The following is a 57,671-nucleotide window of genomic DNA, read 5'->3' as shown; positions in this document are numbered from 1 at the left end:
TGACTTAGCATCTGGTTTACCAAAAGCAACAGTCCGTGTCGCATCACTCATATAACCTTTGTGTAATGTCCCAAGATCAAAGAGCACTAATGCATCAGGTGTTAAGATATTAGCTTCTGGGCCACCATGTGGGTTAGCAGCGTTGATGCCTGATTGTACAATTGTATCGAAACTCATATGCATAACGCCTTTACGCATTAAAGCATATTCGATTTCAGCAACGATGTCTTGTTCTGTTTTGCCAGCTTTTAAAGCGTTGAAACCAACTTCAAAGGCGTAGTCAGCTTCGCGGCCGGCTGCTTCCATTAAAGCAATTTCTTCAGGTGTTTTGATTAATTTTAAGTTTTCCATGAAGCGTGATGCATCACCAGGGAATGTTGCGTTAGGGAATTGCTTTAGAATTGCTTCATAACGTTGAACGGGAAGGTCGTCTTTTTCAAGAGCCCAACGTGTTGGGTTGGCCATCCGTTTCTTGATTTGATCTGCGATGATGGCATATGGATCTTCATGATCAAGGTAACCATAAACATCAAGTTTCCAGCCAGCCTTCTTAGCAGATTCAACTTCTAGTTGTGGTGTAAATAGGAATGGGTCCTGATCTGCAAAAACAAAGAGGGCTAAAACCCGTTCTGCAGGATCACTTTCAAAACCAGTGAAATAGAGGATGTTCGTTGGATTACTAATGTAAGCCACATCCATATTATTCTCGACAAGCCAATTTTGTAATTGGGCTAATTGATTATTCATCTAAAGCACTTCCTTTACAGTTGATAATCACAGTATAGCACAGAAAATGTAAACGTTAATGTAAACTGCAAATGAAAACAAAAATGAAAATTTCACAAAAATGATGTAAACCGCTTGCATTTGCCTTAAATATCTGTTAAATTAATCAAGAAGTGAAATGAAAACAAATGAAAATACAATATATTTTATTTTGCGAATGAAAGGAATCATTTTAAAATGGAAAAACAAACAATTACAATTTACGACGTTGCGCGTGAAGCTGACGTATCAATGGCGACTGTCTCACGGGTTGTTAACGGGAACCCCAACGTTAAGCCTGCCACTCGCAAGAAAGTGCTTGAAGTGATCGACCGTTTAGACTATCGTCCTAACGCTGTTGCTCGTGGTTTGGCAAGTAAGAAAACAACAACTGTTGGGGTTATTATCCCAGACGTTAGTGATATCTACTTTGCTTCATTAGCACGCGGGATTGATGATGTTGCCACAATGTACAAGTACAACATCATTTTAGCGAACTCAGATGAAAACAACCAAAAGGAAGTTCAAGTATTGAATACCTTATTGGCAAAACAAGTAGATGGTTTAATCTACATGGGTCACAGTATCTCAGATGCAATCCGTGCTGAATTCGCCCGTTCTAAGACACCAATCGTATTAGCTGGTTCAATCGATCCAGACGAACAAGTCGGTAGTGTTAATATTGACTACGTTGCAGCCGTTAAGGACGCAACTTTGAAGTTAATCAAGAACGGTAACGAAAAAGTCGCCTTCATCTGTGGCAACTTAGATTTTCCAATCAACAGCAAATATCGTTTACGTGGCTATAAAGATGCCTTGAACGAAGCTGGTATTCCTTATGACGAAAGCTTAATTTTCGAAACAGAATACAGTTACAGTGCTGGTGAAGCCTTATTCGGTAAGGTTCAAGCAACTGGCGCAACTGCTGCTGTTGTCAGTGACGATGAATTAGCCGTAGGTGTTTTAAATGCTGCTGTTGATGCAGGGGTTAATATTCCAACTGACTTTGAAATTGTGACAAGTAATAACACGAAGTTAACTGAAATGGTTCGTCCTAAGATGACATCAATCTCACAACCTTTATATGATATGGGTGCTGTTGGGATGCGTCTGTTAACGAAGATGATGAACAAAGAAGAAATCGATGATAAGACAATCCTATTGCCATATAGTATTGTTGATCGTCAATCAACTAAATAAAACAAAAACAAGCGGTGATTACAGATTATGTAATCACCGCTTATTTTTTACTCTGATTCTGATTGACTAGCTTTTGTTTCACCGTACGTAATTGTACCGTAGCCGTTATTATAACCCATATAATGATTCCAGAAGGTTTCGTAATTGCTGCTTGTGCCACCAATTCCGAATTCGTATTGCGTTGCTTCTGGTGTCCAATTATTGTAAAGCGAAGTGACCTTACCACTGTCAACGGTTCGCGTATTACCATTAATAGAAACAATACCTGGCAGTTGACCAGTTGCTTTAACAACTTTGCTACTTGTAACGGTACTTGGTTTTTCATGATCTTCTTCAAGCTTCATGATACTTGGATCATTTTGATAGACGCTATTGGCTAACTTAGCCCAATAGTTTTGATTAATCGTGCTAGAACTATCGGTTAAGTTACGACCGGTACTGTCATAGCCCATCCAAGAAGCTAGGGTAATCCCTGGCGTGCTACCGATAAACCAAACATCCCGGTTATCATTATTAGTCCCGGTTTTACCAACTAGGTTATTAGTGTTGAAGTAGAGTTGATCGCTCAATTGTGTTGCGGTCCCATCCGTATCCGTTAAAACACCTGATAACATTTGGTTCATGATGTAACTTGTCGCCTTCGAGAAGACTTGTGTTTTCTTAGTGTGATGTTTATAAATGATATTACCAGCAGGGTCAGTAATCTTATCGATCACGTAAGCATCAACGTGTTGGCCTTCATCGGCAAATGTTGTAAAGGCACTTGCTTGGGCGAGCACGCTAATCCCATCTTTGGTTCCCCCTAAGGCAAGTCCCAATTGACTATATTCATCATCAGAAAGGTGAATCCCCATCTTATCCATATAGGTCGCAGGGTTAGTCGTTTTACGTAACTTATTGTATAAGTTAACGGTTGGGATATTGAGGGATTGCGCTAAAGCCTTATCCGCAGGGATGAACTTGTTTTGGATGGTGTTACCGTAATCGGTTGGCGCATAAGTTTTGAAGTTAGTTTTAAAGTCAGCCAACATCGTTTTAGAACCGATTAGTTTTTGATCAATCGCTGGACCATAAACCAAGAGTGGTTTAATGGTTGAACCCGGTGATCGTTTGGTTAACATGTAGTTAGTTTGTTTGAGGGAGAAGTCGCGACCCCCAACAAATGAAATGACTTTACCAGTCTGGTTATCAAGTAAGACACTCCCGTTTTGAACCGGTGTGTCGCCCACTGATTGCAAACCAGTAATTGGATCGGTCGTTGCATCTTGATAGGTTGGTCCAAAAGAACTGCCTTCTTGTTTGACGATTTCTTGCATTGAATCATAGATATCTTTGTCAATTGTACTATGGATTTGATAGCCCTTAGTACTTAGGAGTTCAGTTGCCTTTGTTTCATATTGTTTGTAGAGCGTTGGGCTACTATTAAGCTTTTCAGTCGAAACATTAGCTTCATTAGCGAGTTGTTTCGTCATGATGTCGGTTGCTTGTGATTCCAAAAGGTTATAAACGTAACCATAACGCTTAGAAGTTGATTCAGGTTCTGCTTTAGCTTGGAATTCACTCGTTAAATCGACTTTCTTAGCAGCTTTGTATTCTGCTTTGGTAATGCGGTCATCACGATACATCCGGAATAAAACGGTATTCTTACGGTCTAGTCCGTATTTCAAGTATTCAGGATCTTTCAAGGTACCATCTTGGTCATATGGTGTATAGACGGAAGGGCTCTGCGGAAGACCGGCAATATAGGCGGCTTCGGCTAAAGACAAGTTCTTGGCATCTTTACCGAATAACCCTTGAGCGGCTTCTTGTACACCAGCAACGTTTTGGCCTTTATTATTTCGACCTAGGGTTGCAATGTTGAGGTAGTCTTGTAAGATTTCCTTTTTCGTGAAGTATTTATCGACACGTAAAGCAAGTAAGACTTCAGTCGCTTTCCGTTTGAAGGTTACTTGAGACGTTAAGACCTGCATCTTAATTAACTGTTGTGTTAAAGTCGAACCACCGGTTTGAGAACCAAAGCCGGTTAAATCAGAGATGACAGCTCGTAAGAGGGCCTTTGGAACGACCCCTTGATGTTTATAGAAGTCTTCATCTTCAGTTGCGACAATCGCATCGGTTAGATAAGGCGACATTTCATTGATGCTGACGGGTGTCCGCGAGAGATCAGTCTTAATTGCGCCGAATTTTGTGTTCTTGGCAAAGTAAAGACCGGCCGCTTGATCAGTGTTATCAAGTTGTTGTTTAAGCACTTGATAACTTGGGACCGGTTCATCCTTCATCAATGCGGCAAAGTAGCCGGCACCAATCCCAAGACCTAAGGCAAACATAATCAAACCGATTGAAATGCCGTAGAGGATTAAACTTTTAAGTGCTTCTAAAAAGACATTAAGCTTAAAAGTGAGGGGTTTGGCACTAAATTGATCGACAAATGTTCGATTTTGGTCTTTGTCTTGATGTTTAAACCAATTGTTAAGCCAAGGCATTGAATGTGATAATTTCGTTTTAATCTTGGAAAATAGCGTATTGACTTTGCGACGCCCTTTAGAGATGAGGGCTGATGCGTGCTTTTGCCGTTGGCTGGAACGCTGCTTTGAATCTTTCAAATAATAACGCCACCTTTTTTCTCATACTGTCCAATATTATATAATAGTTTTTCTGAATATTATACCTGTATTTAAATTTGTAAGGTAAATGAAAAATATGAAATCGCCAGACCAATCAATAATTGATAGCTAATTAGCACGGTAGTGGAAACGCTAACTGGTAGGTATACCAATATTTAGACACAGAATTAAATTTAAAATGCTTGCAAATGAAAGGGGCCTGCTTTATAATTGGACTATACCAATGGTTCTTTGAATTCTAAATTATGAGGAGACTATCACGATGAAAATTATTAAAGTAAAAGATCAAGTAGAAGGCGGCCAAAAAGGCTTTGAAATCTTCAAAGAAGGTTTAGCAAACGACGCGAAAGTATTCGGTTTGGCAACTGGTAGTTCACCAATCAAATTCTACGAAACAGTTGTTGCAAGTGACCTAGACTTCACAAACTGTACATCAGTTAACTTGGATGAATATGTTGGTTTATCAGCTGATAACAGCCAAAGTTACCACTACTTCATGAAAGAAAACCTATTTAATAAGAAACCATTTGCAAAATCATACTTACCAAACGGTTTGGCAAGTGATATTCCTGCTGAATTAAAACGTTATGACCAAGTCATTGCCGATAACCCAGTAGACATCCAAATTCTTGGTATCGGCCAAAATGGTCACATCGGTTTTAACGAACCAGGTGCTGCTTTTGACAGCAACACACAAGAAGTGCAATTGACAGAATCAACAATTAAGGCTAACGCTCGTTTCTTCGAAAACGAAGCAGATGTACCAACAAAAGCAATCTCAATGGGCATTGGCTCAATCTTAAAGGCTAAGAAGATCGTCTTGTTCGCATACGGCGAATCAAAAGCTGAAGCCATCAAAGGCACAGTAGAAGGCCCACAAACAACAGACGTTCCAGCAAGTGCTTTACAACTACACGACGACGTGACAATCATCGTGGACGAAGCAGCAGCAAGCTTGTTATCAAAATAGAGTGCGACAGCAGGCGGTTATACTCTGAGGATTAGTGGCATATCGTGAATGAGCGCCAAAGGCGATCGTTTGCGATGTGTAACTAACCGGAAGAGTATGCCTGAAGGAGCATGTTTAAGAATAAGAGTGCTGCGACAGGAAGCGCGTTTCCAAAAAAAATAAGCCCCCACATCCAATCAAGATGTGGGGGCTTTTTGTAATGCTATTATTTCAACGTTGCCATCACTTTTGCCATTGCGGCTTGTTGATAGGCCATCGCTGCATTTTTAGCAACTGCTTGTCGTTGCGTTGCAGTCATTGCTGGATTAGCTTGCATGGCTGCCATCACAGCTTGTTTACCGGCGTTAGTTGCGCCCGCTTTGAGTTGTGCTTGTTGACTCTTTAATGTTTTAGCGAGTTGTTTAGCTTGAGCGTCGCTTAAAACGAGCCAGCCCTTAGCAACTTTGAAGGTATTGTGGCGGCTCACGAATTCGTGGTCATTGCCAGAAATACCAAACCAGAATTTAGCCATGTCATTTTTATACACACGGTATTTGGTAGTGGTTACTAAGGCAGCCTTATCAGCATTCTTTTGAACACTGTTGGTTGTCTTTTCAGTTTGGGTTGCTTTAGGTTTACTTTGGTGGATATCAGTCCGATAAAGGTAAACTTTTTCGGTACCATTGCCAAGTGGGTGATAGAGCAACATTGACATGCCCTTAGCATCGGCACTTGAAACAAGGGTTTGTGTCTTAGTTTCGGTCACAGTTTTCATGCCATAATGATTGTGATCATTTTGAACGATGAAAAAGAGTGACGCGATAAAAGTGAGACCGAAAATGGTCATTAAAATTGGGCGCCACATTTTTTGACCGAAGATTGAAGCAAAGAATAACGCAAGTGTACTAATAATGAGTGTAATAACGATCATGCTTTGGCACCTCCATTAGTAGTTGATTTCTTAGAGGAGAGGAAGAATGTGATAATGAAGCCGATCACACAGAAAATCACGGCGACGATAAAGGCGGCGTGATAACCTGAAAGGGTTGCATTAATCATTTTATCACGGAAGGCCAATGGTAAGGTCTTGACCATGTGTGTGCTTGGCATATTGTTTTTGGTAACACTTGAAAGCACACTGATTAAGATGGCTGTCCCGATTGAGCTGGCAACTTGCCGGAAAGTATTATTAACCGCTGTCCCATGACTGATTAAGTTCATTGGTAAAGCATTCATCCCAGAAGTTGTAACAGGCATCATGACCATTGAAATCCCAAACATCCGAACGGCATATAAAACGACGATGTAGATGATTGGTGTCTTAGCAGTTAAAAAGATAAATGGTGCAGTAGCAGCCATTAATAAGAACATCCCGGTCATGGCCAAACGTTTTGCGCCGTACTTATCAAAAATACGACCCGTAATTGGCATCATAATTCCCATCATGAGGGAACCAGCTAATAAGGTTAAGCCAGAATGGAAGGCAGATTCGCCACGAATATTTTGAATATATAATGGTAAGACCATTTCGGCACCGACCATCGCCATGTTTGTCACACCACTTAAAATAGCGGCAATTGTGAAAACGGGTGATTTGAAGACGCGTAGTTCCAAGAATGGATTTTCCATTGTGAGTTGACGCCAAACAAAGAGGGCAATTACGATGACGCCGACTGCCAAGGTAGCGAGGACAAGCATGTCGCCCCAACCTTTATCTCCAACTTCAGAGAAGCCATAGAGTAAACTACCAAAGCCGACGGTTGATAAAATAATAGAAGGAATATCGATTTTAGGTTTCGAAAGTTGGATAACGCTCTTCATTTGGAAGCTCGCTAGCACTAAGACGAGTAGGACGATTGGAATAATCATTCCGAATAAGACCCGCCAGTTGTATGAATCAATAATCCAACCTGAAAGAGTAGGTCCTAAGGCAGGTGCAAGACCGATAACGATCCCGGCCATCCCCATGGCTGTGCCCCGTTTTTCAGGTGGGAAAATCGTGAGCATAATGGTTTGCAAGATGGGCATTGAAATCCCAACACCGGCGGCTTGAATAAGACGGCCGATTAATAAAGTTGCAAATGAGCTCGTTGGTGCGATGTAACAAATAATGGTCCCAAGTAAAAAGACAGTCATTGCTGACATGTAGAGGACCTTTGAGTTGAATCGGTTAATTAACCAAGCACTAATGGGGATCATAATCCCGTTGACTAGCAAGAAACCGGTTGTGAGCCATTGAACGGCTGAAGTGGACACGTCAAATGCTTTCATTAATGTGGGGAAAGCAGTTGATAAAATCGTCTGGTTTAAGACAGTACAAAAAGTACCAATCAATAAGACCAAGACTAAGACTGTCCGGTTGTATGGTTTCCCATGAATATCTAATGGTCTAGAGTCTGACAAGATAAAAATCTCCTTTACGTTTTGTTGATGCGATTTATTAGTTTAGTCGCATTTTTAGCCTTTGTCAAGTAAGTTGACAAAGATGTCATTCGACTTGACAAGTTTTGTAGATAATCTATAATGAAATTTATTAATAGGAACGGAGTGGGGACTTGCAAAAAGACCTTTTTTTAAAGTTGATAGATACGGATCGATTAATTTTTGGGATTAGTGAAGTTTGTAAGATGGCAGGGGTGACGCCGCGTCAACTCCGCTACTGGGAACAAAAGGGCTACATTAAGGCCCGCGAAGCAGATGGCAATAAGGCCCGTGAGTACGACGCTCAAATGATGATTAAGGCCATTTTCATCAAGCATTTCTTAGATGAAGGGTACACGTTGAGCGTTGCGGTCCAAAAAATTCAAAAGCACATGGCTAATATGAAGATTGTGCGATCGATTATTCGGGAACATTTCGAAGGGATTGAAGAACTAGATGGCGAAATGGCTGTGAATCTCGGGTATTTCGATGATACAAAACAACAAATTTTATATGCGATTGTCAAAGAAGGGCATTCAACCTTTAAATTAGTGGATGCACCGACTAAAGAATAAATGGCAAAAAGTGATTGCTAGGACTCGGGTAATTGGGTCCTAACAATCACTTTTTTATTGTCTAAAAATTCAGTACGCATCGCTTGAAACGACTTAATGTGTCGGGTCCGTTGTTTATAATAACGTTATTAATTTAAACATAGGGGCTGATTACTGATGGAAAAACGACAATATTTGCAGTTTATCAACGAAGGGTACGGCTTTGAATTTTATTTGAACCTCGTCGGCTTTGTCGCAGATTTTAACGGCAGCTATCCAACTGAACGGGAATTTAAAACGATCCTTGAAGAAAATGGTGTGGCTTATACGGCGATTAGACGGCATAAACTCAAACAAATGTATCCTGAGATGTTTGCGAAGCAACATCAGGGACATGAAGACGCTAAGCAATATCAATTTGATTTGGATCATCAGGAATTAGGTGTTCAGCGAGTGTATTATGCTTATAGCCAACCTGAATTGGTTGATGAACAGGGAGCAACATGTCTGACGACGACAACGCCGACTTTTGTCACGCGGCAACCACGGTATCGCCTTTTCGATAACAGCGGTCAGTATTATCTTTTTGATGTGCCCCAAGATCAATTTGAACAACAGTTAAATGCACTGCCTACGGAGGTGCTCGATTTTGAACAACCACATGTTGCTGGAATTTTAATGTTGATCGAGCAGGTTAAACAATTGGGGTATACGGTAGTGGGCTATCATCTAAGTCACATAGAATCTTATCCGGTCGTCGAACCGGCGCTCCTCACGGCACTTATCAACCATCAGCAAGAGACGCACCAACCCACTTTTGAGCCAATCAACGACTTGCTGAATATTAAAACGGATTATCGTAGTTTGTTGTGTTACGACGATCAGTTGAAAATACCGGTTTTCAATAAAGAATCAAGTCAACAGTTCGGGCGGGATGATGAACTGTATTTTAAAATTCGGGATGCAGCGGGGCAAGTCGTCTTTGACCGTTTGACGTTGGATATCCTTGGCACGATTTTATTTTGTGTGGGGCAACAGTTACCACTCGAACAGATTCAAGTCGCTTTTTTAACGGATCCAAAAGCGTCATTTAAAGCGGGGGAGGATTACTTTATGTATGATCGATTGGCTTGCTCGGCTGAAGTGCCAATTGAAACCTTAACCGATATTAAAAAGGTGGCACTGTGCTCAGTAGATACAACGCAAACGATTAGTGAATATTGGCGGTGGTCGCCTCGTGATTTAATGCGTTATGGTAAGGCTATTATGCCGGAGGACTTTGGCCAACCAGCACCGGCAGCAGCCCTCATGCTGGCATTTAATCAACAATTGACTAACGCGTTGCGTCGTATTTTGAAGCAATCAGCTTGGCAGGTTCGAAAAGCCACGCGCCAATTTTTAGTACTAGAAGACGTTGTTAATGTTGATTTAGCGCTTGAAGATAGTCAATCGGAAGAGGCATTGAGCGCGGCACAACAGATTTATGCTGCTCAAATGAAGACGGCGGCAGAAACGCGCTATGATTTGCTAGTCGATGGTCAATGTGTCTTGCAGGAAGTTCCATTAGACGAATTATTACCGGCCATTATGGAATTTGCTAATGAATAACAGTATAAAAAAAGAGACGACCAATGTTGGTCGTCTCTTTTTAGTACAATTAAGTTAGTTTTAACGTGTTAAACGATAAATTGCGTCTGCATAGATGGCAATTGCGTTCATGATATCTTCGATATGCATGTATTCATTTGCTTGATGCATAACATTTTCGCGTTCTTCTGGTAAAGCACCGAAAGCAACACCACGTTCTAAGATTCGACCGTATGTGCCACCACCGATAACTTGTTCGTGACCTTTAAGACCTGTTTGATCTTCAAAGACTTGTAATAAAGTTGCTACTAATTCGTCATCACCAGGAACATAGTGAGGTGCTTGTGCATGGCCTTCGATTGTTACGTCGGCAACATCACTAAGTGTCTTAGCAAGGCCTTCGCGTGTACTTTCATCAGTTACACCTTTAGGGTAGCGAACGTTCAAGAGAACAGATGCAACACCGTCTTGTGTGTAGTTGAAGACAGCAGGGCAAGCTGTTAAATCACCCATCACATCGTCTGTATGGTTGATGTTTAAGAGGTGACCACGTGAGTCTTCGTGCATTAAACGAGCGATTGTACCGATGTAGTTGCCACCTTTAGCATCTAATGCAAAGTCAGCTAAGAATGTTGCCAAGTGAGTTGCAGCATTTACGCCAGCTTTAGGTTCTTGGGCATGTGAGCCTTTACCGATTAAATCGATTACTGTTTGGTCACCATCAGTTGTGATAGTACCTTGTAGTTTGTGTTCAGCTACATAAGCATCAAATTTAGCTTGGAAATCAGCTGGCATTGCACCAGTTAAGATTGCCTTAGCAGTTTGAGGAACCATGTTAGCACGTAAACCAGACTTGAAGCTTACTAATGTCATTTCACCATCAGCGCCATCAACTGGTTTGAAAGTGATCATGTATGACACAATTCCTTTTTCACCATTGATGATTGGGAAGTTAGCATCTGGAGAGATAGCAAAATCAGGTTTTGGTTCAACTTCTAGATAACGGTTGATACCAACCCATTCACTTTCTTCGTCAGTCCCGAAAATGAAGTGGACTTTTTTGTTTAATTTAATATCGTTGTCTTTTAATAATTTAAGCGCATAGTATGCTGCAATTGATGGGCCTTTGTCATCTGATGAACCACGGGCATAAATCTTGCCGTCTTTGATAACTGGTTCAAAAGGATTTGTTTCCCAACCGTCACCGGCAGGAACCACGTCAACGTGACCTAAAATACCAAAAATTTCGTCGCCACTACCAAATTCAATCCGGCCAGCAACGTTTTCGATGTTTTTAGTTGTAAAACCGTCACGATCAGCAATTGCTAACATTTGTAGCAAAGCATCACGAGGGCCAGGGCCAAGCGGTGCATCGTCTTCTTTATGTTCAACGTCACGCGCGCTATTAATCTTGAGTAAACTTGTTAAGTCGGTAAGCATTTGATCCTTATACTTTGCCGCTTCTTGTTGCCAATTCAATGTCATTGCAGTCCCAGCTTTCTTTGTTAAATTTTAACCAAGGTGCGGTTAATCTAAAATTAGGATAACCTCATTCTAGCATATTTGCTCACAATTAAAAAGCGCTTCCTACTAAAAAAGAACGGCTGTTAACAATTACTTTTAACGGTCGTTCTTTTATTAATGTATCTATTATGTGAAACTAATCTCAAATATGAATTAGTTCGATTTTCTCATAATACGCAAGGCATTTAAAATGGCAATTAGGGTTACGCCAACGTCTGCAAAAACGGCTTCCCACATGGTTGCAATGCCAAATGCACCTAGTAATAAGAAGATTGCTTTAACGATGAGCGCAAAAGCAATGTTTTGCCAGACGATTTTGCGGGTGAAACGGGCAATATCGATGGCAGTTGCTAACTTAGTTGGTTCATCGGACATCAAAACGATGTCGGCTGCTTCAATCGCAGCGTCGGAACCTAAACCGCCCATCGCAACACCGACATCGGCTCGAGCAAGAACGGGGGTATCATTAATCCCGTCACCAACGAAGGCCACCTTGCCGTTTTGTGCACGGTTATCAGTCAGGCTGGCTAAAGTAGCCACTTTGTCTTGAGGAAGTAGTTCACTTTGATAATGATCAATTCCCAATGATTGGCTGACTTGTTTAGCGATTGCGTCGTTATCACCAGTTAGCATCATCGTTTGGCGGATGCCGACTTTTTTCAGTTGCGCAATTGCTGTGGCAGCATCTTTTTTAAGCTGATCTGAAATAACGAGGTAACCAAGATAATCAGTGCCATAAGCGATGTGCACCGCAGTACCGACTTCAGTAGGTGTGAGTGGTGTTAACCCTTGTTCCTTGAGCCAGCTAGCTTTACCCACTTTTAGGGATTGGCCGTCAAGAGTTGCACTAACGCCGTGACCAGCAACTTCTGTGACCGCACTGAGTGTTTGATTGAGTGGTGCTTGATTAGCAGCAATGATGGATTGTGCAATCGGATGTGTTGAGTGTTGTTCTGCTAAAGCGGCTAATGCGAGTAAATGTTTCGGTTGATGATCGACAGCGTGAATTGCTGTAACGGTAAAACTACCTTGGGTTAACGTTCCTGTTTTATCGAAAACAACTGTCCGCACATCGTTTAAAGCTTCGAGGTAATTGCTCCCTTTGACCAGGATGCCGTTTTTAGAAGCAGTCCCAATACCGGCAAAAAAGCCGAGCGGAATTGAAATGACTAACGCACATGGACAAGAAATCACTAAGAAGATGAGTGCCCGGTAGAGCCAATCTGAGAAGGGTTGTCCTAAAAAGAGTGGTGGTACAACTGCTAATAATACGGCAAAGCCTACCACGATTGGGGTATAGACTTTCGCAAAGCGAGTGATGAAGTTTTCAGTCGGCGCTTTTTGGCTGCTAGCATTTTCAACCAGGTCTAAAATCTTAGCGACCGTCGAGTCAGCGTAAGGTTTTGTGACTTGAAGGGTCAAAAGACCGGATTGATTAATGCTGCCACTCAAGAGGGTATCGCCAACGTTAAATGAACGAGGCACCGATTCACCGGTGACCGCAGCGGTATCGACAAAACTACTGCCCGCGATGACGGTCCCATCTAGTGGTACTTTTTCACCAGGCTTAATTAAAATGGTTGCACCAACTTGAACGGCTTCAGGCGCAACTTGTTGGAGGCCTTGGCTAGTTTGGAGGTTGGCAAAAGTCGGTTTAATCGCAACCAAACTAGCGATTGAATCCCGTGAGCGATTGATTGCTAAACTTTGGAAATATTCACCGACTTGATAGAACAGCATTACGCCAACTGCTTCAGCGTATTCGCCAATCCCAAAGGCCCCAATGGTGGCAACGGTCATTAGGAAGTTTTCGTCAAACCATTGGCCGTGAAGAATATTCCGGATGGCTGTCCAGATAATATCGTAACCGATGAGGACAAAAGCGACTAGCAACAAGCTGATTAGTAGCGGCTGACTAAGTGGTAAGACGTAGCTTCCTAATAGTAAAAGGCCGCTAATGATAATTCGAACCAAGTCTAGATTAAATTTAAATTTCTTAGGGGGTGTTTGGCCCGCAGCCGGTAATGATTTTTGAATGGTGACATCTGGTTCAATTGTCGTTAACAATTGTTGAAGCTCTAATTCAAACGCGGTGGCGGCTTGATCACCGGTTAATTCATAACTCAGTTTTTGCGTCGCAAAGTTAACCGCGCAATCTTGGACTTGCGGTAATTTTTTGACGTTTGTTTCGATTTTGGTAGCGCAGGCGGCACAATCGATACCTGCTAATTGAATTTGTGTCATTGATGAGTCCTCCTTATTGGTTAATGAACTGTCAATTCGGATCTAAATCGTTATATTTACGAATTAGATATACATATGAGCATATATTCATATGTTACCTATAAGATAACACCACAACCTATAAAATGCAACCCGTTTAGTTTGTAGTCGTTTAGAGAAAAAGAGGCTGCAGCAAAAGTTAATTTGCTGCAGCCTCTTGTAATAATTAGTGCTCGTTAACGTGCGCGATGACTTGTGAGAAGATGTTAATCACATGGTTGTCAGCAAGGGAGTAGTAAACTTCTTTGCCTTCTTTGCGACTCTTAACGAGCTTTGCTTGTTTGAGTACCCGTAGTTGATGTGAGATTGAAGATTGTGACATCTCTAAAACGCTGACGATATCGTAAACCCGTAATTCTGATTGGAAGAGTGCGTACAGAATTTTAGCGCGGGTCTTATCGCCAAGAATTTTAAAAAGTGTTGAGATATGATCGAGCGTGTCTTCTTTCGGAAGTGTTTTTTGAACGGAGCGAATCAGTTGATCGTGGTCGATTGTCATAATAGCCTGCCTTGTTAGAATTTAGTGTTAAAAAAGGAATGTTTTAATAGTAGGTTTGTGGGGCGGAGTTGTTTTGGCAATTGCCGGTAATAAGCTAATGCAATGGTTGGTAAATCAGTATTAGGATCCAATTGAATCAATGCTTGGCGACTTTTGAACCAGCCGGTTGCGGTTTGGAGCCAAACCTGATTGCCAACATAGCGAACGGCTAATATTTTGTGGCGACTATTAGCTAGCAGCTGACCGGTTGTCTGGGTCGGATGCAAGGGACTATTCCAAGTCGCAACAGTCATCGGATTGGGTTTGATCTGGGCTGTTTTGCCTACCAATAAGGAAGCTGCTTGGGCGGTTTGGCCAACATTAATCGCATCGCTTAATACAAACCGGTTAGTGCCAATTCGATAATAGGTCTGATCGGCAACCGTGACGGTTTGGGTTACGTCGTAGCTATGACCAGCCTTAGCCGGTGCTTTAGTGGGCACTTGTTCGTAGGGGTTTTCAACGGTGGTTAAATCGTGAACGCTATTGACCTGACCAGTCGTTTCTAAGGATTCAATCTGGGATTGATCTTGGGCGGCTTGGTAATGTCGGCCTAGCGCGGGATAATTAGTGACGACGCCATCCACATCGAGGTTAACGAGCCAGTTCCAAGTGGCTTGATTTTCGGCCATTTCATTCCAGACGTAGACTTTTTGGTGGAGGTAATGCAATTGTTTGATAATCGTCGGCGTCACTAATTCGGAAGAAATGTTAATTCCGTCCGCATATTTGAAGCTTTCAAATGAAATCCGCTTGAGACTACCCACGATAAAAATGCGGGGAATCTCAGGCATTAGTTTTTGCATATTGATTAAACTTGGTAACGAGAAGGAATGGACCATGATCCGCTTTTGCAGGTGATACTTTTGAATGAGCGCAACTAATTTGGCTTCCATGTCCTGCGGGTTACCCTTTTTGTTTTCTTGGTTTCAATTAAGAATTTCGCATTGGGGTTGTTCTGATAGTGTTGGAATAACTGTTCAACGCTATGGACAGGTTCACCATTACTCATTTTTAGTGTGCTTAATTTGGCAAACGTGTTTTGAGAAACAATGGTGTCGACACCGGTGACACGTTTTAGATTACGATCGTGCGAGATGACTAAGACGCCATCTTGAGACTCATGTAAATCGAGTTCGACGTAGTTGGCACCTTGCGAAAAGGCCATATCAATACTCTGGAATGTTTCTTCCGGGGCATTAATGGGATCACCGCGATGACCAACAACTGTAAAGCCAGATAATAAGAGAAAGTAAAAGCAGCAAAAGAGCACGATGCCCAGTTGTGATTTGGACTTTAACAAAGTTAACGGCCTCCTAATTAAATTTAAAACTACTAATTAAGATACCATTATTTTTCTAAAAAACCTATCATCGTGTTAGAACCCAGTTATAAATTAATCGAATTATTACTAAATAATAATTGACAACGCTTACATTGAGCGGTATATTATGTCTGTAAGGTACTTATGCAATTACCTTTTTATCAATTCTCTTTCTCTCTTATGCCAACCACTGTCTACGGATAGTGGTTTTTTTGCGTACATATTGGTAAAATGAACGTAACTGAAATCGGATAAGAATAGGGAGTCACACTATGGCAGAGAAACAACAAGTGTTTGATATTATTGAAGAAATTACACGCTTAGACGGTTCAACGTACTATGAGTTAGGCAATATTTTTATGAATGGGCGGGCAGAACTCGCCGCTAATCGCGGGTTAATTAAGGGTGTGCGGATTTTGCAATTAAACATTCCACATTCTAATGCCGTTCAAACTTACGAAGACTATATTAATAATACTTATACGATGCCCGCTGTTGATTTTACAGAATGGGAAGAATGGGAGAAAACACCGGGGCCTGTCGAAGAGGCTTTTAAAGAAGTTTTAAAAGCAAATCATATTGGCTAGGTGGTTGATAAAATGATTTATTTTACAGCGGATACCCATTTCTATCATGAAGAATTACTCGGGATGAATGACTTTGCGCCACGACCGTTTGCGGATGTGGCCACCATGAATGAGACGATTGTGACTAACTGGAATCAGCGTGTTCAATCGGAGGATCAGGTTTACCTATTAGGAGACGTTGCATTAGTCCCGAATAAACCAACTGCTTTTGCGCAAGTTAATGCTTTGCTCGGCGCATTGAATGGTCAGATTATTCTGGTGAAGGGCAATCATGACAACCGTGCCTTCTTTAAATATTTGAAGAAGCACGATCCGGGAACAGAGGCACACCCGCACTATCAATTTGTCGATGTCGGGGCGCTAATTAAGATTAATCACCGGCAGTATTTCTTAACCCATTATCCGCTGTTACTCGGTAAAGTTAGCCAAACGGTTAACTTGCATGGCCACATTCACCACAACATGCTACCAATTGCTGAGAATATCAACGTGGGGATTGACGCCCCAGAACGTGAATTATTGAAAACACCACTACCATTTGGGACACCTTTATCAGTAGCGGAGATTGAAGCAATCTTGACGGCAAAACAAAAGGCGTTAACGCAATTAAAATAAGAGGATGACAAAATGGAAACTATTCACATCTTACACACGAACGACTTACACTCGCATTTTGAAAATTGGCCTCGAATGCGCCGCTTCTTGTTAGCCCACCAAGCGGCCTATCGGCAAAAAGGTGAAACGGTCTTAACGTTTGATATCGGGGATGCAATGGATCGTAGTCACCCTTTAACTGAAGCAACAGACGGCCAGATTAATACGACCCTGTTGAATCAAATTGGTTATGATGGTGTGACAATTGGTAATAATGAAGGCATTGGCAATAGTCATGCACAGTTGGAACATCTATACGATCATGCGAATTTCCCCGTATTGTTAGCAAATCTCTATGAACAATCCACAAACACCCTCGCTAAATTTGCGCAACCGTACCGCATTATCACAACTGATCAAGGGACGCGGATTGCGGTTGTCGGATTAACGGCGCCATTCTTTTTGACATATCGACCTAATGGTTGGGATCCTGTCACAATTAGTGAAGAAATGCCACAATTACTGGCGCAAATTGAAGGGCAGTACGATGTCTTAGTATTACTATCACATCTGGGCTTAACAACAGATCAATGGTTGGCAGAACACTATCCTGAAATCGACGTTATCTGCGGCGCCCACACACATCATCTCTTAAAAGATGGGCTGATGGTGAATCAAACATTATTAACGGCTGCCGAAAAGTACGGTCATTATATTGGCGATATCACGTTAACACTCGATGCTAACCATCGCCCGGTTGACCGGAAAGCCCGCACTGTCTTGACGGCCGATTTACCAGAAGAAGCGGCGGATGAGGCTGAAATTGCGGGTTATTTAGCACAAGGGCATGCCCAATTAGCAGCCCAAGTGGTGGCCGACTTGCCAGAAGCACTGCCGATTGCTACCATTGGAGAGTCACCGATGATGACGGCCGGGTTAAAAGCGATTGAAGCGGCAACGCAAACAGAAGCCGCTGTTTTGAACACCGGCCTATTTTTAGGGGGGCTCGAAGCAGGTTTGGTCACCAAAGATGACCTGCAGAGTCAATTACCGCATCCGATGCATTTGATTAAAGTCACTTTAAAGGGCTACGATTTATGGCGGTTAGTCTTAGAAATGGAAAAAAATCGGTTATTCTTACGTAAGTTCCCGATTAAAGGGATGAGTTTCCGTGGTAAAATCTTTGGAGACATCGTTTATGATGGGATTACAGTGGATATGACATTACGCCGCGTCTTTTGGCATGGTCAGGAGATTGATCCTGAAGCTAGCTATACGTTGACGACAGTTGATCATTATCTCTTTATTCCGTTTTTCCCAACCATTGAAATTGTCGGGGAGACTGAAATTATGTTCCCTGATTTTCTGAGAAATGCAGTTGCTACCTATTTAACACAAAAATATCCCGTTTAAGGGAAGAGGAGGTTCGCCGTGGCGGATACAAAAACAAAACCGAAGATTGCTAAGAAGGTAACTCGGGCGCTTGAAAAAGAAATGATTGCAGCGGCTAAACAACCGGAAGTACCACAGCACGTCGTTGTTAAGAGTGAAACCATGATTGACATCGATAAGTGTGCCTACGAAGTGGTCGCCAATTATCGCGATGGTTTTGATGCTGAAAAGCTAAACGAACGCTATAACGAGGTTCTTGCGAAGTACGATTATATTGTGGCGGACTGGGGTTTTGAACAACTACGCCTTAAGGGATTCTACAAATCAACTAATCGACGGGCCAATAAGGATCAATTAATTGATACACTCCAAGACTACCTATATGAATATTGTAATTTTGGTTGTGCCTATTTTGTCTTAGAACGACAAGGTAAACCACAGATTCGCAACGAAAATCGCCGTAGTAATCGCCGGCGAGGACCACAGAAACAACGCCGGCAAAAGCAAGGCTTCACGGAACGTAAAGTAACACCTAATCAAAAAGTGACTAAAGAACAGCCGCAAAAAGCGGTCACGGAGAATAAAAAATCCGTTAATAAGCGCCACTTTAAGATTCGACCATTAGAGAGTAATTCCCCAAAGGAAACTGGAAAGTGAGTAACTAAATGACAAAAACAAACTACGCAGGCTACTTAATCGATTTAGACGGGACAGTTTATCGCGGTAGCGAACAGATGCCAGAAGCACGTGATTTTATTGAACGGCTCCAAGCTAAGAACATCCCTTTTATGTTTTTAACGAATAACACCACTAAATCACCCGCAGCGGTGATCAAAAATTTAGCAGATAACCATGATATTCATGCAACCGAAGACCAAGTTTACACCCCATCATTGGCAACGGCGCGTTATTTGTTAAACCTAAATGGCGGTCAAGCAAATGGCAAGACAGTGTATGTCATCGGCGAAATTGGTTTGAAACAAGCTTTATTAGATGCTGGTTTTAGAACTAACGAATATGATCCAGACTACGTGGTGGTTGGCTTAGACTACGATGTCACTTACCACAAATTTGAATTGGCAACGCTCGCGATTAAACGCGGCGCTCTTTTTATTGGGACGAATGCCGATACCAACTTACCTAATGAACGTGGCTTAGTGCCTGGTGCAGGTTCAGTGATTGCCTTAGTTGAACGCGCAACACAACAATCAGCGCTTTATATCGGTAAACCAGAAAAAATTATTATGGAAATGGCACTCGAACAATTCGGGTTAACTAAGGACCAAGTGGTAATGGTCGGCGATAACTATAATACAGACATCAAAGCGGGTTTAAATGCTGAAATGGCAACCTTATTAGTTTATACGGGCGTTTCAACACCGGCTGATTTGGCAAAAGTCACGGCGCAACCAACGCATATTATCAATAGTTTAGCTGAATGGGAAGTTTAAACGGCGTCAAAAAAACGGGCAACTGGCTAGTTTTTTATCTCAGTATCGTTAGTGGGAGTATTCTAGCGGCGATTGTTATCGGTTGGTTGAGCTATGACTTGGTAAGCCGACAACTTCATTTGGCAGCGCAAATGCAGATGAGCCAGGCGACGTTAATGCACGAGTTTAACCGCTTGATGCGTTATTTGGTTTTGCCGGGTGGACAATCGCTAGTGTTGCCACATTTCAAGATGTCAGCAAATGGCTTGGCGCATTTTAAGGAAGTTAAACACCTCTTCTTATTAACGGCGGTCATTTTCCTGGTGACGATTGTGCCGGCACTTAGAGGCTGGCGGCGTGATTTTAAGTCGGGGAGGCAATGGCGCTATATTCGACCGATGCAAGTCGCACTGGTTATGCCGATTGTAATTGGGTTGATTGCCAGTGTTAGCTTTGATCGCTTTTTCGTGTTATTTCATGAATTGCTATTTCGCAACCTCGACTGGCAGTTTGACCCGCTGTTAGATCCCATTATTTTAGTGTTACCCGAGCAGTATTTTATGCTGTGCTTTATCTGCTTTTTTGTCATCCTCGAAGGTCTTTTTCTGATTATTTTGTGGCGGGCAAAGAAGTCATTGAAAATTTATTAAGAAGCTCTAATGATGATTGTTTTAGGATTAATATTCGGTATGCTAGAAAAGTGAGTACCGACAAATGAAAATATAGGAGTATCAACATGACGCAGTTAATTGATTTTGTGTTACATATCGACGCGCATCTGGTCAATATTGTCAATCAGTTTGGCAATTGGACGTATGTGATCTTGTTTGCGATTATTTTTGTAGAAACCGGGGCAGTCATCTTACCGTTTCTACCGGGGGATTCATTATTATTTGCCGCAGCTGCTTTAGCGGCTCGAACAGATAATGATTTGAATATCTGGGTATTTGCCGCATTATTCTTAGTTGCCGCAATTGCGGGGGATTCTTTAAACGAACAAATTGGTAAAAGAGTTGGGATGGCTGCAACCAAGAGCCGTTTCTTCGGGAAGTTTATCAATACCGAAAAGATTGAAGAGGCCCAGGTCTTCTTTAACAAGTATGGTGGCAAGACGATTACCATTGGCCGTTTCATGCCAATTATCAGAACCTTCGTCCCATTTGTCGCCGGTGGTAGTCAAATGTCATTTGGCAAGTTCTTCCGTTATGATGTTATCGGGAGTGTCTTGTGGGTAGTCCTTTGTTGTGGGGCCGGCTACTTCTTCGGAAACATCGCAGTCGTGAAGGAACATTTCTCATTGGTCGTTTTAGGCATTATTGCCGTTTCATTAATTCCAATGGTCATCACCGCGGTTAAGAGCCAATTAAAGAGCCGAAAAGCTAAATCATAATTAAAAAAGCGCACCGCCTGATTCTCGTTTGAGATCAGACGGTGCGCTTTTAAATTACATAATAGAAGTACTGTGAAGTGGTTGGCGCTTTTCAGGGTAGAGTTTGGTTAAAAGTTCGGTCACGGCAACCGGTGCTTCACCAAAGCCGCTCGCAATTAACTTCACCTTACCAGGATAAGTGGCAATATCGCCAATCGCATAGACGTTTGGTAAGTTGGTTGCCATTTGTTGGTTAACACTGACTTGGTGGTGATCAAGCGTTAAGCCCCAATCACGGAGAATCCGTGTATCGGAGATAAAACCGTAGTTGACGAGTAATTTATCGACAACCAGTTGTTCTTGATCGGTTGATTTCATTTTATTGAGTGAAAGGGCGAGTTGATGATCAACTTCTGTGAGACCGTCAATTAAAAATGGTGTCTTAATTTGAATAGAAGAGTTCATCAAAGCATCGACACTGCTTTCCAGACCCCGGAACTGATCACGACGGTGGATGATATAGACTTGTTTGGCGACTTTTTCGAGCATGAGGGCCCAATCAATCGCAGAATCGCCACCACCAGCAACGGCTACGGTTTGATCTTTAAACTGTGCCATTTCTTTAGCGAAGTAGTGGATATAGTTATTTTCCCATTCAGGTTGATAATCAACGGCTAGTTTTCGGGGCGTAAAGGCACCATTTCCGACGGCAACAATCACACCGCGTGTATGCGTCGTTCCTTTAGATGTTTCTAAGATGTAAGTCCCGTCTTCTTGGGGTAGGATGGCCTTAACAGATGTTTCTAATTGGGTTGTCGGTTCAAAGACGGCTAATTGTTCAGCCAAGTTAGCAGTGAGCTGAGCACCAGTAATGCCTTTAAAACCGGCCACATCGAAGATTTCTTTTTCAGGATAGAGCGTTGCGACTTGGCCGCCTAGTTCAGGGAGGCTCTCGATGATTTGCACATCGGCTTTACGCATGCCTGCGTAGTAAGCAGCAAACATGCCAACGGGACCGCCACCGATTACGGTAATATCAAAAAGATGGTTAGGATCAAGCATAGGATAACTTCCTTCTTATAGTAGACTTCTGAAATAGTATACTAGAAAAAAATTAGGAAAGCATGTTAAAAAGAAATAATAATAGTAATTTCTAGATTAATTCGCTATTATATACTGTGAATTAAAAACATTTAGGAGGTCTATCATGACATTTCCACAATTAGATTTAGAAAACTTTGCAGGACCAACAGCAACTTTTGACACCAACCATGGTGAATTCACTGTTGCGCTATTCCCAGAACAAGCGCCTAAGACGGTTGAAAACTTCATCGGCTTAGCTGAAAAAGATTACTATGACGGTATCGTCTTCCATCGAGTAATTAACGACTTCATGATTCAAGGTGGCGATCCTACAGGTACAGGTATGGGTGGCGAAAGTTTATGGGGCCAAGCTTTTGGTGATGAATTTAGCCAAGAACTTTTCAACTTAAATGGTGCTTTATCGATGGCTAATGCTGGTCCTAATACAAATGGTAGCCAATTCTTTATCGTGACTAATGAACACATCAACCCAAGCATGATGTCTCAAATGCCTGGTGCTGGCTATCCTGAAGAAGTGATTGCAGCTTACGAAAAAGGTGGTACACCTTGGTTAGATCACAAACATACTGTCTTTGGCCAAGTTTTAAGTGGTATGGACGTTGTTAATGAAATTAATGCTGTTGAAACAGGGATGCAAGACAAACCTGTTGATCCAGTGGTTATCAATCACATTTCAATCAAACACTAAAAATGATAATCGTGATACCCAGTTGATTCGTAAACTGGGTATTTTTTATTGGTTTTTTATAAAGATAGGGTAGGTTGTTTCAGATGGCTTGCCTTTTACCAAGGACAAGGATTAGAATAGATAGGATAATTAAAGTTGGAGGACAATATGGTTTATCGAATTGGACAAAAAGTGACAGGCACCGTAACAGGAATTCAACCGTATGGTGTCTTTGTGGCATTAGATGAATCAGTTCAAGGCTTGATTCATATCTCAGAGTGCGGTCATGGTTTTGTGAAGGCGCTAGACGAGCAATTTACAGTAGGACAGCAATTAGAGGTATTAGTGTTAGATGTTGATGAATACACGCATAAGATTAGTTTGTCATTACGTGCACTTCATAAGGCACAGGATCTACTACCACAACGAGCAAAGAAGCATTACTGGACTAACCGTCGGATTCAAACAGGTTTTGCACCGATTGCGGAGCGATTACCGGGATGGACTAAAGCGGCAATTGAAGAATTAAACCAAAGGGGTAAATAGATGAGTGCTAAAGTAGCAGGAACAATCATGTACAAGACAAAGCAAGGTCAATATGATTTTTTAGTGCAAAAACAAGCCGATACGGATTATAAAATGTTATCAACACATAAAAATTCGGATCAAACACCATTAGCTGCAGTTTTAAATGCCATTAAAGCGACGATTAAAATTGATGTTAATGAGCTAAGATTGATTAATTTAGCTAATATTAACCTTGAAGGTGAGAATGTTTCGTTTTTTGTCTTTCAATGGAGTGAACATCCGGCCGAATTCTATGACGAACAATTGCAAATAATTGCAGAATCGGGCTATCAGTTCGCAAATCCTAGTGAAATCACGGAATTGCTTGATAAACTGGAAGTAACAGGCGTTCCACACCTAAATTAATTCGGACAATCACTGCATATCTATTCAAAAATGTCCGTTTTTATAACTTTTTACATTTTTATTCAAAAAAATGTAAATAAATGCTTGACGATATATTGGAATGTTGGTATAGTAGTCTATGTTGTCAGCGAGGCAATTGATAATCATCAAAAACGACGTCATCGAATTTAAAAGTTTTGAATATTTATTCAAAAAATATTTAAAAAAAGTTCTTGACAAGTTAGTACGAAAGATGATATATTAATTAAGCTGTTTCAACACAGTAGATCTTTGAAAACTGAACAAAGTTTTGATAAACCAAATGTGTAGGGTCGCCCTTCGGGGCACAACATATTTGCGAAGTCAATTTCGCTAGCAAATAAATTAAGTAACAAAACAAGAGCTACAAACTTTTAATCGAGAGTTTGATCCTGGCTCAGGACGAACGCTGGCGGCGTGCCTAATACATGCAAGTCGAACGCACTCTCGTTTAGATTGAAGGAGCTTGCTCCTGATTGATAAACATTTGAGTGAGTGGCGGACGGGTGAGTAACACGTGGGTAACCTGCCCTAAAGTGGGGGATAACATTTGGAAACAGATGCTAATACCGCATAAAACCTAACACCGCATGGTGTAGGGTTGAAAGATGGTTTCGGCTATCACTTTAGGATGGACCCGCGGTGCATTAGTTAGTTGGTGAGGTAAAGGCTCACCAAGACCGTGATGCATAGCCGACCTGAGAGGGTAATCGGCCACACTGGGACTGAGACACGGCCCAGACTCCTACGGGAGGCAGCAGTAGGGAATCTTCCACAATGGACGAAAGTCTGATGGAGCAACGCCGCGTGAGTGAAGAAGGTTTTCGGATCGTAAAACTCTGTTGTTGGAGAAGAATGTATCTGATAGTAACTGATCAGGTAGTGACGGTATCCAACCAGAAAGCCACGGCTAACTACGTGCCAGCAGCCGCGGTAATACGTAGGTGGCAAGCGTTGTCCGGATTTATTGGGCGTAAAGCGAGCGCAGGCGGTTTCTTAAGTCTGATGTGAAAGCCTTCGGCTCAACCGAAGAAGTGCATCGGAAACTGGGAAACTTGAGTGCAGAAGAGGACAGTGGAACTCCATGTGTAGCGGTGAAATGCGTAGATATATGGAAGAACACCAGTGGCGAAGGCGGCTGTCTGGTCTGTAACTGACGCTGAGGCTCGAAAGCATGGGTAGCAAACAGGATTAGATACCCTGGTAGTCCATGCCGTAAACGATGAGTGCTAGGTGTTGGAGGGTTTCCGCCCTTCAGTGCCGCAGCTAACGCATTAAGCACTCCGCCTGGGGAGTACGACCGCAAGGTTGAAACTCAAAGGAATTGACGGGGGCCCGCACAAGCGGTGGAGCATGTGGTTTAATTCGAAGCAACGCGAAGAACCTTACCAGGTCTTGACATCCTTTGACCACTCTAGAGATAGAGCTTTCCCTTCGGGGACAAAGTGACAGGTGGTGCATGGTTGTCGTCAGCTCGTGTCGTGAGATGTTGGGTTAAGTCCCGCAACGAGCGCAACCCTTATTACTAGTTGCCAGCATTTAGTTGGGCACTCTAGTGAGACTGCCGGTGACAAACCGGAGGAAGGTGGGGACGACGTCAAATCATCATGCCCCTTATGACCTGGGCTACACACGTGCTACAATGGATGGTACAACGAGTTGCGAGACCGCGAGGTTTAGCTAATCTCTTAAAACCATTCTCAGTTCGGATTGTAGGCTGCAACTCGCCTACATGAAGCCGGAATCGCTAGTAATCGCGGATCAGCATGCCGCGGTGAATACGTTCCCGGGCCTTGTACACACCGCCCGTCACACCATGAGAGTTTGTAACACCCAAAGCCGGTGAGGTAACCCTTCGGGGAGCCAGCCGTCTAAGGTGGGACAGATGATTAGGGTGAAGTCGTAACAAGGTAGCCGTAGGAGAACCTGCGGCTGGATCACCTCCTTTCTAAGGAATAATACGGAAAACCTTGTACATTTGCGAAATCAAAACTTTGTTTAGTTTTGAGAGGTCTACTCTCATCATTAAGGACGTTTTTGGGCCTATAGCTCAGCTGGTTAGAGCGCACGCCTGATAAGCGTGAGGTCGATGGTTCGAGTCCATTTAGGCCCATTGTACCAATTTAATAGTTTCATTATGGGGGATTAGCTCAGCTGGGAGAGCGCCTGCTTTGCACGCAGGAGGTCATCGGTTCGATCCCGTTATCCTCCATTGATGACAATAGTCATCGTAACTTTGTTCTTTGAAAACTGGATAATAAGTAATATATTAGTTTTAAAAGCCGAGAAAAACATTGCGTTTTAAAGAGTTTTTTAATAATAGAAATATGAATTAGTTCATATCGCTAAACTCAAATAATAACCCTTTACCGTAGGTAAAGATAGGTTAAGTTATAAAGGGCGCATGGTGGATGCCTTGGCACTAGGAGCCGATGAAGGACGGTACTAACACCGATATGCTTCGGGGAGCTGTAAGTAAGCTTTGATCCGGAGATTTCCGAATGGGGGAACCCAATACTTTTAATCGAGTATTATCATTAAGTGAATACATAGCTTAATGAAGGTAGACGAGGGGAACTGAAACATCTAAGTACCTTCAGGAAGAGAAAGAAAAATCGATTCCCTAAGTAGCGGCGAGCGAACGGGGAAGAGCCCAAACCAAGAAGCTTGCTTCTTGGGGTTGTAGGACAGAACTTTGGAGTTACCAAGTTAAGTTGTAATCGAATCAGCTGGGAAGCTGAGTCAAAGAGTGTGATAACCACGTAGATTAAACAACTTGACCTCCGTTCTGGATCCTGAGTACGGCGGAACACGTGAAATTCCGTCGGAATCCGGGAGGACCATCTCCCAAGGCTAAATACTCCCTAGTGACCGATAGTGAACCAGTACCGTGAGGGAAAGGTGAAAAGCACCCCGGAAGGGGAGTGAAATAGATCCTGAAACCATGTGCCTACAATTAGTCAAAGCTCGTTAATGAGTGATGGCGTGCCTTTTGTAGAATGAACCGGCGAGTTACGTTTATATGCGAGGTTAAAGTGAAAAGCTGGAGCCGTAGCGAAAGCGAGTCTGAAATGGGCGAGTGAGTATATAGATGTAGACCCGAAACCAAGTGACCTACCCATGTCCAGGTTGAAGGTGTGGTAAAACACACTGGAGGACCGAACCCACGTCAGTTGAAAATGGCGGGGATGAGGTGTGGGTAGCGGTGAAATTCCAATCGAACTTGGAGATAGCTGGTTCTCTCCGAAATAGCTTTAGGGCTAGCCTCGGAATATTGGATCATGGAGGTAGAGCACTGTTTGGACTAGGGGCCCGTCATGGGTTACTGAATTCAGATAAACTCCGAATACCATTGATTTAGTTCCGGGAGTCAGACTGCGAGTGATAAGATCCGTAGTCGAAAGGGAAACAGCCCAGATCACCAGTTAAGGTCCCAAAATTTATGTTAAGTGGAAAAGGATGTGGCGGTGCACAGACAACTAGGATGTTGGCTCAGAAGCAGCCACCATTTAAAGAGTGCGTAATAGCTCACTAGTCGAGTGCCGCTGCGCCGAAAATGTACCGGGGCTAAACATAATACCGAAACTGTGGGTGGACACGTAAGTGTCCGCGGTAGGAGAGCGTTCTAAGGGCGATGAAGCTAGATCGTAAGGACTAGTGGAGCGCTTAGAAGTGAGAATGCCGGCATGAGTAGCGAAAGATCAGTGAGAATCTGATCCACCGTATGACTAAGGTTTCCTGGGGAAGGCTCGTCCTCCCAGGGTTAGTCGGGACCTAAGGCGAGGCCGAGAGGCGTAGTCGATGGATAACAGGTTGATATTCCTGTACTAGTTTATTTTGTTTGAATGATGGAGGGACGCAGGAAGCTAAGGAATGCACACGACTGGAAATGTGTGTCCAAGCAATAAGTCTTGAGTTGAGTGAAATGCTTGATTCTTTAAGGACAAGTTGTGATGGGGAGCGAAATTAAGTAGCGAAGTTCCTGATGTTACACTGCCAAGAAAAGCTTCTAGTGAGAAATAAACTACCCGTACCGTAAACCGACACAGGTGGTCGAGGAGAATATCCTAAGGTGAGCGAGTGAACTCTCGTTAAGGAACTCGGCAAAATGACCCCGTAACTTCGGGAGAAGGGGTGCTGACCGTCAGGTCAGCCGCAGTGAATAGGCCCAAACAACTGTTTATCAAAAACACAGGTCTCTGCAAAATCGTAAGATGACGTATAGGGGCTGACGCCTGCCCGGTGCTGGAAGGTTAAGAGGATGAGTTAGCGCAAGCGAAGCCCAGAATTGAAGCCCCAGTAAACGGCGGCCGTAACTATAACGGTCCTAAGGTAGCGAAATTCCTTGTCGGGTAAGTTCCGACCCGCACGAAAGGCGTAATGATTTGGGCACTGTCTCAACGAGAGACTCGGTGAAATTATAATACCCGTGAAGATGCGGGTTACCCGCGACAGGACGGAAAGACCCCATGGAGCTTTACTGTAGCTTGATATTGAGTGTTTGTACAGTTTGTACAGGATAGGTAGGAGCCGTAGAAATCGGAACGCTAGTTTCGATTGAGGCGTTGGTGGGATACTACCCTAACTGTATGACCACTCTAACCCGCGCCACTTAGCGTGGCGGGAGACAGTGTCAGGTGGGCAGTTTGACTGGGGCGGTCGCCTCCTAAAGTGTAACGGAGGCGCTCAAAGGTTCTCTCAGAATGGTTGGAAATCATTCGTAGAGTGTAAAGGTATAAGAGAGCTTGACTGTGAGATTGACAAATCGAGCAGGGACGAAAGTCGGACTTAGTGATCCGGTGGTTCCGTATGGAAGGGCCATCGCTCAACGGATAAAAGCTACCCTGGGGATAACAGGCTTATCTCCCCCAAGAGTCCACATCGACGGGGAGGTTTGGCACCTCGATGTCGGCTCATCGCATCCTGGGGCTGTAGTCGGTCCCAAGGGTTGGGCTGTTCGCCCATTAAAGCGGTACGCGAGCTGGGTTCAGAACGTCGTGAGACAGTTCGGTCCCTATCCGTCGCGGGCGCAGGAAATTTGAGAGGAGCTGTCCTTAGTACGAGAGGACCGGGATGGACATACCTCTGGTGTACCAGTTGTGCCGCCAGGCGCATCGCTGGGTAGCTATGTATGGCAGGGATAAACGCTGAAAGCATCTAAGTGTGAAGCCCCCCTCGAGATGAGATTTCCCATTCCTTTATGGAAGTAAGACCCCTGAAAGATGATCAGGTAGATAGGCTAGGAGTGGAAGTACAGCGATGTATGGAGCGGACTAGTACTAATCGGTCGAGGACTTAACCAAAGGTGCAATGTTTGGCTTTTGAAATGAAAATATTACTTATTATGCAGTTTTGAGAGAACGAAGTTCTTCTCAGTGCGCAAGCACAAATAGTGTGGTGGCGATAGCAAGAAGGATACACCTGTTCCCATGTCGAACACAGTAGTTAAGCTTCTTAGCGCCGATAGTAGTTGGTGGGAAACTACCTGCGAGGATAGGACGTTGCCACGCTATATTTAATGGAGGTTTAGCTCAGTTGGGAGAGCGTCTGCCTTACAAGCAGAGGGTCACAGGTTCGAGCCCTGTAACCTCCATTGAGTCGTTAGCTCAGTTGGTAGAGCATCTGACTTTTAATCAGAGGGTCGACAGTTCGAGCCTGTCACGACTCATCGGCCAAGTTACACGCCAAAATGCGGGTGTGGCGGAATTGGCAGACGCGCTAGATTTAGGTTCTAGTGTCTATATAGACGTGGGGGTTCAAGTCCCTTCACCCGCATTCAATTGAATATTCAATGAAAGTTATCTTATTATGCCGACTTAGCTCAGTTGGTAGAGCATCTGATTTGTAATCAGAGGGTCGGGCGTTCGAATCGTCTAGTCGGCATTAAGATGCGGAAGTAGTTCAGTGGTAGAACATCACCTTGCCATGGTGGGGGTCGCGGGTTCGAATCCCGTCTTCCGCTTTCATTATGATTAAGCCGGGGTGGCGGAACTGGCAGACGCACGGGACTTAAAATCCCGCGGTAGGTGACTACCGTACCGGTTCGATTCCGGTCCTCGGCATCATAATGAAAAATGCACCCATAGCGCAACTGGATAGAGTGTCTGACTACGAATCAGAAGGTTGTAGGTTCGACTCCTACTGGGTGCATATAACGGGAAATAGCTCAGCTTGGTAGAGCACCTGGTTTGGGACCAGGGGGTCGCAGGTTCGAATCCTGTTTTCCCGATTGTAACGTAAGTTACATGTTATAAATTTAAGTTTTTTGGCGGTGTAGCTCAGCTGGCTAGAGCGTCCGGTTCATACCCGGGAGGTCGGGGGTTCGATCCCCTTCGCCGCTATTTTCAAAAAACTTGGACCTTTAGCTCAGTTGGTTAGAGCAGACGGCTCATAACCGCCCGGTCGTAGGTTCGAGTCCTACAAGGTCCATCGTTTGGTGAGATTTTGTAGGTGGTTATAATATTTTTATATTATCGCGGGATGGAGCAGTCTGGTAGCTCGTCGGGCTCATAACCCGAAGGTCGTAGGTTCAAACCCTACTCCCGCAATTGGTCGCATGGTCTAGCTGGTTAGGACGCCTGCCTGTCACGCAGGAGATCACGGGTTCGAGTCCCGTTGTGACCGTTTAAATGGCTCAGTAGCTCAGTTGGTAGAGCAATGGATTGAAGCTCCATGTGTCGGCAGTTCGATTCTGTCCTGCGCCATATCATGAATATGCGGGTGTAGTTTAGTGGTAAAACCACAGCCTTCCAAGCTGTTGTCGCGAGTCCGATTCTCGTCACCCGCTTTTCATGGGCCTATAGCTCAGCTGGTTAGAGCGCACGCCTGATAAGCGTGAGGTCGATGGTTCGAGTCCATTTAGGCCCATTATCTAAATATTTGGAGAAGTACTCAAGTGGCTGAAGAGGCGCCCCTGCTAAGGGTGTAGGTCGGGAAACTGGCGCGAGGGTTCAAATCCCTCCTTCTCCGTTTTGTATGGCCCGTTGGTCAAGTGGTTAAGACACCGCCCTTTCACGGCGGTATCATGGGTTCAAATCCCGTACGGGTCATTGTAACATTGTTACATTTATAGTTTTTATGGAGAATTACCCAAGTCTGGCTGAAGGGAACGGTCTTGAAAACCGTCAGGTGGGTTCTGCCCACGCGAGAGTTCGAATCTCTCATTCTCCTTTATATTATCGCGGGATGGAGCAGTCTGGTAGCTCGTCGGGCTCATAACCCGAAGGTCGTAGGTTCAAACCCTACTCCCGCAATTTGGTCGCATGGTCTAGCTGGTTAGGACGCCTGCCTGTCACGCAGGAGATCACGGGTTCGAGTCCCGTTGTGACCGTTTCAAAATGGCTCAGTAGCTCAGTTGGTAGAGCAATGGATTGAAGCTCCATGTGTCGGCAGTTCGATTCTGTCCTGCGCCATTTTTGGAGGAGTAGCGAAGTGGCTAAACGCGGCGGACTGTAAATCCGCTCCTTCGGGTTCGGTGGTTCGAATCCACTCTCCTCCATATTTATAGGGATATAGTTTAAAGGTAGAACTACGGTCTCCAAAACCGTCAGTGTGGGTTCAATTCCTACTATCCCTGTTTATATTATATGTTGCATAAACATTGCAACTATGGTATAATTATTCATGTTAATAATGGCGGTATTGGTGAAGTGGTTAACACATCGGTTTGTGGATCCGACACACGTGGGTTCGATTCCCACATACCGCCTTTTATTATTGGGCTATGGCCAAGCGGTAAGGCAACAGGTTTTGATCCTGTCATGCGTTGGTTCGAATCCAGCTAGCCCAATTTCAAGGACAGGATTTGTTCTTTTATGGCGGTATAGCCAAGTGGTAAGGCAGAGGTCTGCAAAACCTTTATCACCGGTTCAAATCCGGTTACCGCCTTTGCGTTTAGGCGCTAACCTTAAACGTTCTGTAAGATGCCGGTGTGGCGGAATTGGCAGACGCGCGGGATTCAAAATCCCGTTTCCTCACGGAAGTATCGGTTCGACCCCGATCACCGGTATAATGGATTATTATACAAGTTTTAAAAGCCCTAGTAATAGGGCTTTTTTGTTGTCTAAAAATAAGTTATTGTCGTGTATGAAAGTGGTGTGATACGATAGGGATATACTAAGCACATCAAAAGGGTGATCAAGATGAAGAAGTGGGGCTTTTTACTTAGCGGTGGTTTTTTACTGGTCATTATTTTAAGCATATTACTGATTAATCAGCGTTCAAATCAAGCACGACAGCAGGCTAATCGTGTTCGTGACAGCGCACCGACCTTTTATTTACATGGGTATGGTGGTTCCGGTCGCTCTAGCGATAGCATGATTGAGGCCGCAGAAGAGCGGGGCAGAGCGACTAAAGTGTTAACGGCAATTGTCAGTCGTACTGGACAAGTTGCGTTAGAGGGACATTGGACAGATAGTACTACCCGGCCCATTATTCAGGTTATTTATAAAAATAATCGGAATCCGAATTATCGGCAAAATGGTGAATGGTTTAAACGGGTATTGATTGCGGTCAATCGACAACATCATTTTAAGCAGTTCAATGTTGTCGCTCACTCGATGGGCAATTTAACGTTAGCCTTCTACCTAGCCAATAATGCCCAAAACAAAAAAATGCCGCAGTTAGCTAAATTTGTTTCAATTGCAGGTCATTATGCTGGTATTATCGGAATGGATGATCGTGCTAATCAAAATCATTTAGCTAAAGATGGTCGCCCGCAGCAGATTAACGCTACTTATCGGCAATTAATGGGATTAAGGCATAGATTGCCAAAAAATCAGGTTCAATTCTTAAATGTTTATGGGGACCTATCCGATGGTAGTGATTCTGACGGACGCGTCAGCAATGTCTCTTCGCAATCGTTACGATATTTAGTGGCGCCAAGGGCTAAATCATATCGTGAGGTTGAATTTAAGGGACGTAAAGCACAACATAGTCAGCTACATGAAAACGAGGCTGTTAATAAAACGGTGATCGATTTTCTATGGTAAACAAAAACAGCGGCATCAACTTCATTATAAGTTGGTGTCGCTGTTTTGTTGTTCAAGACGGTATTCTTTAGCAGCGGTTGTTAAAGTCCCTAATAAGGCTTGTTGAGTCGCTGAGAAGAGTTGTGTCTTGCGATAAGCTAATGAGATATAAAAGGTTGGTTGCGGTTGATCAAGTAAGTCTAAAACAATAAGATCATCAGCTGGTGTGATGGCCGTTTCAGTTAAAAAACCGACTCCGACATTTTCATGGACCATACTTTTGAGGATGCTCACGTCATTGGTTTGATAAATAATGTCAGGGTTCATTTGGTTCATCGTCGAAAGCGTATCAAAGACGACGGGGTGGACGAAGCCCTCTGCCAACATAATGAAGTTTTCGTTGGCTAAATCACGAAAGGCAACCTTTTTAGCGGTTGCTAGCGGTGATTTGGGGCTGACGACGATTTTGAAGTGATGTTGCTCGATAATCTCAGCCGTTAGCGCATCATTTTCTAATGGGGTTGCAGAGCCAAGTAGGGCAGCATCCAAACGTCCAGCTTCTAGACTAGCTAATAATTCAGTAGAACCACCATCAACTGTCGCAAAATGTTGAATACTCCCAGCCTTGACTAATTTCTGCGCTAATTTAGAGAAGTAGTAGGTGCCGATAATCGGCGGAAGTCCAAAACGAAGCTCAGTTGCAGAGAGATTTTGCATATCATTAGTTGTTAATTGAATTTCATTTAGAATGTTGACAGCGTGTCGATTGAGTTGTTCACCGCTATCCGTAATAATAATTGATTGATGGGACTGGTCGCGGCGAATTAATTTAGTGTCGAATTCTTCTTCTAAGCGCTTGACCGCATAGGTGATTGTTGGTTGGCTGACACCAAATTGATCGGCAACTGCTGTAAAATTTTTTAATTTAATTAAAGCGACAAAATATTCTAAATCTTTAATCTTCATAGAAACTCCTATTTAATGCGATTTGAAAAGCTCATATAAATCTATTTTATCATAGTTGTAAGTTTTGACTATCAAATATTACTCGCGTTACACTGGGTTCATCGATAAGACGTAAAGGAGATTTTTAATATGAAAGCACAACAAATTTTAAATGATCCATTTTTAAATAAAGGCACAGCATTCACTGCTGAAGAACGTGCACAATTTGGTTTAACGGGGATGTTACCACCTCACGTTCAAACAATTGATGATCAAGTTAAACAAGCTTATGCACAATATCAATCAAAAGCTAATATGTTAGAACAACGTATTTTCTTAATGTCAATTTTTAACGAAAACCGCGTTTTATTCTACAAGTTATTCAGCCAACACGTTGCTGAATTCATGCCAGTTGTTTACGATCCAACGATCGCTGACACAATCGAAAACTACAGTGCTTTATATGTTAACCCACAACACGCAGCATTCTTATCAATCGACGATCCTGATTCAATGAAGACAACATTGGCAAATGCTGCTGATGGTCGCGAAATTAAATTAATCGTTGTGACTGATGGCGAAGGTATTTTAGGGATTGGTGACTGGGGTACACAAGGTGTCGATATCTCAGTTGGTAAATTAATGGTTTATACAGCTGCTGCAGGGATTGATCCTAGCCAAGTATTGCCAGTTGTTTTAGATGCTGGTACAAACCGTGAAAGCTTATTAAATGATGAATTATACTTAGGAAACCGTCATGAACGTGTTCGCGGCGATCGTTACTACGATTTCGTTGATCAATTCGTTCAAACCGCTGAAGAATTATTCCCTAACATGTATCTTCACTTTGAAGATTTTGGCCGTAGCAATGCTGCTAACATCTTGAACAAGTACAAAGATCAAATCGTTACTTTCAATGATGATATCCAAGGTACAGGGATTATCACATTAGCTGGTATCATGGGTGCTTTAAATATTTCTGGTGGCAAGATGACAGACCAAGTTTACATGAGCTTTGGTGCTGGTACTGCCGGTGCTGGTATTACACACCGGATCTTCGAAGAAATGTTACAAGAAGGTTTAACTGAAGAACAAGCACGTAGCCGTTTCTACATGGTTGACAAGCAAGGTCTATTGTTCGATGATGATCCAGAGTTAACACCAGAACAAAAACCATTTGCTCGCAAACGTAGTGAATTCGCTAATGCTGATGAATTAACAACATTAGAAGCTGCTATGAAAGCAATCCACCCAACAATCTTGGTTGGTACTTCAACACAACCTGGTACATTTACAGAATCAATCGTGAAGGAAATGGCCGCTCACACAGAACGTCCAATTATCTTCCCATTATCAAACCCAACTAAATTAGCTGAAGCAACTGCTGAAGACTTAATTAAATGGACTGATGGTAAAGCCTTAGTTGCTACTGGTATTCCTGCCGCACCTGTTGAATACAACGGTGTCACATACGAAATTGGTCAAGCAAACAACGCTTTAGTATACCCAGGTCTTGGTTTAGGGACAATCGCTTCAACTGCAAAAGTCTTAAATGACGAAATGATCAGTAAGGCAGCTCACTCATTGGGTGGTATCGTTGACCCAACAGAAGCCGGCGCAGCCGTATTGCCTCCTGTTACAAAATTAGATATCTTCTCACAAACTGTTGCGACAGCTGTTGCACAAAGCGCTGTTGACCAAGGTTTGAATAAAGAAGAAATTACTGACGTGCAAAAAGCCGTTGCAGACATGAAATGGGAACCAGAATACAAAGCACTATAATTTAAATATTAATTTGGTAGGAGAGTGAAAGAGTTGGCAGCATTTCTAACATCATTATCAAGTGTCGTCGAAATCGTCTTAGTCATTGCTTTGGGGTTTTGGCTACGGAGTTCTAAAAAGTTCGATGATAACTTTAAGGGTACAATTTCATTTTTAATCATGAACGTTGCTTTACCATTATCAATTTTCGTTTCAGTTCTAGATAACTTAACACGTGAAAAGTTGGTCGGTTTATCTGGCGGCTTAATCTACGTTTTAATTAGTTTCGCCCTAGGTTACTTAGTTGCTTGGTTATTAACAAAGGCTTTCCGGATTCGTCCAGGTCGTCGTGGGACATTTATCAATATGTTCGTTAATGCCAATACAATCTTCATTGGTTTACCATTGAACTTGGCACTATTCGGTGACAAGAGTTTACCTTACTTCTTGATCTACTATGTTGCTAACACTGTTTCAACATGGGCAATCGGTGTCTTCTTCATCTCAAATGATGATCCTACAAAAGAAAAAGGCGCTGCTAAAGGCAAATTTAACTGGCGTAAATTATTACCTTCTCCATTAATCGGTTTCTTAGCCGCATTAATTTATCTTTTAACTGGTTTACCATTGCCAGAACTTGTTGATAAGACATTCTCAATGGTTGGTGGGATCGTTACACCAATGTCATTGATCTACATTGGGATTATCTTAGCTGATGCTGGTTTGAAATCAATCCATTTCGACCGCGATACAATCTTAGCCCTATTAGGTCGCTTCGTTGTTGCACCAGCAATCATGATTGCGATTATGATGTTCTTCAAGAATACAACTTCAATTCCAACAATTGAACAAAGCACATTAATTATTCAAGCCGCAACACCAGGTTTGGCTGTCTTACCAATCTTAGTCGGTCAATCACACGGGGACGTTGAATATGCAACAAACGTCGTTACAACAAGTACTGTCTTGTTCGTCGTCGTTGTGCCTATCTTAATGCAAATCGTTCAATTCATCTAGTTTCATAATAAGAGCGTTAGATATTCCGAGTATCTAACGTTCTTTTTTTGTGTATAAATGTGTAATAATACACAATCTCGGTTGATAAACGAGGCTATCTGGACTACAATGAAAGCGTAGTCAATAAACAAGAGAGGTTGATTAATATGTCAGAAAAGATTTATACGAAACAAGCGCCAGAACCATTAGGACCATACAGCCAAGCAATTGCAACGGATAAGATTGTCTTTATGTCAGGTCAACTGGGGTTAAAAGACGGCAAACTCGCACCTGATTTAGCAGGGCAAACGAAACAAGCCATTATGAACTTACAAAGTGTTTTAAAAGAAGCTGGCTTAAGTTTAGAAAATATCGTTAAAACCAACTGCTTCTTAACCAACCTAGATGACTTTAATGAATTTAATCAAGTTTATGCAGAATTTTTCGGCGACATTGCACCTGCTAGAAGTGCTGTTCAAGTCGGCAAACTACCAGCTGGTGGGATTGTTGAAATTGAAGCCATCGCTGTTCGATAATATTTGATTGGGAGTTGGATCAATGAATAAAGTAGCCATTATCGGTATTGGTCATGTTGGGAGTACAGTTGCCTATACGCTTGTTTCCCGGCGCATTTGTAGTGAATTAGTTTTATTTGACCAAAAGCCAAAATTAGCAGAAGCGGAACGAAACGATTTAGAAGCCGGTCAAGTTGATCATACAGGATTTGTTAAGATTACAGCTAATGATGAAAGTCAATTAGCCACTTGTGACCTAGTCATTTTCTCAGCTGGTGACATTAGTATCCTTGAACATAGTGCTGATCGGTTTGATGAATTAACTTATACGAAAACAGCAGTCGCACAATGGGCACCTAAATTAAAGGCCGCTAATTTCAAAGGAATCTTATTGAACATCACTAATCCATGTGATGTAATTACCCAATATCTACAAGCTTTAACTGGCTTTCCTAAGGAACGCGTATTAGGAACTGGAACGACTTTGGATACAGCCCGGATGCAAGTTGCAGTCGGCCATTATTTGAACGTTGCGCCTAATAGTGTGCACGGCTATGTGCTAGGTGAACATGGTAATTCACAATTTGTCGCTTGGTCTGGGGTGCATGTTGGTGGGCAACCACTAGCAACCCAATTATCACCAGAACAATTGGCACAATTTGAAGTTGACGCTCGCCAAGGTGCTTGGGAAATCCTCAGCGGCAAGGGCTATACGTCTTATGGGATTGCTAATCAAGCAGCGCATTGTGCTGCAGCTATCTTACAAAATACGCGCCAAGTCTTACCCGTTTCTAACTTTGATGACACTGTACAATGCTATGTTGGCCATCCAGCTATGGTTGGTGCCGCAGGTGTCTTACAGGATTATCCAAGTCAGTTAACGACAGCAGAACAACAAAAATGGCAAACATCGATTGATACGATCAAACACATGTATGCCGCTATCTAAATGAAAAGACGTCATCCAAATTAATGGATGGCGTCTTTTTTGTTTAAAATAGTTGTCCCAAGAGGAACATCATGAGCGGCACCATCAACAAAGCCCCGAGCGTTGTCTCGGTCACCATGACAGCGGCAAAATCAGCGTCTGTATTATAAAGTCGTGCGACAACTGGTGCATTTGTCATAACGGGCATACAGGATTGCAGAATGAAGACTTGTTTCATGAGGGGTGGCATGTGACTTGGATAGACTAACGCAGTCATTAATAAAGGCGCAAAGATGAACCGGCCGGCTAAGACACCTAGTTGATCTTTGCCAAAGCGAATATTTTTGAGTCCGGCATTATAAATTGAAATCCCAATGAAGAGCATGGATAGTGGGGTGGTCAGGTTGCCTAGATAAGTGAAGGACTGTGTTAAGAAACTGGGTAAGTGCCAATCTAATAAGACCAGGATAACGCCGATAATAAAACCGATTAGTGGCGCCGAGAAAACCTTCTGTAAAACAGTTTTAAGGGATAAACCCTCTTGATTGGCACCATCTCGTTGAATTAAGTAAACGCCAAGTGTCCAAAAAATGGTGGTATTAGCCATGTAATAGACTAAGACAAAGGGCAGACTGCGCTGACCAAAGAGGGCCAGGTTAATTGGTAAGCCTACAAAAACCGTATTGGAGTTGAAGAACATGGATTCAAACAAGCCACGCCGACTGGCATCGACTTTAATGAGGCGTGCGACAATAATTGAAATCCCAAACAAGAGTAACATGGAGAGCACTGGAAAACGGAGGTTGGGAAGTAAGGTGGCTAACTGATCGTGTGAAAAGTCTTTGGTGATTGAAATGATCATATAAGGTGGTAGAGCAACTTGTGTGACAAGTTTAGCGATAAGCGCTGTGCTATCCTCATTAAACCAATGACGTGCGGCTAAGGCATAGCCAACCGCAATCATAATAATGATAATAAAAACACCGGCACTACTATTAACTAAGGTTTGCATAATAAGCTTCTTTCTATCTGAAAATCGTTCTCCTATTAGTATAAAACGATTGGGGATGACTTAAAAGTGTCTCTAGTAGGATGCTATTTGGTCAATAAGCTGAATAGTTCGTGTTTTAATATGTGTGTTGAATAAGGGGTGGCATTTATTGACTAAATCACGTATAATCAATAGAAATAAAGCGGAATAGGGGCGAAAATATTGATTTTAACTGAAACAACATTAGCAGGAATTCATTTTGATAATTGTTTAATGAATGCAGCAGGCGTTTATTGTTATGACGCAGACGAACTAAATCAGATTCAAAAATCTGCAGCAGGCACTTTTGTAACGAAGAGTGCTACCGTGGTCCCAAGGGCGGGGAATCCAGAACCACGCTATTTATCAACACCTTGGGGGAGCATTAATTCGATGGGACTTCCTAATAAGGGATTACCCTATTATCTCGACTATGTTTCTCAACAACAGACCCTCTTTCCTGAAAAACGATATTTTCAATCGATTACTGGATTTAATATCGATGAAGACGAAGCGCTTTTGAAACAGATTACGGATTCTGATTTTAATGGCTTAGTGGAGTTAAACCTTTCTTGCCCTAATGTGCCGGGCAAACCACAAACGGGTTATGATTTTGAAACAGTTGAACAAATTTTAACACGGGTGTTTGAAGTGTATGAAGGACCACTAGGGGTTAAATTACCACCTTATTTTGATATTGTTCATTTTGATCAAATGGCCGCCATTTTAAACCAATTCCCATTGGCATTCATTAATTCTGTCAACAGCATCGGTAACGGCCTCACGATTGACGCTGCTACCGAACGGGTCAGCATTAAACCTAAGCATGGTTTTGGCGGTATTGGTGGTGATTATATTAAGCCAACAGCCCTCGCGAATGTCCACGCCTTTTACCAACGGTTGAAACCCGAGATCCAAATTATCGGCACTGGCGGTGTTAAGTCTGGTCAAGATGTTTTTGAACATCTATTATGTGGTGCTAGCATGGTTCAAGTCGGGACGGCACTTCACAAAGAAGGCCCACAGATCTTTGACCGCTTAACGGCAGAACTACAAACAATCATGCAACAAAAAGGGTATAATAAAATAGCTGATTTTAAAGGCAAATTAAAATATTTAGATTAAAGAGAGTGATTAGCAAGATGCAATATAAACATTTATTTTTCGACATGGACAATACCTTATTTGACTTCGATGCGGATGAGGACCAAGCATTAGAGCGGCTATTTAACGCACAAGACATCGACTTAACGAGTGATATTAAAACAACTTATCAAACGTTCAACCAAGGATTGTGGCGTCAATATGAACAAGGGGAATTAACCCGGGAAATATTATTGAACACCCGTTTTGCGACTTTTTTCAAAAAACAGTTTAATAAAGTGGTCGATGGTCAACAATTATCAAGCCAATATTTAGATAATTTGGCATTAGGGCACGATTTAATGCCACAATCAGAAGAGTTATTAGCTGGGTTACAAGCACAACACGCCAAATTATATATCACAACGAATGGTGTGGCGCGTACGCAATACCAACGACTACAAGACTCAGGGTTGGCCCATTATTTCGATGCTATTTTCGTATCAGAAGAATTAGGCTATCAAAAACCGGACCCAGCTTATTTTCAAACTGTTTTTCAGAAATTAGAAACTGTCCCAATGACCCAGTCATTGATCGTAGGGGATTCACTGACTTCTGATGTTCAGGGGGGCCAAAACGTGGGTGTGGCAACAGCTTGGTACAACCCAACAGGGCAAATCAATCATGATCGGGCTTTACAGCCAACACATGAGATCAAACAATTAACAGAACTATTGACGCTTTAAGCGTGACAATCAAAGCGCCAACCGTTAGAGTGCGTTAAAAGATGGAGTGACAAGAGATGAAAAAGCAACGTTATTTTAGAATTAGTTTAGGCTGGCGGATTTTAATCGGGATTGCACTAGGATTAGTTGCCGGTGGGATTTTCTACCAAAACAAAGCTGCAATTGCGGTGATGCAAGCGATAGGGACGTTGTTTATTAATTTAATTAAGATGATTGTATTACCAATCGTTGTTTCTTGCTTGGTAGTCGGGATCGCTAAAATGGGCGATATCAAGAAGTTGGGTCGAATTGGTGGCAAGACGCTTTTGTATTTTGAAATGATGACCACTATTGCGATTGCATTAGGATTGACGGTCGGTAACTTAACGAAACCTGGCGCGTTAATCAACATCCATAGTTTGAGCCAAGGATCAATTGGTCAATATACAGCTGCTGCTAAATCAGCTAGCAATCATGGTTTGGGCGATATTATTATGAATATTGTGCCGACTAACATTTTTAAGGCCCTTAGTGAAGGGGATATGATTCCAATTATCTTCTTTACGGTCTTGTTTGGATTAGGGCTTGCAACATTTGGCAAACGCAGTGAACCGCTCATTAACGCTTTTGAAATGATTTCAGAAGTAATGTTCAAACTAACTAACTGGATTATGCAATTAGCGCCAATTGGGGTTTTTGCCTTAATCGGTGTGACGATTGCCCAATTTGGTTTCGATGCATTGAAGCCTTTGGTTTATTTCTTAGTCATTTGCTACTTAACGATGATTTTCTTCGTCGTCGTTGTGGCGGGGCTAGTGGCACGAATCTGGCATATTAATATCTTGGAATTATTGAAAGTCTTCAAAGAAGAATTAGTGCTATCTTTTTCAACAGCCAGTTCAGAAGCTGCATTACCTAAAGTAATGGAAAAAATTCAAGATTACGGTGTGAGCCAAGGAATTGCTTCTTTTGTCATTCCAACCGGTTATACATTTAATCTTGATGGTTCCGCAATCTATCAATCATTAGCAGCGCTCTTTTTGGCGCAAGCTTACCATATTCATCTCAGTCTAATGCAACAACTAACACTATTGGTGGTCTTGATGATTACGTCTAAAGGGATGGCCGGTGTACCTGGGGCTTCATTTGTGGTATTACTCGCAACCATTACAACAATCGGAGTGCCAGCTGCTGGTGTGGCCTTTATCGCTGGGATTGATCGGTTAGTCGACATGGGCCGGACTGCCGTCAATGTGATGGGAAACTCATTAGCAGCCGTGATTATCGCTAAATCTGAAAACGAATTTGACGAAACAAAACGAACGAAATACTTAGCACAATTAAGTGCTAAAAAATAACAAGGCTTGATAGTAGTCAGCCGACAAAAAAAGGACTAGGATAGAAATTGTCTCCTAGTCCTTTTGCTGTATCTGGGTATAGACCGGTCTATGATTGATTCGAGTTAATGGGACGTATTTAAATAAGCTACATTGAAATGTTGTTGTCGTTAAATACTTGAGAACAATGTATGTTTATGAAAACGGATAACAACGGCATTATCTAGACCAATTTCACAGATAACGTAAAAATGATTAGACAGATTAGAGATTTGTGGTAGAATAAATGAGTAAAGCGTTTTAAAAAGAAAAACGTTTTGGTGTGATAATAGATTGATAGGGATTAATGCCATAATATTTCATTATAATTGTTAGCGTTTTTATCAGTGTGTTATTACAACTATTTTATAAGGAGGTTTTTGTGAATGGTTGGAATCGTTATTGCAAGTCACGGGGAGTTTGCTAAAGGTATCATGCAATCTGGTTCAATGATTTTTGGCGAACAAGAAAAAGTACAAGCTGTTACTTTTATGCCTAATGAAGGACCGGATGATTTGAAAGCGCATTTAGAAGCTGCCGTTGCAACGTTTGACGCAGATGATGACGTCTTGTTCTTAGTCGATCTTTGGGGAGGTTCACCATTTAATCAAGCAAATGGCTTGTTCGAAGCTCATAAAGATAAATGGGCAATCGTTACTGGTTTGAACTTACCAATGTTGATTGAAGCATACGCATCACGTTTATCTATGACATCTGCTCATGAAATCGCAGCACATATTATTGATGAAGCTAAGGCTGGTGTTCGGGTTAAACCTGAAGACTTAGAACCAAAAGAAGCACCAAAGGCAGAAGCAAAACAAGCTGCTAATACAGGTACTCCTGGTAAGTTCAAATATGTCTTGGCACGTATTGATTCACGTCTATTACATGGTCAAGTGGCAACAACTTGGTCTAAGACAACTAACCCAACACGGATTATTGTTGTTTCAGACAACGTTGCTAAAGATGAATTACGGACAAACTTAATTAAGCAAGCTGCTCCTGGTGGCATTAAAGCGCATGTTGTGCCAATCGATCAAATGATCAAGTTGGCAAAGGATGATCAACATTTTGGTAAGGAACGTGCTTTATTATTATTCGAATCACCACAAGATGCACTCAGAGCCGTTGAAGGTGGCGTACCATTAGAAACAATTAACGTTGGTTCAATGGCCCACTCAACTGGTAAAGTACAACCTAATACTGTTTTGGCCTTTGACCAAGATGATATCGATACATTTGAAAAACTAAAGGAAAAGGGCATCAAGTTTGATGTTCGTAAGGTTCCAAGTGATTCAAACGGTAATATGGATAGCATCCTTAAAAAGGCACAATCAGAATTAGACAAACAAAACAATAAATAATTAACTATCAGAAGAAAACGGAGGATTAATAATCATGGATTTGAATTTCATTCAAGTGATTTTGGTCATTTTTGTTGCATTTCTAGCTGGTGTGGAAGGTATCTTAGATCAATTCCATTTCCATCAACCAGTAATTGCTTGTACATTAATCGGCCTTGTAACCGGTAACTTATTACCATGTCTTATCTTAGGCGGGACATTACAAATGATCGCCTTAGGTTGGGCTAACGTTGGTGCCGCTGTTGCACCCGATGCTGCTTTAGCATCAATCGCATCTGCAATTATTTTAGTACTTGGTGGCCAAGGCAAAGCCGGCGTCACATCAGCTATCGCTATTGCTGTACCTCTTGCAGTAGCTGGTTTATTATTAACAATCATCGTACGGACATTAGCAACAGGTATCGTGCACATCATGGATGCTGCTGCTAAAGAAGGTAACTTCCGTAAGATCGAAATGTGGCAATACATCGCTATTATCATGCAAGGTGTTCGTATCGCTATTCCTGCAGGCTTAATCTTAGCAATCGGTGCTGGCCCTGTTAAAGAAATGTTGACAGCAATGCCAGTATGGTTAACAGATGGTTTAGCAATCGGTGGTGGGATGGTTGTTGCTGTTGGTTACGCAATGGTTATCAACATGATGGCAACTAAAGAAGTATGGCCATTCTTCGCAATTGGTTTCGTACTTGCAACTATCTCTCAATTGACACTTATCGGACTTGGCGCAATCGGTATTTCACTCGCTCTTATCTACTTAGCCCTTTCAAAACAAGGCTCAGGTAATAACGGCGGTGGCTCAAATACTGGTGATCCGCTAGGCGATATCATTGACAACTACTAAGAAGGAGGCTGACAAAAAATGGCAGAACAACTAAAATTAACAAAAAAAGATCGTATCTCTGTTTGGTTACGTTCAACTTTCCTTCAAGGTTCTTGGAATTATGAACGTATGCAAAATGGTGGTTGGGCTTATACATTAATCCCAGCACTTAAGAAGTTATATAAGACTAAAGAAGATCGTTCAGCAGCTTTAGTTCGTCACATGGAATTCTTTAATACTCATCCTTATGTTGCTGCACCAATTCTTGGGGTTACTTTAGCTCTTGAAGAAGAACGTGCTAATGGTGCACCAATTGATGATGTTACGATTCAAGGGGTTAAAGTTGGTATGATGGGACCTTTAGCTGGTATCGGCGATCCCGTTTTCTGGTTTACTGTTAAACCAATTATCGGTGCTTTAGCTGCTTCACTTGCTATGAGTGGTAACATTCTTGGCCCAATCATTTATTTCGTTGCATGGAATGCCATCCGTATGGCATTTACATGGTACACACAAGAATTCGGCTACCGTGCTGGTTCTAAGATTACTGAAGATTTATCTGGTGGTATTTTACAAGATATTACTAAGGGTGCTTCAATCCTTGGGATGTTCATCTTGGGATCACTGGTTAATAGATGGGTATCAGTTAAGTTCACACCAACTGTCTCATCTGTTAAATTAGATAAGGGTGCTTTCATCGATTGGGATAAATTACCAAGTGGTGCTAAAGGCATTCAATCTGCATTACAACAACAAGCACAAGGCTTGTCATTGACAGATCATAAGATTACAACTTTACAAGATAACTTAGATAGCTTGATTCCTGGTTTAGCTGCATTAGGTTTAACATTATTCTGTATGTGGTTACTTAAGAAGAAAGTATCACCAATCGTTATTATTCTTGGCTTATTCGTAGTCGGAATTGTTTTCCATCTATTACACTTAATGTAAAAGAGTGCGTAAGCAGGTGTTTATATTTTGAGGATTAACTGGATTTGACGAATTGGGGCTGAAAGTACCGATTTGGCAAATTTGGTTAACCGCAGAAATATGCCTGCTGAAGCACGTTTAAAAAAAAGTGCGTTCAAGCTTGGTCAACTTTTGAGCATTAGCATAGGGAAGCGAATGAGCGACGCAGTCGATTATTTGATTCACGACGCTAAGCACAGAAAGTTAGCTTGAAAAGCACGTTAAAAAAACAAAGGAAGGGCTAGGGCAAATTTACTTTGTCCTAGCCCTTCCTTTTTATAAAAGCGTATAATGAAAGTAAGCTTTTTGGAAATGGAGTCGATATAATGGTTCAATCAATTAATACAAAGGTCGAATTAGTGATCAATGCGACCTCTTTTACTGCGTTAACAGATTACGGCAAAATCATGATTGGCGATAAGGGCTTTGAATTCTTCAATGATCGTGACGCCCGTCAGTTTATTCAAATTCCGTGGGAAGAAGTTGATTACGTGATTGCTTCTGTCATGTTCAAAGGCAAATGGATTCCTCGGTACGCAATTCAGACCAAGAAAAACGGGACCTATACTTTTGCTTCAAAGGAACCTAAGAAAGTGTTACGCGCTATCAGAGAACACGTACCAGCTGAAAGATTAGTACAATCACTCGGTGTGTGGGATGTTATTAAACGGGTTTTTACGCGCCGCGCAAAATAAAATGTTAAAGTCAGAGACCTAAGATAAATTTTTTTATCTCAGGTCTCTTTTTGTGCAAAAAAGGGAAAATTGCGACTCTATCTAGGGCGTGCTAAAATACCATATAAGGTTAATTTATATCCGATCAATTAGGATAGAAGAGGGGATTCAAATGGGATTCGATAAAGCGATTATTGCGTTAAAAGCAGGCAAAAAAGTAGTGCGGACAGGCTGGGGTGGTCCAGAACTATTCATCGTTCAAGTTAGTGGCGACACGTACCAAGGAGAAACAATCAGTCCATACCTATTGATTAAAACGACTGAAGAACCAGCTTATTCAATGTTCCAACCAACTTCTTGTGATGTATTAGCCGAAGATTGGCAGTTAGTTGATTAATGGGTCATTTTGCGGATTTAAAACAAAAGACGGTTTTAGTCACTGGCGCCGCTTCCGGTATTGGCAAGGCCCAAATGCTAGCTTTTTTGGCGGAGGGTGCGATGGTTATTGCATTAGATAAGGCGCCGATTACGCAGACGGCAGACGGTTTAAAAACGGTACAAGTCGATATTCGGGACGCTCCCCAATTAACGGCAACGTTAAAAAATTTGTTAGCGACAGTGTCGTCATTTGATATTGTCTGTAATACAGCGGGCATATTGGACCAATACACACCAACGCTTGAAACAAGTGAGGCTGATTGGGATAATCTGATGGCGGTCAATTTGAAAAGCCAGTTTTTAGTGACTAATGCGGTACTACCAAGTATGCTAGCTCGCCACGAAGGCGTTTTTGTTAACATGGCTTCAATTGCCGGATTAGTGGCTGGCGGCGGCGGTGCGGCCTATACGGCTTCTAAGCATGCGATTATCGGTTATACTAAGCAGCTGGATTACGATTACGCAAGCCAAGGTATTCGGGCGAATTGCATCGCACCAGGCGCAATTGAAACACCGATGAACGCTGCCGATTTTGCGGGCGCTGGTGAAATGGCCAAAGAGGTGGCGCGTCAAACGCCAGCTGGTCGCTGGGCACAACCGGCAGAGGTTGCTCAGTTAAGTTTGTATTTAGCAAGTCAAGCCTCTGATTACATCCACGGAACCGTGGTACCAATCGATGGTGGTTGGCTTGAAAAATAACGAAAGGCAAGGTATTAGGGATGGCAAAACAAATTAAACTTAGTCAAACGGTTTATGAGTTAGTGACTGCATATCCAGAGATTGTCCCCGTACTCGTTTCAATCGGGTTGGACGGTGTGACGAATCCTGCATTATTGAACACAGCAGGGCGGTTTATGACGTTACCCAAAGGTGCGCAGATGAAGCAGATCCCACTTTCACAAATCGTGGCAACTTTGACAGAAAATGACTTCGAGGTGATTGCGGATGACTGATCAACATAGCAGTGCGTACCGGCAAAAAAGAATTGTCGAAATTTTAAAGATGTTACATAACGGCGGATCTTTCGAGGAAGCTAAGCGGATTTTCGATGAATCATTTTCAGGGGTCGATGTGTCCGAGATTACGTCTGCTGAGCGGGAATTAATTGCCAGTGGCTTAAATCCCATGGAAATTCAGCATTTGCGCAACGTTCATGCGGCCGTTTTTAAGGGTGCAATTAACCCTAACGGTGCTGAAACACCAGCACAAGAACAACCGGGGCACCCAGTCGCTGTTTTGAAATTGGAAAATTTAGTGATCAATTCGTTATTAGTGGATGAATTGTTACCTTGTCTTAAGAAATGGCAACAATCGGGTTCAGATCAAGCTTACTTAAACCGAATGCAACAAGCGCTAAAAGATTTATTGACGATTGATCGGCATTATTCACGCAAGGAAAATCTGTTATTTCCATTAATGGATAAATATGGCATCACTGCGCCACCAAAAGTGATGTGGGGCGTTGATGATCAAATTCGGGGTTTGGTGAAGACCGTCTATCAAATGGTGATCAGTGAACCGGTTCCTGATAAATATGAAGTTGAAGCGGCCATTGAAAAAATGACCAAGGAAATCCAAGAAATGATCTTTAAAGAAGAAGAAATCATGGTGCCAATGGTCAATGAAGTCTTTACGCCAGCGGATTGGGGCTTGATGGCAGATGAAAGTCAACCAATTGGCTATACATTGATTCCTGAGCCACTTCCTTGGCAACCGAGTCAGGCTGATTTAGAGGCTTCAGAACAGCGGGCAGTACCAGCTATCGCCAAGGAATTAAATGCGATGGCGCAATCTTTAGCAGATAAGCAGGCACCGGTTAGTCGAGTGCTACCAGAAGTAAAGACGACACCCACTAAATTAGAGGCGGCTAGCCAAATCCCCTTTGCCATTCAGGGGACACCTGTTGAAACACCTGTAACACAAGCAACTGCGGCTGAACCTAAGTCAGCAGAGATGCCTGATTTTGTGAAGGCGATGTTGGCGGATAAGGCGCCGGCTGAGAAGCGGCCTGCTAAAGTGAGTCGAAATCGGGAAGCCCCTCAACCGCATATCGAGATTGGAACTGACAACCAGGCAACAATTGTATTGCCTTCAGGGACAATGAACTTGAGTGAGCTCACGGCAATTCTACAAGTTTTACCACTTGATTTAACGTTCGTCGATCAAGACGATATCGTGCGGTGGTTCTCTGATAATAATCACCGTATTTTCCCAAGAACGCGGGCGGTCCTCGGCCGAGCAGTTGTTAACTGTCATCCACCAAAGAGTGTGGATAAAGTTGAAAAGATTTTAGCCGATTTTCATGCTGGAACTGAGGATCACGCCGATTTTTGGATTAACTTCCGCGGTAAATTAGTGTATATTAGATATTTCGCAGTTAGAGATCCACAACAACGGTATCTGGGTTGTTTAGAAGTCAGTCAAGATATTACCGAGATTCAAGCACTAACAGGCGAGAAGCGCTTGTAGTACATGCTTTAATGGCATAGAGGAGAGAGAAAAGTTATGCAACAGATTATATTATTATTGGCGGTGGGGATTTTAGCCGGTATTTTAGGTGCAATTCTCGGCATTGGTGGCGGGATTATCCTGACACCCGTTTTAACACTCGCAATTGGTTTAGACATCAAGTACGCAATCGGAGCTAGTATTGTCGCCGTGATTGCCACTAGTTCTGGTGCGACAATTGCTTATTTAAAAGACGATATGCTGAATTTACGGGTGGCAATGTTTCTAGAAATTGCGACAACCGTGGGGGCGATTATCGGGGCGCTATTAACCGGCGTCGTACCAACCGGCTTTTTATTCATTTTGTTTGGGAGCTTCCTATTATTCTCAACTTACAATATGATTCAAAAACTGCGTGGTAAAAAGGCCGAAGAACATGTTGGTGCAGCTAATGATCAGTGGGCTGAAAAGTTGAATTTAAATGGCACTTATTACGATAAGGCCAATCAAAAACAAGTTGATTACCAAGTTGAAAAAGTACCTGGTGGTTTTGCGATGATGTTTGGCGCCGGGATTGCCTCTGGTTTATTAGGGATTGGTAGTGGAGTCTTCAAAGTCACTGCAATGGATACCATTATGAAGATGCCTTTAAAACCATCTAGTGCAACAAGTAATCTAATGATGGGTGTGACGGCAGCGGCTTCAGCAACAGTTTATTTCTTTAGTGGTGCGATCCTACCAGAAATTGCCGCACCGTTAGCGCTTGGTATTTTAGCGGGCGCAACAGTTGGTTCAAGAATTATGCAACATTTGCAACCGAAGTTTATTCGGATGATTTTTATTCCGATTTTACTGTATATGGGCTTACAAATGGTGCTTAAAGGATTCGGGGTGCACATCTAATGACAGATCGTAAAAAAGAAATGGCGCAAATTGAATTAGTAATTGGTAAAATCTTACGGGTTGGTGTTTTGGTGTCAGCAACCGTTCTAATTATCGGGATGATTTTATTCTTAATGCATGGTGGCACAGGTTATGGCGAACACCAATTTCCAACAACCTTTGCTATGATTTTTCAAGGGATGGCTGAATTGAAAGCCGGCGCGGTCATCATGTTTGGTTTATTCTGCTTGATTTTAACACCTGTTTTACGGGTTATAGTGTCAATCTATGCCTTTGCAAAAGAAGAAGACTATCTATATGTCTGGATTACGGTCATTGTTTTGGTGATTTTAATCATTGGGATGACGATTGGGTTTATCAAATAAAAAATACGTTTAAACATAAAAGACCCAGGGCAAGAGTAATTCTTGCCTTGGGTCTTATTTTGGTTATTGATCTTCTAAACCTAAAATGCGCTTTTTCTTTTCTTCAAATTCGTCGTCGGTCATCAGGCCGTCTTCTTTCATCTTGAGGTAGGCCATGATTAGTTCGCCTTTTTTGACGAAACTTAAATCTTCTTCAGCTGGCTTTTCGATGTAATCGTTCATCAGTTGATAGAGTTTTTGCAAGTCATCGTTATCAGCGGCCTCAAAGCTGATGATAATTTTTTCGAGGGCGTGGTTGGGTTTTTGATAGAGAATTTGGAGATGCCCTTGCCGGTAAGTGGCTTCAAAAAAACGAACGGATTTTAATTTTTTAAAGGCAATCTCACGATCGTCTTTGTCATTTTTCTTTAAGAGTCCTGGGTAGTGAAGTGTGAGAATTTGATCATCATAAGTGATTTCAAGTTTGCGTGGCTTCTTAATGCGATAAGTCTGCATATGACTGCTCCTTTTAATAAAACTTAAGTAAAAGCAAGAACGTTCTTAACAAACAACGTCTAAACTTACCCCTATCATAGTAGATAATAGGCGTAAATAGCAAGTCTTGTCTTTCGTCAAAAAATGAGGTGATTAGGATGCAATTTTTCACTGGTATTCGTAATGGCTTATTACTCGCGTTACCCATCTGGGGCGTGTTAATCTTAGTAATGAGCAGCTGGTTATATTAAAAGGCACCAAAATGGCCAGTCGGTTGTTTTGCGTGTCTTTTTTAGATAATTCGGTCATTTTTAGGTCTTAAGTCGGTTTTTATGCTAGTATGAATAGATTACAATTAAGAACATTGATTGCATATGATTTAATTAATTACTATAATGGTATCAAATGTCCAAAGATAAGGAGGAGGAAACCAATTGAATATTGGAATATTTACGGACACCTACTTTCCACAAGTCAGCGGTGTGGCAACCTCCATTAAAACTTTAAAAGAGGGGCTCGAGAAAAAGGGGCACTCTGTTTACATATTTACAACAACTGATCCACATGTTGATAAAGAAACAATTGAACCGAACATTTTCCGATTTGCAAGTGTGCCGTTTGTGTCATTTACGGACCGGCGAATTGCTGTTCGGGGCCTTTTTCATGCCTATCAGGTTGCTAAAGAATTAGATTTAGATATCGTTCATACGCAAACTGAATTTTCGATGGGTTACATCGGTAAGTTTGTTGCTAAGAACTTGAAGATTCCGTGTCTGCACACGTATCACACGATGTATGAGGATTATTTACATTATGTGTTAAACGGGAAGCTCTTGCGTCCTTATCACGTTAAACAGATGAGTAAGGCCTTTTTATATCACATGTCGGGGATTGTGGCACCGTCCGAACGGGTGTCACAGACGTTGAATCGTTACCAGGTCAAAGCGCCGATTCGGATTATTCCAACCGGGGTCGATATTAGCCGGTACGAAAAACAAGTGACCTTGGATGTACGGGAATCACTAGGTCTAACGAAAGAACAACCCGTATTGTTATCACTCAGTCGGGTCGCTTATGAAAAACGGATCGATGTTATTATCGATGCGCTACCACGCTTGGTGGCGCAGAAACCAGATTTAATGTTGGTTATTGCTGGTGAAGGTCCCGCGCGTGAAGACTTGGAAGCACAAGTCGCTAGATTAGGGATGAGCGAACACGTTATTTTTACCGGTATGATTGATAACGATGATGTTTCTAATTACTATCACATGGCAGATTTATTCGTTTCAGCGAGTGATTCCGAGTCACAAGGGCTAACGTATATTGAAGCAATGGCCGCTGAAGTCAAAATTGTTGTGATGGCCAGTCCCTATGCCAGTGAATTATTGACGGATCCGTCAATTGGGACGACTTTTACAACCGAAGATGAAATGTTGCATCAAATCTTGAACTATTTGAATCATCCGGGGGCTTTTGATGACCCAGCACCACGGCAAAATAAGTTGCACGCGATATCGGCAGATTATTTTGCGGAACAAATGGTTCAATTTTATAAGCAATCACAAGTGTTATACGATGAACTGAAACTAGATCAAGATGAGTTGTTAGAATTAGAAGATATGGATACTAAAAAATAAATGACATAATTGAAGAAACTGTTGATCATAATCAGCAGTTTTTTATTGGTCAATGATCATTAGAAAAAGGGTCGGTTATGAGTCGAACAAATAAAATTGTTTTTGCAGTCATGTTAGCGATTGGCTGCGGCATATTCGCTTATGAGAGTCGCACGTTACAGTTAAATCAATTGGTGGCAGATATTAGCCGGTTAAAAGTCGGCTGGCTACTAGTCGCACTTTTATGTATGTTAGTTTCTTGGTTCTTTGAAGCATTAGTACTGCGCGTCTTTTTAAAGGGGCGGACGACGGATTTTTCATTATTCAACGCCTTGCGGATTCCATTGATTGCGCAGCTCTTTAACGCGATTACGCCATTTTCTTCTGGGGGTCAACCTGCACAACTAGTCGCACTGATGCAGTCACGAGTGGAAGCGGGCCAGGCGAGTTCCGCTTTATTAATGAAATTCATCGTCTATCAGTTCATGGTGTTGGTCAACTTCCTATTAAGTATGGTCATCGGCTTTTCACAGGTTTCCAAGCACTTTGGCACGCTGGCGATTTTAATTAACTTTGGTTTGATTGTCCACGTCGTTGTTCTAGCGGTCTTATTATTGGTGATGTACTACAATAAATTTACTAAGCAATTGGTACATTGGTTGTTAATTCCGGTTAGCTGGTTCGTTTCCAAAAAGCGGATGGCTGAATGGCGTGGTATCCTGTTAACTAAAATTGATACGTTTTATGCCGAGAGTCTCCATCTCAAAAAGGAAAAGAAGAAACTCATCAAAGGCTGTTTATTAACGCTATGCCAACTCTTTTTCTACTATAGTGTGCCGTACTTCGTGTTATTGGCGTTAGGTAGTCCGAATGTGAATTACTTAGAAGTCATGGTTTTACACGTCATGATCGTCATGATTGTATCGCTCTTCCCAGTTCCAGGTGGTTCTGGTGGTGCGGAATACAGTTTCAAGACTTTATTTGCCACCTTTACGCTGAGTTCGAGTAAACTGGTATTAGCCATGTTGTTATGGCGACTTTTCACTTATTATCTAGGAATGTTTATGGGGATTGGCGCTTTAGCGGTCAAACCCAAGTTAAGTGCTAAAAAATAGGAGGTTATTAACATGCAACCAACAATCGGTTTTATCGGTATCGGTGTAATGGGGAGCAGTATGGTTAAAAATCTATTGAAAGCAAACTACTCAGTTGTCGTTTACAATCGAACGAAACAAAAGGCAGATGAAGTTGTCAGTTTAGGTGCTAAGTGGGCGGACACACCAGCAGCTGTCACGGCACAAAGTGATGTTGTCTTATCAATGGTTGGTTATCCACAAGATGTGGAAGCAATTTATTATGGGGATGACGGTATTTTTAGTGCGGTCACGCCAGATAAAATTGTCGTGGATATGACAACTAGTACACCAACTTTGGCGCAAAAAATTGCGGCCACAGCCAGTGAATTAGGGTTACAAGCATTAGATGCACCCGTTTCAGGTGGCGACATCGGTGCTCAAAATGGGACGCTAACGGTGATGGTCGGTGGTAATCAAGCCGCTTACGAACAAGTTAAGCCCGTTTTTGAAGCAGTTGGGCAAACCGTACAACGTTTCGGCGAAGCCGGTAAGGGTCAACACACTAAGATGGCTAATCAAATTATGATTGCCGGCACAATGACTGGGATGACTGAAATGTTGGTTTATGCTCAGGCGGCCGGCCTAGATTTACCAGCTGTTTTAAAAACCGTCAATGGTGGGAGTGCTCAAAATTGGAGTCTCGCAAATTATGGTCCTCGGATTCTAGCGGGCGATTACACACCTGGCTTTTTTGCAAAACATTTCTTGAAGGATTTGAAGATTGCCTTAGAAGAATCTGAGAAAATGGGGCTTAATTTACCAGCCACACATCAAGCCAAGAAATTATACGCAAGATTAGTGAATGAAGCGGGCCTTGGCGATGATGGGACACAAGCCTTGATTAAATTATGGACAGATTCTATAAAATAATTGCATATAAACGGTGCAGTCGGGGCCTTTTTCTGATAAACTGGTAGATAGTTATTAAAGGAGGATTCGCCATGCAATCATCACAGTTAGTTGCGATTATCAAACGTCTGGTAGCAATGCAAGAAGATCAAAGCGCTGAGGTTCAAGAAAGACGTTTTGAAAAGGAAGGCGATTTAAAAGCGACTGTTAGCTATGATCCACAAGCACAAGCCTTTGAACTTGAAGACAGTAGCACACATCAACAATTCCAATTTGACAATATTGATTTAGTCGCAATGGAACTATACGATTTATTAGCAGACTAGTTAATTAACCATTGAGTATCAAATTACTTGGTGGTTTTTTTGCTACTTAGGGCGCTTAGCGCTTTATCTAACAGTCATTGAGATTCTTAAAAATGGGTTAATATTTGAAACTGCATTCGGTTTCATATTGATTTTTAATACTGACATGTGTAAACTAACTGTCAGATTGTCAATAGCTTTTAACGAAGCTAAATGACCTTTAACGGAGGCTATTGTATCGATGAAACAGATTGGTCATAAAATTCAGGCCGGATTGAGTACGCGCTGGGGCTTTTTCCTATTTGCGGTGGCTTTATTCTGGCTTAAAACGATTTATGCGTATCAAACGAAATTTAACTTGGGTGTCAAAGGTGGTATGCAAGCCTTCTTAATGACGATTAACCCCATTCCAACAACCTTATTGTTATTTGGGATTGCGCTATTTATGAATGGCCGCAAATCATACATAACGTTGATGATTATCGATTTATTAACGTCAGTCTGGTTGTTTTCGAATATTCTCTATTACCGAGAATTTTCTGATTTTTTAACCTTTAACTTAATGAAGGGCTCAGGCGCTGTTTCTAATAACCTGGGTAAGAGTATTGCCGGCATTATTGAATATTCCGATTTCTTAGTTTTTGCGGATGTGCTGTTATTATTAATCTTATTAGCGACTAAACTAATTAAGATTGATCGGCGTGTTTTCATGAAACGGAATGCTTTTGCGATTACTGGATTATCAGTCGTTTTATTCGGCGCTAACCTGGGGATGGCTGAAGCGGATCGTTCTGGATTATTAACCCGGACATTTGATAATAACTATATTGTTAAATACTTAGGGATGAATGCCTACACGGTTTACGATGGTGTTAAGACTACTAAGAATAACGCGATTAAGGCTAACGCTGATAGTAGTAATATGAGCGGCGTCTTGAAATATTTAAAAGAAAACCGCGTGTCACCCAATGTTGAATACACAGGGGTTGCTAAAGGTAAGAACGTCTTTGTCATTCATTTGGAAAGTTTCCAACAATTCTTGATTGACTACAAGTGGGATGGCCAAGAGGTCACACCAAATATCAATAAGCTTTATCATGATCAAAACACATTAAGCTTTGATAACTTCTTTAACCAAGTTGGGCAAGGGAAGACTGCTGATGCCGAATTAATGCTTGAAAACTCGTTATTCGGTTTACCTGAAGGGGCCGCCATGGTTACACAGGGGACAACCAATACTTTCCAAGCAGCACCAGCGATTTTAAATCAACAAGGTTACACAACCGCATCATTCCATGGGGATGTCCCAAGTTTCTGGAACCGGGATAATACCTACAAGTCATGGGGCTATGATTATTTCTTTAGCTCACAGTACTTTAAAGAAGGTAAGGATTACAATGTTGGCTATGGTTTGAAGGATAAGATCTTCATGCAAGATTCAGCCCGCTATATTGAACAATTACCACAACCATTCTATGCAAAATTAATCACAGTTACGAACCACTATCCATACTTATTGGATAAGAAGAACCAATCGATTGCTAAAACCGATACTGGTGATGATACCGTCGATGGCTATGTTCAAACGGCTAAGTATTTAGATCAAGCACTAGGCGAATTCATGACCTGGTTACAAAAGACAGGCCTGGATAAGAATAGTATGTTGGTCTTATACGGGGATCATTACGGTATTTCTGGGAATCATAAGAAGGCCGTTGCCAAGTTATTGAAGAAGGATGAATTCAACGACTTTGATAACGCTCAGTTCCAACGGGTACCATTTATGGTCCATATGCCAGGCTTAAAAGGTGGCGTTAACCATACTTATGGTGGCGAAATCGATGTCTTACCAACCTTATTAAATCTCTTAGGCGTTAAGAACACGGATACGATCCAATTTGGATCTGATCTCCTAGCGGCTAACCGTAATCAAACCGTGGTCTTTAGAAATGGGGATTACGTGGCACCAGATTACACGAAGGTCGGCAGTACTTACTACGATACAAAGACGGGTAAGGAATTGACTAAGATGACCAAAGCGCAAAAACTCCGTGTCTTAGCGCTTAGTGAACACGTTACAAAGGAACTCTCATTGTCTGATAAGGTGATTACCGGTGATTTACTTCGTTTCTATACGCCAACAGGCTTTGAAGCAACTGATAAAACGAAGTTAAGCTATAAGGTCAGTGATGCTAAAGCACAACTGAAAGCTGATAAGACTAAAACGAGTGTTATCCAAAAGAATAATGGTAAATCGACGATGAATCTCTATCAAACAGATGCACCTGAATTGAAATAAGTTTAGAAAAACCAGAGTGATTAATCACTCTGGTTTTTTTGCTGCCTTTTTACAATCATTTTACTTGTCAGAGTCGTTAAAAAAAGGTACGATTACATCAATCAATACACATGATAATGATTATCAATTAAGAAAGGAGCTTATTTGATATGAGTCAAACAATTGTGGATCAGACGCTTCGGAAGTTGAAAGCTAATAATGTACGAATTACACCGCAAAGACAGGCTGTTTTAGAATTTATGATTGGCACGCACATGCATCCAACCGCTGATGATGTTTATCAGGCCTTAGCAGGACGCTTTCCTAATATGAGTGTTGCGACGATTTATAATAATTTGCGGTTATTTACAGAACTGGGTGTTATAGAAGAAATGACTTACGGGGATGCTTCGAGTCATTTTAATTTTGCGCAGACCAAACATTACCATGCAATCTGTGATCGTTGTGGGAAAGTGGTTGATATTTTTTACCCAGGACTAGAAGATGTTGAGATAGTTGCCCAGAACTTAACCGGTTTTATGGTGACGGGTCATCGGATGGAAGTTCATGGCATCTGTCCAGAATGTCAGTTAGCCAATCGCTAATTAAGTGAATTTAGTGAATATTTAGAAAAAATAAAAAAGATGCATTTTTTACTTGACGATGATTATAGATGTTGGTATAGTAGTCTATGTTGTCAGCGAGATAAAAGATATTCATCCGATAACAAGTGATTTATATTAAGAACTTTGAATATTTATTCAAAAAATATTTATAAAAAGTGCTTGACAGCTCACCATGAAAGATGATATATTAATTAAGCTGTTTCGACACAGTAGAT

49 protein-coding genes, 29 tRNA genes, 3 rRNA genes and 1 pseudogene (1 of these 82 running past the window's edge) are annotated in these 57,671 nt (G+C 42.1%); 70 read left to right on the top strand and 12 right to left on the bottom strand.

Annotated features, from left to right (window positions below):
• Positions 1-747, bottom strand: partial view of a M24 family metallopeptidase gene (locus LEUCM_RS00410; RefSeq protein WP_016264676.1) — the 5' portion only. It extends 351 nt beyond the left edge of the window; 747 of the gene's 1,098 nt are visible here — the first part of the coding sequence; the start codon lies at positions 745-747; its stop codon lies off the left edge, out of view.
• Between the two features lie 216 nt (positions 748-963).
• On the opposite strand from LEUCM_RS00410, the gene ccpA reads away from it, so the two are divergent.
• Positions 964-1,965, top strand: a complete 1,002-nt coding sequence (gene ccpA, locus LEUCM_RS00405; protein ID WP_016264677.1) for a catabolite control protein A — start codon at positions 964-966, stop codon at positions 1,963-1,965.
• Positions 1,966-2,012: 47 nt separating this feature from the next.
• Here the strand turns inward: ccpA and LEUCM_RS00400 are convergent, their stop codons facing one another.
• On the bottom strand, positions 2,013-4,568 hold the full coding sequence (locus LEUCM_RS00400; RefSeq protein ID WP_035147028.1) for a transglycosylase domain-containing protein: 2,556 nt from the start codon (positions 4,566-4,568) through the stop codon (positions 2,013-2,015).
• A 283-nt stretch (positions 4,569-4,851) separates the two neighbouring features.
• On the opposite strand from LEUCM_RS00400, the gene LEUCM_RS00395 reads away from it, so the two are divergent.
• Positions 4,852-5,559 carry a glucosamine-6-phosphate deaminase gene (locus LEUCM_RS00395; protein WP_011374126.1) on the top strand — a complete coding sequence of 236 codons (708 nt, stop codon included), beginning with the start codon at positions 4,852-4,854 and terminating at the stop codon, positions 5,557-5,559.
• A gap of 205 nt (positions 5,560-5,764) precedes the next feature.
• On the opposite strand, the gene LEUCM_RS00390 is transcribed toward LEUCM_RS00395, so the two are convergent.
• Positions 5,765-6,469 (bottom strand): DUF4811 domain-containing protein, encoded by a 705-nt coding sequence (locus tag LEUCM_RS00390; protein ID WP_016264680.1) that lies wholly within the window; start codon positions 6,467-6,469, stop codon positions 5,765-5,767.
• The gene (locus LEUCM_RS00385) at positions 6,466-7,941 is read right to left on the bottom strand and encodes an MDR family MFS transporter (RefSeq protein ID WP_016264681.1); all 1,476 of its coding nucleotides are present in this window, start codon (positions 7,939-7,941) and stop codon (positions 6,466-6,468) included. The genes LEUCM_RS00390 and LEUCM_RS00385 overlap by 4 nt, the downstream gene beginning before the upstream one ends.
• A 152-nt stretch (positions 7,942-8,093) precedes the next feature.
• Here LEUCM_RS00385 and LEUCM_RS00380 point away from each other — a divergent pair, with 152 nt between their 5' ends.
• A complete protein-coding gene (locus tag LEUCM_RS00380; protein WP_016264682.1) occupies positions 8,094-8,534 on the top strand; it encodes a MerR family transcriptional regulator in 441 nt (146 codons plus the stop codon).
• 156 nt (positions 8,535-8,690) lie between these two features.
• The gene (locus LEUCM_RS00375) at positions 8,691-10,121 is read left to right on the top strand and encodes a hypothetical protein (protein ID WP_025016283.1); all 1,431 of its coding nucleotides are present in this window, start codon (positions 8,691-8,693) and stop codon (positions 10,119-10,121) included.
• Positions 10,122-10,181: 60 nt separating this feature from the next.
• On the opposite strand, the gene pepV is transcribed toward LEUCM_RS00375, so the two are convergent.
• The 4 genes and pseudogenes from pepV to LEUCM_RS00355 form a co-directional block, all read right to left on the bottom strand.
• Positions 10,182-11,585 carry a dipeptidase PepV gene (gene pepV, locus LEUCM_RS00370; protein WP_011374133.1) on the bottom strand — a complete coding sequence of 468 codons (1,404 nt, stop codon included), beginning with the start codon at positions 11,583-11,585 and terminating at the stop codon, positions 10,182-10,184.
• Between the two features lie 192 nt (positions 11,586-11,777).
• Entirely contained in the window at positions 11,778-13,868 is a 2,091-nt protein-coding gene (locus tag LEUCM_RS00365; RefSeq protein ID WP_016264684.1) for a heavy metal translocating P-type ATPase, read from the bottom strand.
• 205 nt (positions 13,869-14,073) lie between these two features.
• Positions 14,074-14,406 carry an ArsR/SmtB family transcription factor gene (locus tag LEUCM_RS00360; RefSeq protein WP_011374135.1) on the bottom strand — a complete coding sequence of 111 codons (333 nt, stop codon included), beginning with the start codon at positions 14,404-14,406 and terminating at the stop codon, positions 14,074-14,076.
• Positions 14,407-14,420: 14 nt separating this feature from the next.
• Positions 14,421-15,613 (bottom strand): annotated as a pseudogene (locus LEUCM_RS00355) (glycerophosphodiester phosphodiesterase).
• 428 nt (positions 15,614-16,041) lie between these two features.
• On the opposite strand from LEUCM_RS00355, the gene LEUCM_RS00350 reads away from it, so the two are divergent.
• The 7 genes from LEUCM_RS00350 to LEUCM_RS00320 all read left to right on the top strand — a co-directional run bounded on the left by LEUCM_RS00350 (position 16,042) and on the right by LEUCM_RS00320 (position 21,162).
• Positions 16,042-16,356, top strand: coding sequence for a hypothetical protein (locus LEUCM_RS00350; protein ID WP_011374137.1), 315 nt, complete (start codon positions 16,042-16,044; stop codon positions 16,354-16,356).
• 12 nt (positions 16,357-16,368) lie between these two features.
• A complete protein-coding gene (locus LEUCM_RS00345; RefSeq protein ID WP_025016282.1) occupies positions 16,369-16,971 on the top strand; it encodes a metallophosphoesterase in 603 nt (200 codons plus the stop codon).
• A 12-nt stretch (positions 16,972-16,983) separates the two neighbouring features.
• On the top strand, positions 16,984-18,363 hold the full coding sequence (locus LEUCM_RS00340) for a bifunctional metallophosphatase/5'-nucleotidase (protein ID WP_056936463.1): 1,380 nt from the start codon (positions 16,984-16,986) through the stop codon (positions 18,361-18,363).
• Positions 18,364-18,381: 18 nt separating this feature from the next.
• Positions 18,382-18,999 carry a YutD family protein gene (locus LEUCM_RS00335; RefSeq protein ID WP_011374140.1) on the top strand — a complete coding sequence of 206 codons (618 nt, stop codon included), beginning with the start codon at positions 18,382-18,384 and terminating at the stop codon, positions 18,997-18,999.
• Positions 19,000-19,007: 8 nt separating this feature from the next.
• A complete protein-coding gene (locus tag LEUCM_RS00330) occupies positions 19,008-19,793 on the top strand; it encodes a TIGR01457 family HAD-type hydrolase (RefSeq protein WP_011374141.1) in 786 nt (261 codons plus the stop codon).
• A complete protein-coding gene (locus LEUCM_RS00325) occupies positions 19,781-20,422 on the top strand; it encodes a TIGR01906 family membrane protein (protein WP_016264688.1) in 642 nt (213 codons plus the stop codon). Before LEUCM_RS00330 ends, LEUCM_RS00325 begins: the two co-directional genes overlap by 13 nt.
• An 86-nt stretch (positions 20,423-20,508) precedes the next feature.
• Positions 20,509-21,162 (top strand): VTT domain-containing protein, encoded by a 654-nt coding sequence (locus LEUCM_RS00320; RefSeq protein WP_011374143.1) that lies wholly within the window; start codon positions 20,509-20,511, stop codon positions 21,160-21,162.
• A gap of 54 nt (positions 21,163-21,216) precedes the next feature.
• Here the strand turns inward: LEUCM_RS00320 and LEUCM_RS00315 are convergent, their stop codons facing one another.
• Complete coding sequence (locus tag LEUCM_RS00315; protein ID WP_011374144.1) at positions 21,217-22,203, bottom strand: NAD(P)/FAD-dependent oxidoreductase; 987 nt, start codon at positions 22,201-22,203, stop codon at positions 21,217-21,219.
• A 145-nt stretch (positions 22,204-22,348) separates the two neighbouring features.
• Here LEUCM_RS00315 and LEUCM_RS00310 point away from each other — a divergent pair, with 145 nt between their 5' ends.
• The 36 genes from LEUCM_RS00310 to LEUCM_RS00135 all read left to right on the top strand — a co-directional run bounded on the left by LEUCM_RS00310 (position 22,349) and on the right by LEUCM_RS00135 (position 32,853).
• Positions 22,349-22,933, top strand: a complete 585-nt coding sequence (locus LEUCM_RS00310; protein ID WP_011374145.1) for a peptidylprolyl isomerase — start codon at positions 22,349-22,351, stop codon at positions 22,931-22,933.
• A gap of 147 nt (positions 22,934-23,080) precedes the next feature.
• On the top strand, positions 23,081-23,458 hold the full coding sequence (locus LEUCM_RS00305; RefSeq protein WP_016264689.1) for a CvfD/Ygs/GSP13 family RNA-binding post-transcriptional regulator: 378 nt from the start codon (positions 23,081-23,083) through the stop codon (positions 23,456-23,458).
• A complete protein-coding gene (locus tag LEUCM_RS00300; RefSeq protein WP_016264690.1) occupies positions 23,459-23,845 on the top strand; it encodes a hypothetical protein in 387 nt (128 codons plus the stop codon).
• A gap of 392 nt (positions 23,846-24,237) precedes the next feature.
• A 16S ribosomal RNA gene (locus tag LEUCM_RS00295) occupies positions 24,238-25,811 on the top strand.
• A gap of 91 nt (positions 25,812-25,902) precedes the next feature.
• Positions 25,903-25,976: transfer RNA gene (locus LEUCM_RS00290), tRNA-Ile, on the top strand.
• A 26-nt stretch (positions 25,977-26,002) separates the two neighbouring features.
• A tRNA-Ala gene (locus LEUCM_RS00285) sits at positions 26,003-26,075 on the top strand.
• A gap of 172 nt (positions 26,076-26,247) precedes the next feature.
• A 23S ribosomal RNA gene (locus LEUCM_RS00280) occupies positions 26,248-29,166 on the top strand.
• A 90-nt stretch (positions 29,167-29,256) separates the two neighbouring features.
• Positions 29,257-29,373 (top strand): 5S ribosomal RNA (rrf, locus tag LEUCM_RS00275).
• Together the 16S, 23S and 5S rRNA genes with 29 tRNA genes alongside form the textbook arrangement of a ribosomal RNA operon.
• A 10-nt stretch (positions 29,374-29,383) precedes the next feature.
• A tRNA-Val gene (locus tag LEUCM_RS00270) sits at positions 29,384-29,456 on the top strand.
• A 2-nt stretch (positions 29,457-29,458) separates the two neighbouring features.
• Positions 29,459-29,531: transfer RNA gene (locus tag LEUCM_RS00265), tRNA-Lys, on the top strand.
• Positions 29,532-29,554: 23 nt separating this feature from the next.
• Positions 29,555-29,638, top strand: a tRNA-Leu gene (locus LEUCM_RS00260).
• A gap of 35 nt (positions 29,639-29,673) precedes the next feature.
• Positions 29,674-29,746 (top strand) — tRNA-Thr (locus tag LEUCM_RS00255).
• Between the two features lie 7 nt (positions 29,747-29,753).
• Positions 29,754-29,825, top strand: a tRNA-Gly gene (locus tag LEUCM_RS00250).
• Between the two features lie 14 nt (positions 29,826-29,839).
• Positions 29,840-29,925: transfer RNA gene (locus tag LEUCM_RS00245), tRNA-Leu, on the top strand.
• 14 nt (positions 29,926-29,939) lie between these two features.
• Positions 29,940-30,013 (top strand) — tRNA-Arg (locus LEUCM_RS00240).
• 5 nt (positions 30,014-30,018) lie between these two features.
• Positions 30,019-30,092: transfer RNA gene (locus LEUCM_RS00235), tRNA-Pro, on the top strand.
• Between the two features lie 38 nt (positions 30,093-30,130).
• Positions 30,131-30,204 (top strand) — tRNA-Met (locus LEUCM_RS00230).
• Positions 30,205-30,218: 14 nt separating this feature from the next.
• Positions 30,219-30,292, top strand: a tRNA-Ile gene (locus LEUCM_RS00225).
• A gap of 45 nt (positions 30,293-30,337) precedes the next feature.
• Positions 30,338-30,411: transfer RNA gene (locus LEUCM_RS00220), tRNA-Met, on the top strand.
• Positions 30,412-30,413: 2 nt separating this feature from the next.
• Positions 30,414-30,487, top strand: a tRNA-Asp gene (locus tag LEUCM_RS00215).
• A gap of 7 nt (positions 30,488-30,494) precedes the next feature.
• A tRNA-Phe gene (locus LEUCM_RS00210) sits at positions 30,495-30,567 on the top strand.
• A 12-nt stretch (positions 30,568-30,579) separates the two neighbouring features.
• Positions 30,580-30,650: transfer RNA gene (locus LEUCM_RS00205), tRNA-Gly, on the top strand.
• A gap of 6 nt (positions 30,651-30,656) precedes the next feature.
• Positions 30,657-30,730: transfer RNA gene (locus LEUCM_RS00200), tRNA-Ile, on the top strand.
• Between the two features lie 14 nt (positions 30,731-30,744).
• A tRNA-Ser gene (locus LEUCM_RS00195) sits at positions 30,745-30,832 on the top strand.
• An 8-nt stretch (positions 30,833-30,840) separates the two neighbouring features.
• Positions 30,841-30,912 (top strand) — tRNA-Glu (locus tag LEUCM_RS00190).
• 30 nt (positions 30,913-30,942) lie between these two features.
• Positions 30,943-31,033: transfer RNA gene (locus tag LEUCM_RS00185), tRNA-Ser, on the top strand.
• Positions 31,034-31,042: 9 nt separating this feature from the next.
• Positions 31,043-31,116 (top strand) — tRNA-Met (locus LEUCM_RS00180).
• 3 nt (positions 31,117-31,119) lie between these two features.
• Positions 31,120-31,193 (top strand) — tRNA-Asp (locus LEUCM_RS00175).
• 9 nt (positions 31,194-31,202) lie between these two features.
• Positions 31,203-31,275 (top strand) — tRNA-Phe (locus LEUCM_RS00170).
• Between the two features lie 5 nt (positions 31,276-31,280).
• Positions 31,281-31,361 (top strand) — tRNA-Tyr (locus tag LEUCM_RS00165).
• A gap of 7 nt (positions 31,362-31,368) precedes the next feature.
• Positions 31,369-31,439 (top strand) — tRNA-Trp (locus LEUCM_RS00160).
• Between the two features lie 59 nt (positions 31,440-31,498).
• Positions 31,499-31,571, top strand: a tRNA-His gene (locus LEUCM_RS00155).
• A 9-nt stretch (positions 31,572-31,580) separates the two neighbouring features.
• Positions 31,581-31,652: transfer RNA gene (locus tag LEUCM_RS00150), tRNA-Gln, on the top strand.
• A 27-nt stretch (positions 31,653-31,679) separates the two neighbouring features.
• Positions 31,680-31,750, top strand: a tRNA-Cys gene (locus LEUCM_RS00145).
• A gap of 37 nt (positions 31,751-31,787) precedes the next feature.
• Positions 31,788-31,871, top strand: a tRNA-Leu gene (locus tag LEUCM_RS00140).
• Positions 31,872-32,004: 133 nt separating this feature from the next.
• The gene (locus LEUCM_RS00135) at positions 32,005-32,853 is read left to right on the top strand and encodes an alpha/beta hydrolase (protein WP_016264691.1); all 849 of its coding nucleotides are present in this window, start codon (positions 32,005-32,007) and stop codon (positions 32,851-32,853) included.
• Positions 32,854-32,877: 24 nt separating this feature from the next.
• On the opposite strand, the gene LEUCM_RS00130 is transcribed toward LEUCM_RS00135, so the two are convergent.
• Entirely contained in the window at positions 32,878-33,798 is a 921-nt protein-coding gene (locus tag LEUCM_RS00130) for a LysR substrate-binding domain-containing protein (protein ID WP_016264692.1), read from the bottom strand.
• A 129-nt stretch (positions 33,799-33,927) separates the two neighbouring features.
• On the opposite strand from LEUCM_RS00130, the gene LEUCM_RS00125 reads away from it, so the two are divergent.
• From LEUCM_RS00125 to LEUCM_RS00110, 4 genes are all read left to right on the top strand, one after another.
• Positions 33,928-35,559, top strand: a complete 1,632-nt coding sequence (locus tag LEUCM_RS00125) for a malolactic enzyme (protein WP_016264693.1) — start codon at positions 33,928-33,930, stop codon at positions 35,557-35,559.
• Between the two features lie 33 nt (positions 35,560-35,592).
• A complete protein-coding gene (locus tag LEUCM_RS00120) occupies positions 35,593-36,555 on the top strand; it encodes an AEC family transporter (protein ID WP_016264694.1) in 963 nt (320 codons plus the stop codon).
• A 146-nt stretch (positions 36,556-36,701) separates the two neighbouring features.
• On the top strand, positions 36,702-37,070 hold the full coding sequence (locus LEUCM_RS00115) for a RidA family protein (RefSeq protein WP_016264695.1): 369 nt from the start codon (positions 36,702-36,704) through the stop codon (positions 37,068-37,070).
• A gap of 22 nt (positions 37,071-37,092) precedes the next feature.
• Positions 37,093-37,998 (top strand): L-lactate dehydrogenase, encoded by a 906-nt coding sequence (locus LEUCM_RS00110; protein ID WP_016264696.1) that lies wholly within the window; start codon positions 37,093-37,095, stop codon positions 37,996-37,998.
• Between the two features lie 43 nt (positions 37,999-38,041).
• On the opposite strand, the gene LEUCM_RS00105 is transcribed toward LEUCM_RS00110, so the two are convergent.
• Complete coding sequence (locus LEUCM_RS00105) at positions 38,042-38,989, bottom strand: AEC family transporter (protein WP_016264697.1); 948 nt, start codon at positions 38,987-38,989, stop codon at positions 38,042-38,044.
• A gap of 201 nt (positions 38,990-39,190) precedes the next feature.
• On the opposite strand from LEUCM_RS00105, the gene LEUCM_RS00100 reads away from it, so the two are divergent.
• The 13 genes from LEUCM_RS00100 (at position 39,191) to LEUCM_RS00040 (ending at position 50,172) form a co-directional block, all read left to right on the top strand.
• Positions 39,191-40,132 carry a dihydroorotate oxidase gene (locus tag LEUCM_RS00100; protein ID WP_016264698.1) on the top strand — a complete coding sequence of 314 codons (942 nt, stop codon included), beginning with the start codon at positions 39,191-39,193 and terminating at the stop codon, positions 40,130-40,132.
• 17 nt (positions 40,133-40,149) lie between these two features.
• Complete coding sequence (locus tag LEUCM_RS00095) at positions 40,150-40,836, top strand: YjjG family noncanonical pyrimidine nucleotidase (RefSeq protein ID WP_016264699.1); 687 nt, start codon at positions 40,150-40,152, stop codon at positions 40,834-40,836.
• Between the two features lie 56 nt (positions 40,837-40,892).
• Positions 40,893-42,173: a dicarboxylate/amino acid:cation symporter gene (locus LEUCM_RS00090; protein ID WP_025016480.1), complete on the top strand. Its 1,281-nt coding sequence runs from the start codon at positions 40,893-40,895 to the stop codon at positions 42,171-42,173.
• Between the two features lie 404 nt (positions 42,174-42,577).
• Entirely contained in the window at positions 42,578-43,555 is a 978-nt protein-coding gene (locus LEUCM_RS00085) for a mannose/fructose/sorbose PTS transporter subunit IIA (RefSeq protein ID WP_016264701.1), read from the top strand.
• Positions 43,556-43,589: 34 nt separating this feature from the next.
• Positions 43,590-44,396 (top strand): PTS mannose/fructose/sorbose transporter subunit IIC, encoded by an 807-nt coding sequence (locus LEUCM_RS00080; RefSeq protein ID WP_011374159.1) that lies wholly within the window; start codon positions 43,590-43,592, stop codon positions 44,394-44,396.
• A gap of 18 nt (positions 44,397-44,414) precedes the next feature.
• Entirely contained in the window at positions 44,415-45,326 is a 912-nt protein-coding gene (locus LEUCM_RS00075; RefSeq protein WP_011374160.1) for a PTS system mannose/fructose/sorbose family transporter subunit IID, read from the top strand.
• 344 nt (positions 45,327-45,670) lie between these two features.
• The gene (locus LEUCM_RS00070) at positions 45,671-46,039 is read left to right on the top strand and encodes a DUF956 family protein (protein WP_016264702.1); all 369 of its coding nucleotides are present in this window, start codon (positions 45,671-45,673) and stop codon (positions 46,037-46,039) included.
• 151 nt (positions 46,040-46,190) lie between these two features.
• Entirely contained in the window at positions 46,191-46,415 is a 225-nt protein-coding gene (locus tag LEUCM_RS00065) for a DUF2829 domain-containing protein (protein WP_011374162.1), read from the top strand.
• Positions 46,415-47,155, top strand: a complete 741-nt coding sequence (locus LEUCM_RS00060; RefSeq protein WP_025016479.1) for a 3-oxoacyl-ACP reductase — start codon at positions 46,415-46,417, stop codon at positions 47,153-47,155. Before LEUCM_RS00065 ends, LEUCM_RS00060 begins: the two co-directional genes overlap by 1 nt.
• A gap of 20 nt (positions 47,156-47,175) precedes the next feature.
• Positions 47,176-47,409: a DUF1858 domain-containing protein gene (locus LEUCM_RS00055; protein ID WP_025016478.1), complete on the top strand. Its 234-nt coding sequence runs from the start codon at positions 47,176-47,178 to the stop codon at positions 47,407-47,409.
• Entirely contained in the window at positions 47,402-48,925 is a 1,524-nt protein-coding gene (locus LEUCM_RS00050; RefSeq protein WP_025016477.1) for a DUF438 domain-containing protein, read from the top strand. The genes LEUCM_RS00055 and LEUCM_RS00050 overlap by 8 nt, the downstream gene beginning before the upstream one ends.
• A 36-nt stretch (positions 48,926-48,961) precedes the next feature.
• On the top strand, positions 48,962-49,807 hold the full coding sequence (locus LEUCM_RS00045) for a sulfite exporter TauE/SafE family protein (RefSeq protein WP_011374166.1): 846 nt from the start codon (positions 48,962-48,964) through the stop codon (positions 49,805-49,807).
• The gene (locus LEUCM_RS00040) at positions 49,807-50,172 is read left to right on the top strand and encodes a DUF1634 domain-containing protein (protein WP_025016476.1); all 366 of its coding nucleotides are present in this window, start codon (positions 49,807-49,809) and stop codon (positions 50,170-50,172) included. Before LEUCM_RS00045 ends, LEUCM_RS00040 begins: the two co-directional genes overlap by 1 nt.
• Before the next feature lie 63 nt (positions 50,173-50,235).
• On the opposite strand, the gene LEUCM_RS00035 is transcribed toward LEUCM_RS00040, so the two are convergent.
• Entirely contained in the window at positions 50,236-50,667 is a 432-nt protein-coding gene (locus tag LEUCM_RS00035) for a hypothetical protein (protein ID WP_016264706.1), read from the bottom strand.
• 413 nt (positions 50,668-51,080) lie between these two features.
• Here LEUCM_RS00035 and LEUCM_RS00030 point away from each other — a divergent pair, with 413 nt between their 5' ends.
• The 6 genes from LEUCM_RS00030 to LEUCM_RS00005 all read left to right on the top strand — a co-directional run bounded on the left by LEUCM_RS00030 (position 51,081) and on the right by LEUCM_RS00005 (position 57,435).
• Positions 51,081-52,283 (top strand): glycosyltransferase family 4 protein, encoded by a 1,203-nt coding sequence (locus tag LEUCM_RS00030; RefSeq protein ID WP_011374170.1) that lies wholly within the window; start codon positions 51,081-51,083, stop codon positions 52,281-52,283.
• A 77-nt stretch (positions 52,284-52,360) separates the two neighbouring features.
• A complete protein-coding gene (locus LEUCM_RS00025; RefSeq protein ID WP_025016475.1) occupies positions 52,361-53,377 on the top strand; it encodes a lysylphosphatidylglycerol synthase transmembrane domain-containing protein in 1,017 nt (338 codons plus the stop codon).
• A gap of 12 nt (positions 53,378-53,389) precedes the next feature.
• Entirely contained in the window at positions 53,390-54,268 is an 879-nt protein-coding gene (locus LEUCM_RS00020) for an NAD(P)-dependent oxidoreductase (protein WP_011374172.1), read from the top strand.
• A 71-nt stretch (positions 54,269-54,339) separates the two neighbouring features.
• The gene (locus LEUCM_RS00015) at positions 54,340-54,573 is read left to right on the top strand and encodes a YkuJ family protein (RefSeq protein ID WP_011374173.1); all 234 of its coding nucleotides are present in this window, start codon (positions 54,340-54,342) and stop codon (positions 54,571-54,573) included.
• A gap of 220 nt (positions 54,574-54,793) precedes the next feature.
• Positions 54,794-56,851 (top strand): LTA synthase family protein, encoded by a 2,058-nt coding sequence (locus LEUCM_RS00010; RefSeq protein WP_025016474.1) that lies wholly within the window; start codon positions 54,794-54,796, stop codon positions 56,849-56,851.
• 149 nt (positions 56,852-57,000) lie between these two features.
• Complete coding sequence (locus LEUCM_RS00005) at positions 57,001-57,435, top strand: Fur family transcriptional regulator (protein WP_025016473.1); 435 nt, start codon at positions 57,001-57,003, stop codon at positions 57,433-57,435.
• Positions 57,436-57,671 lie beyond the last annotated feature (236 nt).

It is taken from the genome of Latilactobacillus sakei subsp. sakei DSM 20017 = JCM 1157, assembly GCF_002370355.1.
Lineage (GTDB): Bacteria > Bacillota > Bacilli > Lactobacillales > Lactobacillaceae > Latilactobacillus > Latilactobacillus sakei.
This window is presented reverse-complemented; position numbering and strand designations above follow the sequence as displayed.

What these genes read in the sequence shown, in the direction of transcription:
- LEUCM_RS00025 (WP_025016475.1), top strand. Translation starts at nt 52,361, where the DNA reads ATGAGTCGAACAAATAAAATTGTTTTTGCAGTCATGTTAGCGATTGGC.
- LEUCM_RS00115 (WP_016264695.1), top strand. Translation starts at nt 36,702, where the DNA reads ATGTCAGAAAAGATTTATACGAAACAAGCGCCAGAACCATTAGGACCA.
- LEUCM_RS00010 (WP_025016474.1), top strand. Translation starts at nt 54,794, where the DNA reads ATGAAACAGATTGGTCATAAAATTCAGGCCGGATTGAGTACGCGCTGG.
- LEUCM_RS00320 (WP_011374143.1), top strand. Translation starts at nt 20,509, where the DNA reads ATGACGCAGTTAATTGATTTTGTGTTACATATCGACGCGCATCTGGTC.
- LEUCM_RS00090 (WP_025016480.1), top strand. Translation starts at nt 40,893, where the DNA reads ATGAAAAAGCAACGTTATTTTAGAATTAGTTTAGGCTGGCGGATTTTA.
- LEUCM_RS00080 (WP_011374159.1), top strand. Translation starts at nt 43,590, where the DNA reads ATGGATTTGAATTTCATTCAAGTGATTTTGGTCATTTTTGTTGCATTT.
- LEUCM_RS00365 (WP_016264684.1), bottom strand. Translation starts at nt 13,868, where the DNA reads ATGACACAAATTCAATTAGCAGGTATCGATTGTGCCGCCTGCGCTACC.
- LEUCM_RS00095 (WP_016264699.1), top strand. Translation starts at nt 40,150, where the DNA reads ATGCAATATAAACATTTATTTTTCGACATGGACAATACCTTATTTGAC.
- LEUCM_RS00110 (WP_016264696.1), top strand. Translation starts at nt 37,093, where the DNA reads ATGAATAAAGTAGCCATTATCGGTATTGGTCATGTTGGGAGTACAGTT.
- LEUCM_RS00360 (WP_011374135.1), bottom strand. Translation starts at nt 14,406, where the DNA reads ATGACAATCGACCACGATCAACTGATTCGCTCCGTTCAAAAAACACTT.
- LEUCM_RS00315 (WP_011374144.1), bottom strand. Translation starts at nt 22,203, where the DNA reads ATGCTTGATCCTAACCATCTTTTTGATATTACCGTAATCGGTGGCGGT.
- LEUCM_RS00005 (WP_025016473.1), top strand. Translation starts at nt 57,001, where the DNA reads ATGAGTCAAACAATTGTGGATCAGACGCTTCGGAAGTTGAAAGCTAAT.
- LEUCM_RS00325 (WP_016264688.1), top strand. Translation starts at nt 19,781, where the DNA reads ATGGGAAGTTTAAACGGCGTCAAAAAAACGGGCAACTGGCTAGTTTTT.
- LEUCM_RS00070 (WP_016264702.1), top strand. Translation starts at nt 45,671, where the DNA reads ATGGTTCAATCAATTAATACAAAGGTCGAATTAGTGATCAATGCGACC.
- LEUCM_RS00065 (WP_011374162.1), top strand. Translation starts at nt 46,191, where the DNA reads ATGGGATTCGATAAAGCGATTATTGCGTTAAAAGCAGGCAAAAAAGTA.
- LEUCM_RS00085 (WP_016264701.1), top strand. Translation starts at nt 42,578, where the DNA reads ATGGTTGGAATCGTTATTGCAAGTCACGGGGAGTTTGCTAAAGGTATC.
- LEUCM_RS00305 (WP_016264689.1), top strand. Translation starts at nt 23,081, where the DNA reads ATGGTTTATCGAATTGGACAAAAAGTGACAGGCACCGTAACAGGAATT.
- LEUCM_RS00390 (WP_016264680.1), bottom strand. Translation starts at nt 6,469, where the DNA reads ATGATCGTTATTACACTCATTATTAGTACACTTGCGTTATTCTTTGCT.
- LEUCM_RS00050 (WP_025016477.1), top strand. Translation starts at nt 47,402, where the DNA reads ATGACTGATCAACATAGCAGTGCGTACCGGCAAAAAAGAATTGTCGAA.
- LEUCM_RS00075 (WP_011374160.1), top strand. Translation starts at nt 44,415, where the DNA reads ATGGCAGAACAACTAAAATTAACAAAAAAAGATCGTATCTCTGTTTGG.
- LEUCM_RS00040 (WP_025016476.1), top strand. Translation starts at nt 49,807, where the DNA reads ATGACAGATCGTAAAAAAGAAATGGCGCAAATTGAATTAGTAATTGGT.
- LEUCM_RS00300 (WP_016264690.1), top strand. Translation starts at nt 23,459, where the DNA reads ATGAGTGCTAAAGTAGCAGGAACAATCATGTACAAGACAAAGCAAGGT.
- ccpA (WP_016264677.1), top strand. Translation starts at nt 964, where the DNA reads ATGGAAAAACAAACAATTACAATTTACGACGTTGCGCGTGAAGCTGAC.
- LEUCM_RS00055 (WP_025016478.1), top strand. Translation starts at nt 47,176, where the DNA reads ATGGCAAAACAAATTAAACTTAGTCAAACGGTTTATGAGTTAGTGACT.
- LEUCM_RS00310 (WP_011374145.1), top strand. Translation starts at nt 22,349, where the DNA reads ATGACATTTCCACAATTAGATTTAGAAAACTTTGCAGGACCAACAGCA.
- LEUCM_RS00015 (WP_011374173.1), top strand. Translation starts at nt 54,340, where the DNA reads ATGCAATCATCACAGTTAGTTGCGATTATCAAACGTCTGGTAGCAATG.
- LEUCM_RS00130 (WP_016264692.1), bottom strand. Translation starts at nt 33,798, where the DNA reads ATGAAGATTAAAGATTTAGAATATTTTGTCGCTTTAATTAAATTAAAA.
- LEUCM_RS00350 (WP_011374137.1), top strand. Translation starts at nt 16,042, where the DNA reads ATGGCAGAGAAACAACAAGTGTTTGATATTATTGAAGAAATTACACGC.
- LEUCM_RS00345 (WP_025016282.1), top strand. Translation starts at nt 16,369, where the DNA reads ATGATTTATTTTACAGCGGATACCCATTTCTATCATGAAGAATTACTC.
- LEUCM_RS00330 (WP_011374141.1), top strand. Translation starts at nt 19,008, where the DNA reads ATGACAAAAACAAACTACGCAGGCTACTTAATCGATTTAGACGGGACA.
- LEUCM_RS00045 (WP_011374166.1), top strand. Translation starts at nt 48,962, where the DNA reads ATGCAACAGATTATATTATTATTGGCGGTGGGGATTTTAGCCGGTATT.
- LEUCM_RS00060 (WP_025016479.1), top strand. Translation starts at nt 46,415, where the DNA reads ATGGGTCATTTTGCGGATTTAAAACAAAAGACGGTTTTAGTCACTGGC.
- pepV (WP_011374133.1), bottom strand. Translation starts at nt 11,585, where the DNA reads ATGACATTGAATTGGCAACAAGAAGCGGCAAAGTATAAGGATCAAATG.
- LEUCM_RS00340 (WP_056936463.1), top strand. Translation starts at nt 16,984, where the DNA reads ATGGAAACTATTCACATCTTACACACGAACGACTTACACTCGCATTTT.
- LEUCM_RS00035 (WP_016264706.1), bottom strand. Translation starts at nt 50,667, where the DNA reads ATGCAGACTTATCGCATTAAGAAGCCACGCAAACTTGAAATCACTTAT.
- LEUCM_RS00395 (WP_011374126.1), top strand. Translation starts at nt 4,852, where the DNA reads ATGAAAATTATTAAAGTAAAAGATCAAGTAGAAGGCGGCCAAAAAGGC.
- LEUCM_RS00020 (WP_011374172.1), top strand. Translation starts at nt 53,390, where the DNA reads ATGCAACCAACAATCGGTTTTATCGGTATCGGTGTAATGGGGAGCAGT.
- LEUCM_RS00125 (WP_016264693.1), top strand. Translation starts at nt 33,928, where the DNA reads ATGAAAGCACAACAAATTTTAAATGATCCATTTTTAAATAAAGGCACA.
- LEUCM_RS00375 (WP_025016283.1), top strand. Translation starts at nt 8,691, where the DNA reads ATGGAAAAACGACAATATTTGCAGTTTATCAACGAAGGGTACGGCTTT.
- LEUCM_RS00135 (WP_016264691.1), top strand. Translation starts at nt 32,005, where the DNA reads ATGAAGAAGTGGGGCTTTTTACTTAGCGGTGGTTTTTTACTGGTCATT.
- LEUCM_RS00105 (WP_016264697.1), bottom strand. Translation starts at nt 38,989, where the DNA reads ATGCAAACCTTAGTTAATAGTAGTGCCGGTGTTTTTATTATCATTATT.